At 68.3% G+C, this 57,671-nt stretch carries 41 protein-coding genes and 1 riboswitch (1 of these 42 only partly in view); of the genes, 20 read left to right on the forward strand and 21 right to left on the reverse strand.

From position 1 onward, the window contains the following. Positions 1-578, reverse strand: the 5' portion of a protein-coding gene (locus tag JFC09_RS03610) for a family 1 encapsulin nanocompartment shell protein (protein WP_198392580.1). It extends 226 nt beyond the left edge of the window; 578 of the gene's 804 nt are visible here — the first part of the coding sequence; the start codon lies at positions 576-578; its stop codon lies off the left edge, out of view. Positions 579-804: 226 nt separating this feature from the next. Beyond that, positions 805-2,073, reverse strand: coding sequence for a CPBP family intramembrane glutamic endopeptidase (locus JFC09_RS03615; RefSeq protein WP_332839629.1), 1,269 nt, complete (start codon positions 2,071-2,073; stop codon positions 805-807). Between the two features lie 64 nt (positions 2,074-2,137). Here JFC09_RS03615 and JFC09_RS03620 point away from each other — a divergent pair, with 64 nt between their 5' ends. Together JFC09_RS03620 and trxA are read left to right on the forward strand one after the other, a co-directional pair. Continuing rightward, positions 2,138-4,207, forward strand: a complete 2,070-nt coding sequence (locus tag JFC09_RS03620; protein WP_198392582.1) for a thioredoxin domain-containing protein — start codon at positions 2,138-2,140, stop codon at positions 4,205-4,207. Positions 4,208-4,303: 96 nt separating this feature from the next. Next, the gene (gene trxA / locus JFC09_RS03625) at positions 4,304-4,747 is read left to right on the forward strand and encodes a thioredoxin (protein WP_198392583.1); all 444 of its coding nucleotides are present in this window, start codon (positions 4,304-4,306) and stop codon (positions 4,745-4,747) included. Between the two features lie 216 nt (positions 4,748-4,963). Here the strand turns inward: trxA and JFC09_RS03630 are convergent, their stop codons facing one another. After that, a complete protein-coding gene (locus JFC09_RS03630) occupies positions 4,964-6,481 on the reverse strand; it encodes a M18 family aminopeptidase (RefSeq protein ID WP_198392584.1) in 1,518 nt (505 codons plus the stop codon). Between the two features lie 278 nt (positions 6,482-6,759). On the opposite strand from JFC09_RS03630, the gene JFC09_RS03635 reads away from it, so the two are divergent. The 3 genes from JFC09_RS03635 to JFC09_RS03645 all read left to right on the forward strand — a co-directional run bounded on the left by JFC09_RS03635 (position 6,760) and on the right by JFC09_RS03645 (position 12,442). Beyond that, positions 6,760-8,991 (forward strand): HNH endonuclease signature motif containing protein, encoded by a 2,232-nt coding sequence (locus JFC09_RS03635; protein WP_198392585.1) that lies wholly within the window; start codon positions 6,760-6,762, stop codon positions 8,989-8,991. Positions 8,992-9,242: 251 nt separating this feature from the next. Then, entirely contained in the window at positions 9,243-10,709 is a 1,467-nt protein-coding gene (locus JFC09_RS16325) for an MFS transporter (RefSeq protein ID WP_332839630.1), read from the forward strand. Between the two features lie 251 nt (positions 10,710-10,960). After that, complete coding sequence (locus JFC09_RS03645) at positions 10,961-12,442, forward strand: DUF1684 domain-containing protein (RefSeq protein WP_198392586.1); 1,482 nt, start codon at positions 10,961-10,963, stop codon at positions 12,440-12,442. A gap of 217 nt (positions 12,443-12,659) precedes the next feature. On the opposite strand, the gene JFC09_RS03650 is transcribed toward JFC09_RS03645, so the two are convergent. Beyond that, positions 12,660-14,756: a M13 family metallopeptidase gene (locus JFC09_RS03650; protein ID WP_198392587.1), complete on the reverse strand. Its 2,097-nt coding sequence runs from the start codon at positions 14,754-14,756 to the stop codon at positions 12,660-12,662. Between the two features lie 123 nt (positions 14,757-14,879). On the opposite strand from JFC09_RS03650, the gene JFC09_RS03655 reads away from it, so the two are divergent. Then, a complete protein-coding gene (locus JFC09_RS03655) occupies positions 14,880-15,536 on the forward strand; it encodes a copper resistance CopC family protein (protein ID WP_198392588.1) in 657 nt (218 codons plus the stop codon). A gap of 155 nt (positions 15,537-15,691) precedes the next feature. Here JFC09_RS03655 and JFC09_RS03660 read toward each other — a convergent pair whose 3' ends face one another. The 7 genes from JFC09_RS03660 to JFC09_RS03690 all read right to left on the reverse strand — a co-directional run bounded on the left by JFC09_RS03660 (position 15,692) and on the right by JFC09_RS03690 (position 25,663). Next, positions 15,692-16,960: a glycerate kinase gene (locus JFC09_RS03660; protein ID WP_198392589.1), complete on the reverse strand. Its 1,269-nt coding sequence runs from the start codon at positions 16,958-16,960 to the stop codon at positions 15,692-15,694. Positions 16,961-17,278: 318 nt separating this feature from the next. Beyond that, a complete protein-coding gene (locus JFC09_RS03665) occupies positions 17,279-18,535 on the reverse strand; it encodes an MFS transporter (RefSeq protein WP_198392590.1) in 1,257 nt (418 codons plus the stop codon). 257 nt (positions 18,536-18,792) lie between these two features. Continuing rightward, positions 18,793-20,433 (reverse strand): phosphoglucomutase (alpha-D-glucose-1,6-bisphosphate-dependent), encoded by a 1,641-nt coding sequence (gene pgm / locus JFC09_RS03670; RefSeq protein WP_198392591.1) that lies wholly within the window; start codon positions 20,431-20,433, stop codon positions 18,793-18,795. Positions 20,434-20,510: 77 nt separating this feature from the next. Continuing rightward, the gene (locus JFC09_RS03675; RefSeq protein WP_198392592.1) at positions 20,511-21,809 is read right to left on the reverse strand and encodes a hypothetical protein; all 1,299 of its coding nucleotides are present in this window, start codon (positions 21,807-21,809) and stop codon (positions 20,511-20,513) included. A gap of 7 nt (positions 21,810-21,816) precedes the next feature. Next, positions 21,817-22,143, reverse strand: coding sequence for a rhodanese-like domain-containing protein (locus JFC09_RS03680; protein ID WP_198392593.1), 327 nt, complete (start codon positions 22,141-22,143; stop codon positions 21,817-21,819). An 89-nt stretch (positions 22,144-22,232) separates the two neighbouring features. Then, positions 22,233-24,017, reverse strand: coding sequence for a class I adenylate-forming enzyme family protein (locus tag JFC09_RS03685; RefSeq protein WP_198392594.1), 1,785 nt, complete (start codon positions 24,015-24,017; stop codon positions 22,233-22,235). 140 nt (positions 24,018-24,157) lie between these two features. After that, positions 24,158-25,663, reverse strand: coding sequence for an acetyl-CoA hydrolase/transferase family protein (locus tag JFC09_RS03690; protein WP_198392595.1), 1,506 nt, complete (start codon positions 25,661-25,663; stop codon positions 24,158-24,160). A gap of 87 nt (positions 25,664-25,750) precedes the next feature. Here JFC09_RS03690 and JFC09_RS03695 point away from each other — a divergent pair, with 87 nt between their 5' ends. Continuing rightward, entirely contained in the window at positions 25,751-26,614 is an 864-nt protein-coding gene (locus JFC09_RS03695; RefSeq protein WP_198392596.1) for an acyl-CoA thioesterase, read from the forward strand. A 145-nt stretch (positions 26,615-26,759) separates the two neighbouring features. On the opposite strand, the gene JFC09_RS03700 is transcribed toward JFC09_RS03695, so the two are convergent. Further along, complete coding sequence (locus JFC09_RS03700; RefSeq protein ID WP_198392597.1) at positions 26,760-27,545, reverse strand: crotonase/enoyl-CoA hydratase family protein; 786 nt, start codon at positions 27,543-27,545, stop codon at positions 26,760-26,762. A gap of 269 nt (positions 27,546-27,814) precedes the next feature. After that, positions 27,815-28,987, reverse strand: a complete 1,173-nt coding sequence (locus JFC09_RS03705; protein WP_198392598.1) for an acyl-CoA dehydrogenase family protein — start codon at positions 28,985-28,987, stop codon at positions 27,815-27,817. 133 nt (positions 28,988-29,120) lie between these two features. Here JFC09_RS03705 and JFC09_RS03710 point away from each other — a divergent pair, with 133 nt between their 5' ends. The 4 genes from JFC09_RS03710 (at position 29,121) to JFC09_RS03725 (ending at position 34,907) form a co-directional block, all read left to right on the forward strand. Continuing rightward, on the forward strand, positions 29,121-30,287 hold the full coding sequence (locus tag JFC09_RS03710) for a thiolase family protein (RefSeq protein WP_198392599.1): 1,167 nt from the start codon (positions 29,121-29,123) through the stop codon (positions 30,285-30,287). Then, entirely contained in the window at positions 30,284-31,987 is a 1,704-nt protein-coding gene (locus JFC09_RS03715; RefSeq protein ID WP_198392600.1) for an AMP-binding protein, read from the forward strand. Before JFC09_RS03710 ends, JFC09_RS03715 begins: the two co-directional genes overlap by 4 nt. A gap of 242 nt (positions 31,988-32,229) precedes the next feature. Further along, positions 32,230-34,119, forward strand: a complete 1,890-nt coding sequence (locus JFC09_RS03720; RefSeq protein WP_198392798.1) for an LPXTG cell wall anchor domain-containing protein — start codon at positions 32,230-32,232, stop codon at positions 34,117-34,119. Positions 34,120-34,400: 281 nt separating this feature from the next. Next, on the forward strand, positions 34,401-34,907 hold the full coding sequence (locus tag JFC09_RS03725) for an META domain-containing protein (RefSeq protein ID WP_198392601.1): 507 nt from the start codon (positions 34,401-34,403) through the stop codon (positions 34,905-34,907). An 88-nt stretch (positions 34,908-34,995) separates the two neighbouring features. Here JFC09_RS03725 and JFC09_RS03730 read toward each other — a convergent pair whose 3' ends face one another. After that, a complete protein-coding gene (locus JFC09_RS03730) occupies positions 34,996-35,883 on the reverse strand; it encodes a LysR family transcriptional regulator (protein ID WP_198392602.1) in 888 nt (295 codons plus the stop codon). A 109-nt stretch (positions 35,884-35,992) separates the two neighbouring features. Here JFC09_RS03730 and JFC09_RS03735 point away from each other — a divergent pair, with 109 nt between their 5' ends. From JFC09_RS03735 to JFC09_RS03755, 5 genes are all read left to right on the forward strand, one after another. Continuing rightward, complete coding sequence (locus JFC09_RS03735) at positions 35,993-37,384, forward strand: CitMHS family transporter (RefSeq protein WP_198392603.1); 1,392 nt, start codon at positions 35,993-35,995, stop codon at positions 37,382-37,384. Positions 37,385-37,386: 2 nt separating this feature from the next. Beyond that, positions 37,387-38,748 (forward strand): acyclic terpene utilization AtuA family protein, encoded by a 1,362-nt coding sequence (locus tag JFC09_RS03740; RefSeq protein WP_198392604.1) that lies wholly within the window; start codon positions 37,387-37,389, stop codon positions 38,746-38,748. Then, on the forward strand, positions 38,745-39,044 hold the full coding sequence (locus JFC09_RS03745) for an AtuA-related protein (RefSeq protein WP_198392605.1): 300 nt from the start codon (positions 38,745-38,747) through the stop codon (positions 39,042-39,044). Before JFC09_RS03740 ends, JFC09_RS03745 begins: the two co-directional genes overlap by 4 nt. A 303-nt stretch (positions 39,045-39,347) precedes the next feature. Continuing rightward, positions 39,348-40,892, forward strand: a complete 1,545-nt coding sequence (locus tag JFC09_RS03750; protein ID WP_198392606.1) for a CocE/NonD family hydrolase — start codon at positions 39,348-39,350, stop codon at positions 40,890-40,892. Positions 40,893-40,960: 68 nt separating this feature from the next. Further along, the gene (locus tag JFC09_RS03755) at positions 40,961-42,559 is read left to right on the forward strand and encodes a tannase/feruloyl esterase family alpha/beta hydrolase (RefSeq protein ID WP_198392607.1); all 1,599 of its coding nucleotides are present in this window, start codon (positions 40,961-40,963) and stop codon (positions 42,557-42,559) included. Between the two features lie 137 nt (positions 42,560-42,696). Here JFC09_RS03755 and JFC09_RS03760 read toward each other — a convergent pair whose 3' ends face one another. Then, positions 42,697-44,385 carry a class I adenylate-forming enzyme family protein gene (locus JFC09_RS03760; protein WP_232483036.1) on the reverse strand — a complete coding sequence of 563 codons (1,689 nt, stop codon included), beginning with the start codon at positions 44,383-44,385 and terminating at the stop codon, positions 42,697-42,699. Continuing rightward, positions 44,382-45,335, reverse strand: coding sequence for a cyclase family protein (locus JFC09_RS03765; protein ID WP_198392608.1), 954 nt, complete (start codon positions 45,333-45,335; stop codon positions 44,382-44,384). Before JFC09_RS03765 ends, JFC09_RS03760 begins: the two co-directional genes overlap by 4 nt. 436 nt (positions 45,336-45,771) lie before the next feature. On the opposite strand from JFC09_RS03765, the gene JFC09_RS03770 reads away from it, so the two are divergent. Genes JFC09_RS03770 through JFC09_RS16840 form a run of 3 tightly spaced genes read left to right on the forward strand, consistent with a single transcriptional unit; the run spans position 45,772 to position 47,708 of the window. Beyond that, positions 45,772-46,413 (forward strand): TetR/AcrR family transcriptional regulator, encoded by a 642-nt coding sequence (locus JFC09_RS03770; protein ID WP_198392609.1) that lies wholly within the window; start codon positions 45,772-45,774, stop codon positions 46,411-46,413. Positions 46,414-46,469: 56 nt separating this feature from the next. Next, positions 46,470-47,102 (forward strand): acyl-CoA dehydrogenase family protein, encoded by a 633-nt coding sequence (locus JFC09_RS16835; protein ID WP_332839631.1) that lies wholly within the window; start codon positions 46,470-46,472, stop codon positions 47,100-47,102. Positions 47,103-47,162: 60 nt separating this feature from the next. Next, the gene (locus tag JFC09_RS16840) at positions 47,163-47,708 is read left to right on the forward strand and encodes an acyl-CoA dehydrogenase family protein (protein WP_332839648.1); all 546 of its coding nucleotides are present in this window, start codon (positions 47,163-47,165) and stop codon (positions 47,706-47,708) included. A 1,798-nt stretch (positions 47,709-49,506) separates the two neighbouring features. Here JFC09_RS16840 and JFC09_RS03780 read toward each other — a convergent pair. The 4 genes from JFC09_RS03780 to JFC09_RS03795 form a co-directional block, all read right to left on the reverse strand. Then, positions 49,507-51,285 (reverse strand): hypothetical protein, encoded by a 1,779-nt coding sequence (locus JFC09_RS03780; protein WP_198392610.1) that lies wholly within the window; start codon positions 51,283-51,285, stop codon positions 49,507-49,509. Beyond that, a complete protein-coding gene (locus tag JFC09_RS03785; protein WP_198392611.1) occupies positions 51,264-52,775 on the reverse strand; it encodes a hypothetical protein in 1,512 nt (503 codons plus the stop codon). The genes JFC09_RS03780 and JFC09_RS03785 overlap by 22 nt, the downstream gene beginning before the upstream one ends. A 240-nt stretch (positions 52,776-53,015) precedes the next feature. Further along, on the reverse strand, positions 53,016-53,693 hold the full coding sequence (locus tag JFC09_RS03790) for a TetR/AcrR family transcriptional regulator (RefSeq protein ID WP_198392612.1): 678 nt from the start codon (positions 53,691-53,693) through the stop codon (positions 53,016-53,018). A gap of 226 nt (positions 53,694-53,919) precedes the next feature. Then, positions 53,920-54,732, reverse strand: coding sequence for a hypothetical protein (locus tag JFC09_RS03795; protein WP_198392613.1), 813 nt, complete (start codon positions 54,730-54,732; stop codon positions 53,920-53,922). A 31-nt stretch (positions 54,733-54,763) separates the two neighbouring features. After that, positions 54,764-54,874, reverse strand: a riboswitch (SAM riboswitch). A gap of 139 nt (positions 54,875-55,013) precedes the next feature. On the opposite strand from JFC09_RS03795, the gene JFC09_RS03800 reads away from it, so the two are divergent. Continuing rightward, positions 55,014-56,084 (forward strand): NAD(P)-dependent alcohol dehydrogenase, encoded by a 1,071-nt coding sequence (locus tag JFC09_RS03800; RefSeq protein WP_198392614.1) that lies wholly within the window; start codon positions 55,014-55,016, stop codon positions 56,082-56,084. Positions 56,085-56,307: 223 nt separating this feature from the next. Here the strand turns inward: JFC09_RS03800 and JFC09_RS03805 are convergent, their stop codons facing one another. After that, positions 56,308-57,495, reverse strand: coding sequence for an acyl-CoA dehydrogenase family protein (locus JFC09_RS03805; protein WP_198392615.1), 1,188 nt, complete (start codon positions 57,493-57,495; stop codon positions 56,308-56,310). Positions 57,496-57,671 lie beyond the last annotated feature (176 nt).

Raw genomic sequence — 57,671 nt, forward strand, 5'->3', positions numbered from 1 at the left:
GAGATCGGGTTGCCCTCGTCCGCTGATTCTGCGAGCTGCGTGTAGAGCTCAGCCGACAGCAGCAGGTTGTAGGGGCCGTTCACACCGTCGAGCCGGAGGACCGTGATCGCTTCCGCGACCGCCGAGGTGAGGTCCTTGATGTCCGGCTGCAGCTGGATCGGCTTGTGCGGGCTGGAGGAGATGATGCCGGCCAGGCCCACACCGTCGTCGGAGCCGTTGAGCACCGCGTTGTCCTCGGCCTTCGCCAGGCGCATCGCGGCGTCCTTCGCCGGATCCCAGTCCGCGTCGACAGAGCCGCGAGCGACGCTGTCGACCTCCTCACGGCTGACGGAGAACGGCGCTCGCAGTTCGACGACGGGGAGCACGACACGGCTGCGCCCGCGCACACCGTCGACATTCGTCGCCGACTCGGACACGCGGCCCGTCGTCAGGGAGGAGAACTCGTAGCCGCGGGGATCGGGCATCTCGACGAAGCGGCGCCCGGCGATGTGCCGACGGAACGTCTGCTTCACCTCGTCTTCGAGATCCGCCCACGCGGCGTCGGACAGGGGTGCGAGTTCGCGATGAAGGTTATTCATGGTCGTCCCTCCTCAGGAGTGTGCCGTGCGGTCGTCGCAAGTGCGGCGACCCTCCGGCGGGTGCGCGATGTCATGCGGTCGGTGACGGGTGGTCGGATCGAAACGGACGCGGACACACTGTCAGCGAGTGCGAGGAGATCGGGAGCGGCTGTAACAGTGATCGCCTCGCTTTCTTGAGTGGTTCCAGTTTACTGCGGTGGGAGTTCTTCCACCAGTGAGTATGGACTCACTCACCAGCCTGCTGTCCAGACCCTGTCCAGGGGCTGGCGGACGGCAGCGCGGTACCGGGCCCTGCCGCGTCGGCGGTGATCGCCTCGCCACCCGTGACTGTGGTGAGGCGGTGCCGCTTCCCGACCCAGGACAGGACCAGGAGGACCACGGCGAGGATCACGACGGGGACGAGCATGACTGGGCCTCCGACCCCCGCAGACCGGTCGAACCCGGCGTCCATCTGGCCGGTGACGGCGGAGACGAGGAGGAGGAACAGGTTGTTCGCCGTGTGGATCGCGATCGCCGCCTCGACGCCTCCTGTGCGCTGCGTGAGGATCGACAGGAGCACACCGAACAGCAGGTAGTAGACGATGAGCCAGATGTCCGCCGCGAAGTGCGCGGCGGAGAACACAGCAGCGCTCGCCGCCGTGCCGACGATGAAGGACCACCGGGGCGACCGGATCCAGCTGCCGACCGACCGCTGGATGACGCCGCGGAACATGTATTCCTCTGCGGCGGCCTGCAGCGGAGTGGTGAGGATGATGACGAAGAAGAACGCGAGGGTGGTCCCGGAGAACGTGAGCGTCTGGTAGGCGGGATCGAGGAAGCTCGACGCGGCGAACAGGAGGTAGAGCGGCGCGACGAGCGCGAAGCTGAGCCACATCCAGCCCCAGCGCAGACCCGGCGCGACCGAATGGAAGTAGCCGACGCGCACTCCGTTGATGAACCGGTGGGCGATGAGCGACAGTGCGGCTGCGGCGATGAGGCTCAGGTTGGTCGCCGCAAGCATCGCGGGCGTCATGGAGATCCGGCCTTCGATCATCGCTTCCGGGTCCTGCAGGCCCAGGAGCATGTCGATGGCCACGGCGACGACGCTCAGCACGATGGAGAAGAGGAGCACCGCGACGATGACGACGGCGATGCTGAGCACGCCCCTCCACCATCGGGTGCGCGGCGTGCGGTAGCTCGACCCGAACCGCAGACCCGGAAGAGGGGTGAGCGGGTCAGGCCCGGCGGGTGCGCCGGGGGCGAGCGGCGCGGCGGGGATGTGTGGCCCGGCCTGTCCGTGCGGTCCGGAGGCGACGCCCGGCCCGGCCGGGGCCTGCGGCCCAGCGGGTGTGCCCGGGGCGAACGGTCCGGCCGGCGCATCGGCGGGCCCGGCCGGTGGGTGCGGCCCGGCCTGCGGGTGCGGCCCGGCTGGTGGGTGCGGCCCGGCCTGCGGGTGCGGCCCGGCTGGTGGCGGAACGGGGGGCGTGGAGGGCGGGTAAGGCACGTTGTCGGTCACACGCCCACTGTACGTTCGCGGCTCACCCCTGGGCACGGACGGCTGGGGATGAGATCGTGGACACATGACGAATCAGCTCGCCTCGTCGACCAGCCCGTACCTGCGTGCGCACGCAGACAACCCGGTCGAATGGCGCCCGTGGGGGAGGGACGCGTTCGTGGAGGCGCGGGAGCGTGATGTGCCCGTGCTCGTGAGCATCGGCTATTCGACGTGCCACTGGTGCCATGTGATGGCGCGGGAGTCGTTCTCCGATCCCGCAGTGGGAGAGCTGCTGCGGGAGTCGATCGTCGCGGTCAAGCTCGACCGGGAGGAGTTGCCCGCAGTCGACGCCTTCTACATGGATGCGCTGCTGGCGATGCGGGGCCAGGGCGGGTGGCCGCTCAACGTCTTCACGACGCCGGACGCGCGGCCGTTCTTCGCGGGCACGTACTTTCCGCCGGAGCCTCGCGACGGGATGCCGAGCTTCTCCCAGGTCGTCACGACGATCGCCCGCACGTGGTCGCAGGATCGGGAGCGGGCGGAGTCCATCGCCGACCAGTTGGCGTCGTCGCTGGTCCGCCTGCCTGACCTGTCGATGGGGCTGCCCGCCGACGCGCCGGTCCCGGAGGTCGACGACGACACGCTCACCGCCGCCGCCGAGAACCTCCTCGCGACGGAGGACACCCGCTGGGGCGGCTTCGGCGCCACCCCGAAGTTCCCGCCGATGCTGAGCCTCATCCACCTGCTGCGCCGTCACGACCGTTTCCACACGCCCGAGGCGCCGGCCGGCTCGGAGCTCGCGGCGGTCCGTCGCACGTTCGCGGGGATCGCCGCGGGCGGGATGCGCGACCAGGTGGACGGGGGCATCGCCCGGTACAGCGTCGATGCGCAGTGGCACATCCCGCACTTCGAGAAGATGCTCTTCGACAACGCGATGTACCTCAAGGCGGCGGTGCACTGGTGCGAAGCGGAGCGGCAGCGAGAGCCCGGGTCCCGCTTCACGCGCCTCGCACTGCGGGAAGTGCATGACACCGCCCGCTTCCTCCTGGAGCGGCTCCAGCTGCCGAACGGTGGTTTCGCCTCTGGCCTGGACGCCGATTCCGTGGACGACGACGCTCACCGCACCGAGGGCGCGTACTACCTGGAGCGGGCGGACGAGGTGCCTGGACCGTTCACGCCGCTCGGCCCAGTCGACGCAGCAGCTCCGGGACGTCCCTTTGCGATCGGCTTCCCTGCGATCACCGACTGGGTCCACGGTGAGTCGGCCGGGGACACAGGTGAGGGCGCACCGGAAAGTGGGGCCACTCCTCGTCACGTCACGCCGGACGGAACTGGCCCAAGCGGGACCGAGCCAAGCGGGACCGAGCCGAGCGGAACCGAGTCGAGCGGCGGTGAGGCTGACGCGGCACCGTGGGAGACCTCGGCGGCGGTCGCAGCTCGGCATGAACTCGCGGACCGGCGTGCGCAGCGTCAGCTGCCGAACCGCGACGCGAAGCTGGTGAGCGAATGGAACGGCCTCGCGATCATCGCCCTCGAAGAGGCGGGGCGGCGGCTCGGGGAAGACGAGTGGATCACCGCCGCGCGCCGAGCGTTCGACGCAGTCGTCGAGTCGAACTGGGGTGACAGCCTCGTCCGAAGCAGCACGGACGGCGTCGCGGGCCCGGGCTCGGCAGGCCTCGCTGATGCGGCCCAGATGGCAGTCGCCGCGCACGCTCTCGGCGAGCACGACTGGTTCCGGCGGATGCTCGGCGACGCCTTGGGCTTCGTCGTGTTCCCGCAGCGGGACCGGGAAGGCTCCCGGGACGGCGCGGAAGGGGACGCCGACCAGCCGTCGGCCGCCTCGGGCACGGGAAGTGCTCACCGCTGGGAAGGTGCGAGTCTGCTCGATGCGCACGGGGACGGGATCGTGCCGGCGCGGGGGTCGGACCCGCTCGACGACTCGACCCCCTCGGGCCGGTCCGCGCTCATCGAAGCGCTGCGCGCGGCGACCGAGGGCGAGGACGACACCGTCGACGCGAACGGGCGTCCTGTCAGCACGCAGGAGCTGGCCGATCTGCGTCGCCGGTTGCTTGCGTCGGTGATGCCGGCACTGCAGCAGGCGACCCGGTCCCTGGGCTGGGTGCTCGCGGAGGCCGAGGTCGACGCGGCCGGGTGAGCGGACGCCCGCAGCGGCCGGCGGCCGCTGCCGGGGGTGAGTGGGATGCCATGGTCCGTTCACTGGATGCTCAGCGCCATCGGATAGCGTGAACCCATGAGCACGAGCACAATCACGTCCGACAACCTGCAGTCGACCATCGGGGACAACGACATCGTCATCCTCGATTTCTGGGCGGATTGGTGCGGACCCTGCCGCAACTTCGCCCCTGTCTTCGAGCAGTCCTCCGAGCAGCACAGCGACATCGTGTTCGGCAAGGTCGACACGGAGGCAGAGCAGCAGCTTGCCAGCGCGTTCGGCATCACGTCGATCCCTACCCTCATGGTGTTCCGCGAGGGTGTCGGGGTATTCCGTCAGGCAGGTGCGCTTGCAGCGCCTCAGCTCGAAGAGCTGATCAGCGGTGTGCGGAGCCTCGATATGGAGGACGTGCACAAGCAGGTGGAGGAGCAGAAGGAGAAGCTGGCACAGGAGGCGGCCCAGCAGCAGGCCCAGCAGGAGCAGGGCGGCGGGGCAGCCGGCACCTCGCCCACGGACTTCTGACCACGACGGCAGGCGCGGACATGAGGTGAGCGGGGAGACCTGCGCTCACCACGCCGGGTTGCACTGCCCATCCCGGGTTGCAGTCCCTACACCGGGCACCGGGCACCGGGCTGCATCCCCCACACCGGGCTGCACCGCTCACGCCGGGCTGCGCTGCCCACTGTCTTCGAGGACATACCGGCCCACCATCGTCGAGATGGTGGGCCGTTCGCGTGTTCAGCGCCCGAGGAACGCTCCGAGCGCCGCGCGCAGGTCCGCCAGATCGGAGATCGCGCACATCTCACGTGCGGAGTGCATCGACCACAGCGGCGGCCCGATGTCGACCGTCGTCATCCCCAGCCGGGTCGCGGTGAGAGGTCCGATGGTCGATCCGCAGGGAATCGTGTTGTTCGAGACGAACTCCTGGTACCCCACTCCCGCATCCCTGCACGCGCGCGCCCACACGGCTGTTCCGACGGCATCGGTGGCGTAGCGCTGCTGCGCGTTGATCTTGAGCAGCGGGCCGCTTCCCAGGCGCGGTCGGTTCACGGGGTCGTGGTGGCCGGGGTAGTTCGGGTGGACCGCGTGCCCCGCATCGGAGGAGATGCAGGCCGACCCGGACAGCGCGCGGAGATGGTCGCCGCGTGACTGGTCCAGGCCTGCGGTGATCCGTTCGAGGACGTCGGCGAGGAAGGGGCCGCTCGCGCCGGACCGTGTCTCCGACCCGACTTCCTCGTGGTCGAAGGCTGCGAGCACGGCGATACCGGTCAGCTGCGCGGTGTCGACCTGTTCGAGAGCACTCATCCCTGCCCACACCGATGCGAGGTTGTCGAGGCGCGGGGACGCGAGGAACTCGCTGTGTGCCCCGAACACCGCCGGCTCCTGGACGGGGAACGTGAGGACGTCGTAGCCGTCGATGTATTCGATGTCGACGCCGGCCGATTCTGCGAGAAGGCCCAGCACGATCGACCCGGCGGAGTCCACGTTCGTATTTCCGGCGTTCGAGGCTGCCATGCCCGAGGTGTCCACGCCCGGGGTGCCTACGCCCGGGGTGCCTACGCCCGGGGTGCCTACGCCCGGGATGCCCATGCCCGGGGTGCCCGAGGCCCCGGCCCCCGCCACCTCCACCATGTCTGCCAGCCCGATGACCGGCTGCGTGTGGCGCTGCCGATCGAGGGCGAGGCCGTCATTCGCCTTCCGGTCCAGGTGGATCGCCAATTGGGGGATGCGTGCGATGGGCCCCGTCCGAGCGAGGACGGCAGTGCCGTCGCGCAGGACCAGGCGTCCGGCGAAGCACAGCTCGCGGTCCAGCCACGAATTGATGAGCGGGCCGCCGTAGATCTCCACACCTGTTTGGAGTGCACCTTCGGCGGTGAAGTCGGGCTGCGGCTTGAGCTTGAAGCCGGGGGAGTCGGTATGCGCCCCTACGACATGGAACGGAAGGACGCGGGGGGTCGCATCCGTGTCGTGGTCTGTGGGGATCGCGAAAGCGAGGATGGCCCCATCGCGTACGACCACGTACCTGCCGCCGCGCTGCAGGGCCCACGCGTCGTCTTCGTCAAGCTCTTCGAACCCGGCTCCCACGAGCCGCTCCCGCACCGCGTACGCGGCGTGATACGACGACGGCGACTCCATGACGAAGGCGGACAGGTCCGCCGCCAGGACCGCGTCCACCGCCGAGGTCGTGGACAGCCCCGAACTGTACCGCCCGCCCGAGCTTCCCTGACCGACACCATGTGCAGCTGAGTTCGTCATGCGACCAGCCTAGGCGCAGGTACGGACACACCCGCGGTGGCTCGGAGGCCGCGCGCCTCACGGAGAGCTTGTGCGTCACAGAGGACTCGTGCCTCACCGAGGACGCCAACCACGACAGAGAACGCCGGTCACGACGGCTTCCCCGTGACCGGAATGGCGTGGCGCCTGCGCGGGAACGGCACGGAACCGAAAGAGATTCACCAGAACACTAGACCGAAAAGCGTAGTTCGACTAGAGTGTTCTATAACTAATCGAACGAAGGGGTGTGAGGCGGCGTGGTGAGTCTCGACCAGGAACCCGGGCCGCCGGTTGAAGAGCCGCGGTTCCGTGTCCCCTTCTCCGACGCGGACAGGGATCTGCTCGAGGAGAGGGTTCCTCACCTGCTGGCGCTGCTCGACGAGACACTGGACGTGCGCGATGCCCAGTCGGGACATCGATTGTTCGGAGCACGAGAGACGCTTTCCGGGATTCGAGCGCTGGAGGTGATCGGCCGCCTCGTGGGGGCAATGGGTGCCGAAATGCTTGCCCACTACTGCCGGGCTGGGGACAGCACCGCGCACGGGTACCGGTCGACCGAGCAGTTGCTCGTGGGGGAGTTCCGCATCACTGCCGGCGAAGCTCGGCGACGCAAGGTCCTGAGTGAGACGCTCGTCAGTCGGATCTCCGAGTCCGGCCAAGAGCTGGAGCCGCTGCGCCCGGCGGTCGCAGCGGAATTCGCGAACGGCAGGCTCTCCGCTGACGAAGCGAAGGCGCTGTGCGACGCGGTCGATGACCTGCCTCCCACGATCCACGCGATGTATGCGGACCGGGTCGAGAAGACTCTTGTCGAACTCGCGCCGACCGTGACGCTCAAAGACGTCCCGAAGCTGCGGGAGAGGATCATCCAGCACATCGACCCCGATGGGACCCTGCCACGGCACGAACCGGACCCGCACAAGTACAGCGTCTCGCTGACGCAGCAGAGGAACGGCGACTGGAGGCTGAGGGGTCTTCTCGACTGTCCGACAGGGACGACTCTTCGCGCCCTCCTGTACGGGCGGATGAAGGATGCGGACGTTCCGGTCGCAGTGCGCCCGAACAGGGCCTGCAACACGGATGGCACGGAACCGTCTCCTGCAGAGACCTCATGCGAGGAAACTTTCTCGCCGTCGTCGTCGCCGCGACTGTCCGGCAGCGGCACGCGTCGACCGGGCCTGGATGACGCGGACGACTACTCCGTGACCTCCGCGCCCAGCAGGACCCGTGCGACGGACTGCTCTGCCCCGAGCCGGGACGATGCGCACAGTGACGCCGGCGACGGCCGTCACGGAGCACCTCAGGACGGGGGCGACCCCCGCAGCGTGGATCAGGGTGGAAACCAGGAGGAGACCATTCCGCAGATTCCCCTCGAAGCGATGTGGGAGGACACCCGCATCACGATGCACGCAGACGCGACGATCGAGGTGGGTGGTCAGCAGGGCACGCTCGTCGAGGACGAGCCCTGCTTCTACCTCAACCCCGCCGGATGGCCCATCCATCTGAGTGAGCGTGTGTCAGAAGAAGCCCAGAGGCTGCTCGCGGAGGCCAAGACCTCCGAATCAGGCGTTGCCACGACCGTGGTGTGGGAGAAGACCCTTGGGCGGGCGCCGGTTGGCAGCACTCAGCCCGGGGAGGACTCCGGCTCACCGCCTTCCTCGCCACCACCCGGGGAGCAACCCGCCCCGCCATCACCGGGGGAGCAACCCGACCCGCCATCACCCGGGGAAGAGTCTGCTTCCACACCGCCCGGCGAAGAATCTGCTTCCCCACTGCGGAACCCCAGCGGCTCAGACTGCAGCGATGCGGCAGTCGACCCGCGCCCTGTCTCCGCTTACCAATCCGAAGGCGTCTTCGCGGACGGCAGCCAGAGCGGGCGGCGGACAGCGGAACCAGTCGGTGCGGACGCGCCGGGACTCGCTCGACACGACCGGTTCGCCTTCCTCCTGCGCAGCGTCGCCCGGGAGCGAGTCCTCCACGGGGCAGACCACGCTCTCGTCGTCACCGCCACCGCGGACGAACTGACCAAGCCCCACTCGATCCTCAACACCCACGCGGGAGCGTCGACGACCCTCGGCAACCTCGAGCGGTGGTCGAACGCCGCCCAGATGTTCGTGCACATCAAGGACGGCGCCGGTCGATCGGTCGGAATCCGATCGCAGGGTCGCTTCGCCACACGCACCCAGATGGCGGTGCTCGCCGCGCGGGATCAGGGGTGCACCTTCCCCGACTGCGACGCACCCGCCGAATGGTGCGAAGCGCACCACATCATCGCCTACGCACGAGGTGGGCAGACGACAGTCGACAACCTCACGCTTGTCTGCCCCTTCCACCACCGGTGGTTCGAACGATCCGGGTGGGACTCCGTGTTCGCCCGTGGACTCCCCGCGTGGAGGCCTCCGAAGTCGTCCGACCCGCGCCAACGACTCCTGTTCCACTCCAGATTCCGCATCGCACTGCTGGGCCTGCCCCCGGAACTTCCCCTCGGCGCATGAGAGTCCGACCCATCGCACTGTGAGCATGCAGCACACCGGCCGGTCGGGCCGAACGCCCGCGGAGAAGCACGCGATCAGTCAGCCTGGTCGGAGTCCCACAGGGGCCCACTCGGCGAGTCAGCCTGGACGGTGTCCCATAGGGGCCCACTCGGCCAGTCAGCCTGAACGGCGTCCCACGGTGACGCACGCGACCAGCCGGTTCCGTCGAATCCGCACACGGGGCGCATCCCGTGCGGCTACCCTTGACTGTCGTGTTCGCTTCTCTGATCCGCCTGCTCGGCTGGGGGTACATCCCCATCGCCGTCATCGCGAAACTCCCATTCGCGATGTCCGTCGTCGCCGTCATGACGGCGGTGTCCGCCCTGCGGGGCTCCTACTCGGAAGCAGGCATCACCGCAGCACTCGTCGGCGTCGGGACGGCGATCTCCGGGCCCCTCATGGGAGCCGCCGCCGACCGCTGGGGACAGCGACCCGTCCTCCTCATCCTCGGAGTCGCGAACGCCACCGCCCTCCTCGGCCTCGCCTGGGCGCTGCTCAACGAAGCCACATCGCCCGTCATCCTCACCATGGGCCTCCTCATCGGTCTCACCGCACCCCAAGCCTCGTCCATGGTCCGCTCACGCTGGCTGCTCGCCATCGACGCCGAGATGCCCGCCACCTCCCGCAGCCGCTCCACCTCCGCAGTCCTGTCCTACGAGTCCATGACCGACGAACTCATGTTCGTGTTCGGCCCGGTCATCGTCGGGGTCTCCGCCGTCGCGTGGGGCACCGTGTCACCCGTGGTGGGGGCCTCCCTCCTCACCGCGGTCGGCATCATCGCGTTCGCCCTGCACCGGTCTGCCGAATACGCGCAGGGCCGGACAGGCAAACGCGCACCCACGGGACGGGGTGCTTCAGCTGCGCCGGTCGTCGACACTTCTGACACTGCAGCGGGATCGACTGTCGCGGCGACGGGCTCTCCCACTTCGGCAGGCGGCGGGAACACTTCGGCAAACGGCCAAGCCGCTTCGGCAAACGGCCAAGCCGCTTCGGCAGACGGCGGTGGCGCCCCGACGAGCGGAACACCTGCAGCGGCGACAGAGCCTTCCGCGGCACAGGTCGAGACGGCGCCGGGCCCGGACCCGGTCGCGATGCTGTTCCGCGCTGCGGTGCTCCTGCCCGTCGGCGGCATGGTCTGCATCGGTCTGTTCTTCGGTTCGACTCTCACGAGCCTCACCGCATTCATGGAGACGCTCGGCAACGCGGACGCCACCGGAATCCTCTACGGCGTCATGGGCGTCGGGTCAGCGATCTGCGCGCTCTCCGTCGTCCTCCTGCCCGAAGCGTTCCGCCTGCGAGCACGGTGGCTGGTGTTCGCCACCCTCATGTTCGTCGGCTGCCTCCTCTACACACAGGGAGAGACCCTCACGTTCTTCGTCGTCGCACTCCTCATCATGGGCGCGGGCGTCGGACCGAGCCTCGTCACACTCTTCGCGATCGCGTCCGAGCAGTCACCCGCAGGACGTCTCACCACCGTCATGGCGATGATGAGCACCGGCGTCGTCGTCGGGCAGTCGGCGTCCTCCGCGCTGAGCGGCACGCTGCTGGACGGCGCGGGCCTCGCCGTCGGACTGTGGGGACCCGCGGTGTCGGGAGCGCTGCTCGTCACCCTCGGTGTCGCCTACCACTGGACCGTCCGCCCACGACCCCGCCCCCGCGAAGAAGTCGTCGCAGCCTGACAGTGAGTTCAGGGGCCGCCCCGCCTCTCACACGCTGCCTCGGGCCACCACCGCCGGGTCCTTCGATCCGAGACCGAATCGCACTGAGTTCGTGCGAGCGAATCGTCCTAAGCCGCCGGTCATCGCATCCTAAGCGGATGACCAACGAAGTGTCCTAGGATGGCAGGCGATGCCGCCGGCTGCGGCGTCTGGCGATGTCGCCGGCGGACCGTCGGCGTCCGAGCTTCACCACCCGACGATCCGAGGAACCCTTGGAACAGTTCACCTCAGAATGGCAGGCGTGGCACGATGACCGCCTCGCCGCTCTTGCCACCCCGTTCGGCTTCCTGAGCGTCACCGGTCTCCACTGGTTGCAGCAGGGCGAGAACACGTGGGACGGCGCCCCCGGACGGTTCGACCTCGACGGCGACACTGTCTGCTTCCGGATCGATCCCGGACGCAGCGCGGGACCCACACGGGCCGCGCTGGAAGCGGAAGCGGCGCAGGATCCGGCAGACGCCTCGGCGGCGGGCTCCTCGACCACCACCGCCCTGGGGGCGGCCGCAGACGGTTCCCCCTGGATCCGGCTCGCGAAGAACGACGCGCTTCCGTGGCTGGTCGCGGACCACACCGCGTACGAAGTCATCAACCGGGACGGCCGGGTCGGAGTCCGCATCCGCGATTCGAAGTCCGCGCTGCTCGCGAACTTCGTCGACATCCCCGCGTTCCCCCTCAAGCGGTCCGCGGTCGTCCCCGGTGTGTTCACCCCCTACCCGGAGCCGCGTACCCGACGGATCGCCACTGCGATGCCGGGCCTGGAGATGGACCGGGTGACGCTCGGCACCATCGCTTTCGAACTGGGCGGCTCCACCCACACACTGACCGCCACCGGCAGCCTGGAGACGGGACTCATCGTCGATTTCCAGGATCGGACCAACGGCGACTCGACCCCCATGTGGCGGACGCTGAGCGTGGGACTGCCTGACGGCGACGGCGTCGTCACCCTCGATTTCAACCGCACCGTCATCTACCCGTTCGCGTTCATGCCGTGGGCCACCTGCCCGGCACCCGTGGAGGAGAACATCCTCGGTGTCGCGGTGCGGGCGGGCGAGCAGTCGCCCACGCGGACCCTCTCCGAGAAGGGGCTGAGCCACCCCGTGGGCATCGTCGCGATGTCCGGCGGGTTCGACCTGCCCGAGGTGCTGGGCTGGTTGGAGGAGTCCGGCACCGAACTCTTCCGTCACCGCGTGCGCCGCGGGACGACCCTCCCCGGGCCCGCCAGCGCGTCCGCGTTCATCGTGTTCGGCATGCGGGACAAGGAAGGGCACGCGGACGAGAGGTCGGAGAACGCAGTCCGGGAATTCGCCGACGACGCTCTGGCGGTGGGGACCCCGATCATCGGGGTCGGAACCTCCGGCGCCCACGTCGTGTTCGAAGCGGCCCGCCACCTCGCAGCGACGACCGATGGAACGCCAGGCGGCGGACGGCCCCAGCCTGCCCCGGCAGAGGAGACGAACGGGGCGGGGGAAGGCGACCGCCTCCTCCGGTCGACGCCGATGCCCGTCGTCGTGAGTGCGGACGTCGCGAACGACCGGATGCTGCGCGGATGCGTGACGATGTGCCCCGAATCGGAGCTGGGCTTCGTCGACATCGAAGCGCTCGCCGCGGAGATCGGCGACGAGACCGCCACCCGACGCCGCGTGTGGACGGACCTCATCGACCGGTTCACAAGACTTGTGGTGACGAGCGACTGATCTCGAGGCGCCCCACCGGGAGCGCTGACGTGGACGGTGTCCACCCCGGTGAGAAGCAGTGCCCACCGGTGAGGAACTGACCGCAACCACCCCGGTGAGGAGCGGTGCCCACCCCGGTGAGGAACTGACCGCAGTCACGCCAACGTGAACACAGGAAGCCGCCTGCCCGACAGAACGTCGAGCAGGCGGCTTCCTCACGTCAGCGGGCCCGGGTGCGTCACCAGATGGACACGCGGTCCTGCGGCGCCATCCACATGCCGTCGCCCTCCTGGGTGCCGTAGACCTCGGCGAAGGCGTCCATGTTCTTGACGATCTGGTTGCAGCGGAACTCCTCGGGGGAGTGGGGATCGATCGTGAGGCGACGACGACGCTCTTCATCCCGCATCGTCGTCTGCCAGGCACGTGCCCACGCCTCGAAGAACGCCTGCCCGTCCTCGTTCGTCACCTCGGCCCCGCGCGCGGCGGCCCGCAGGTGGAGTGCCTTCCACGCAATGGACAGACCGCCCAGATCGCCGATGTTCTCCCCGATCGTCAGCGCGCCGTTCACATGGTCCTCGTCGCTCATCCCATGGGGTACGAGTGCGTCGAACTGGGCGATGAGCGATCCGGTCTGCTCCTCGAACCGTGCGCGGTCCTCCTCCGTCCACCAGTCGGTGAGCGCCCCGTGGCCGTCGTAGCGCGACCCCTGGTCATCGAAGCCGTGGCCGATCTCGTGACCGATCACCGCGCCGATCGCCCCCAGGTTCTGGGCGTCCGACGCGTCCGGGTCGAAGAACGGCGGCTGGAGGATCGCGGCGGGGAACACGATCTCGTTCATCACCGGGTGGTAGTAGGCGTTGACCGTCTGCGGGGTCATGAGCCATTCGGTGCGGTCGATCGCCTTGCCGATGCGGCCCACCTGGCGGTCGTGCTCGGCCTCCGTCGCACGACGGACGTTGCCCACGAGGTCGTCGGCGCGGACCTCCGCCGGGTACTCCCGCCACACGTCCGGGTAGCCGACCTTCGGAGTGAACAGCCGCAGCTTCTCGAGCGCCCGCTCCTTGGTCTCCTCGCCCATCCAGTCGAGTGTGCGGATCGACGAGTCGTACGCCTCGATGAGCGCGTCGACCAGTTCGCCGATCGCCTGCTTCGACGACCGGGGGAACTCCTGGTCCACGTAGATGCGGCCCACCGCTTCACCCAGCAGGGACTCCACGAGGCTCACGCCGCGCTTCCACCGGTCCCGCACCTGCGGGGTGCCGGACAGGGTGCGGCCGTAGAAGTCGAAGTTCGCCTGCACCAGGTCGTCGCTCAGGTAGGCGGCGAAGGAGTGGACGGTACCGAGCATCGCCCACGCAGTGAGGTCCTCCAGCGGCGTGCTCTCCCACACCGTGCCGAGCCCCTCGAGGAAGCTTGGCTCGCCGACGATGATGTGCGGGGCGTCGCCCACACCGATCTCCGTGAGCCACCCTGTGATGTCGAACCCTTCGGCACGTGCCGCGGCTTCGTCAGGTGTCATGCGGTTGTAGGTCTTCTGCGCGTCGCGGCTCTCCACGACGTCCCAGTGCTTCTCCGCCAACCGGGTCTCGAACGCGAACACCGACTTCGCGATGTCCTGCGCGTCCCTGCCCGTGCGGGTGTCGAGTCCCGCGACCGAGGTCAGGTGTGCGAGGTGCGCGACGTACTGCTCGCGGACCTCTGCGTACTGGTCCTCCCGGTAGTACGACTCGTCCGGCAGACCCAGCCCGCCCTGGTGGACGTACAGCACGTACCGGTCCGGGTCCTTCGCGTCCGCGGACACATACGCAGCGAGGGCGCCGGAACCTCCGACACGCTCCAGCCGGCCCAGCACGCGCACCAGCTCTGCGTGGTCGGTGACCGCTGCCAGTGCAGCGAGGTCGTCCTCCAGCGGCGTGATCCCCAGTGCTTCGACGCGGTCCTCGTCCATGAAGGACGCGTAGAGGTCCGCGATCTTCCGCGCCTCCTCCGCGGCTTCCGCGGTGACGGCGCCCGCGGAAGCTGCGGAGGAGGCACTTTCGGACGCGTCCGAGGCGGCGGTGACGGAATCCGTCGAGGTGGCCGGGACCTCGGCGGCGGTTGCCGAGGCCGTGGTCGCCGAGGCGGCGATCTCACCGGCGTGGAGGATGATGTCGCGGACCTTCTCCTCGGCGGTGTCGAAGAGCTGGCGGATGACGCCGTCGGCGGAACGGTCGTCGGGAATGGTGTGGGACGCGATCCACTCGCCGTTGATGTGGAAGTAGAGGTCGTCCTGCGGGCGGACGTCCGTGGGGACCTGGGGCGCGTCGACGGGCGCGGCACTCTGCTCGGTTGTCATGCCCCCACACTAGAAGGCCATCGTGCAGAAGATGAAGTTCCCAGACTCATCGCGGATAATTGTCGAGGTACCCGGTGGTTCGCTGCGACTCCGGGGCCGGTCATACATCCCACAGGAGGTCTCGTGTCACTGCGCTCTCGCACGCTTGCAACGATCATTGCGGGCCTGCTCATGATGTTCGGTCTGACCGTCGGTCAGGCCGCGCATGCCCACGATCAGCTCGTCGGCTCGAACCCGGAGGAGGGCGCGGAACTCGACACGCAGCCCGAATGGCTCGAGCTCACGTTCAGCGGGGAGATCCAGGACGTCGGCACGGAGATCCAGGTCGTGGACGACAGCGGCGACGACATCTCCGCAGGTGAGGTGACGGTCGAGGGCACCAAGGTCTCCTCCGCGCTGCCGGACGACCTCACTCCCGGCGACTACACGGTGCAGTGGCGCGTGGTGTCCTCCGACGGCCACCCGATCTCCGGCGAGTTCGACTTCACGCTCACGGACGCGGTGGGCGCCGGTGAGGATGGCGACGACGCTGCCGCAGACGGCGAGGAGAACGGCCCGGCAGAGCTGGGCGGCGCGGCCGTCGACCAGCCGGAGGATGGCGCACAGGAGCAGGGCGCGCTCAGCGAGGACGCGGATTCCGGCGGTATGTCGACGCCGATGATGATCCTGCTCGTCGTGGGCGGCCTCGCGGTCGTCGTGCTCGTCATCCTGCTCCTCACCCGCAAGCAGAAGGGCCTGCCCGGAACGCCCGGCAACCCGGAGGAGCCCGACACGAAGTGACCGTGGTGCCGGACTGAACCCGGGCCCGAGGTCTGGGGCAGGTTCCGTTCCCACCCCACAGCAGAGGTGCCCCGCACGTATCTATCGTGCGGGGCACCTCTGCGTTCTGGTTCGGGAGGCGTCTGCGTCCTGGTTCCGGAGACGAGCTTCTGCGTTCAGGCGCGCAGCAGTTCCGCGAGGCGTTCGCCGGCCTGCTTCACGACCGGAGCGGGGCGGGTCATGCAGGTCTCTGCGGGAGCGAGGCTGCGCAGCTCGATGATGCCGGTGACCCCGGTGGCGTCCTCCGCTGTGAGCTCTGCGGCGCCGCACACCACCCACACGGGCACTCCCGTCTGATGTGCTCGGTCGATGACGGCACCGGGGCCCTTCCCGTGGAGCGTCTGCCGGTCGAACCGCCCCTCGCCCGTGACGACGAGGTCCGCGGACGCCAGGGCGTCCTCGAACCCCACGAGCTCCATGATGTAGTCCGCGCCGGGCCGCATCTGCGCACCCAGGGCGACCAGCGCTCCGAACCCGGTGCCGCCGGCGGCACCCGCGCCGGATGTCAGCGCCGCGTCGGCCGCGGACGCCGCGCCGTGCAGGGCAGGGTCATCGCCGGACGCATCGCCGAACTGCGCACGGCCACCGGTGGACACGCTGCCGTGCAGAGCCGGACCAGCGGCCGACACGTCGCCCAACTGCGCACGGCCACCGCCGGCCACACCGTCGCCCCGAGTGCGACCGTCACCGTGCGCCTCGGCGATCCGGTCGCGGAGGTGGGCGAGGGCGCGGTCGAGGAGTTCGACCTCGGCGTCGGAGGCGCCCTTCTGCGGTCCGTACACGGCAGCGGCGCCGTGGGGACCCAGCAGCGGGTTGTCGACGTCGCTGGCGAGCACGACCTCGGCGTCCTGGATCCGCGGGTCCAGGCCGGTGAGGTCGACGTGGGCGATATCCAGCAGACCCAGGCCACCGGGAGGGACCGGCCGGCCGGAGTCATCGAGGAACCGAGCGCCCAGCGCGGTGAGCATCCCCGCGCCGCCGTCCGTGGACGACGACCCGCCCACCGCGAGCACGATCCGGGTGCACCCGGCATCCAGCGCTGCCGCGATGAGCTCGCCGGTCCCGTGGGTGCCGGCGCTGAGCGCCGCGTCGCGCGACGGGGTGACGAGTGCGATCCCGGATGCTTCGGCCAGTTCCACGATGGCGGTGCGGCCGGACTGTGCCCATGTCGCCTCGACCGACTGGCCGAGGGGGCCGGTGACGGTGGCGGTGCGCTGTTGGAAGCCGGCGGCGAGGGCGGCGGCCACGGTGCCGTCGCCTCCGTCCGCGATCGGCACGGACGCGACCGTGTGGCCTGCGGCGGTGAGGGGAGGCGTGAGTGCTGCGGCGACCTCGGCGGAGGTGAGAGTGCCCTTGAACTTGTCACAGGCGAGAAGGATGTGCATCTTCTCAGCCTAGCGTCGCGCCGGCCCGGGGGAGGTGGGCCACTGCTCTGCGGACGGTGCCGCTGGGCCCGGCGGGACGGCCGCGCCTACGGTGCGTCGACGTCCGCGCCACGGTCCGGCGGACGGTGCCGCCGGCGCCGGCGACTGCCCTGAAGTTTCGCCATGACGGCCACACATGTTTCAGCGTGACCGCCACGGTGGACCCAGTGTAGCGGACAAGCGGGATCGCGTCTTCCCGCAGGTGAGAGGGGTTCTCAGGTGAGTTTCGCGAGGTCCGCGGCAGCGCGCGTTCGCGCCCGCCCCGGCCCGTGACCAGCCTCAGCCCTCCGGCGTGATGACGGGGAGCGTCTCCGTGTCGATCGTCTGGCGGCGGGGGCGGCGCGGTGTGGGGCTGCGAGCAGGGTCCATGCTGGGCAGCCCGATGATCGCGACGGCGAGTCCGATGGATGCACAGATCCCGATGATCCAGATCGCCTGGTGGGCTCCCATCCGGTCGATGACGCTGCCTGCCGCGGCAGACCCGATCGCCACACCGAACCCCAGCGCGGTGGAGATCCACGCGAGCGATTCCGTGAGCCGTTCCGGCGGTGCGAGGGTCTGGATGACGGAGCTCACCGCGATGAGGCTGGGCGCGATCCCCACACCCACGACGAAGAGGAGGGCCGCGAAGAGCACCATGTCGTTCGCGAGCAGCAGCAGCCACGACCCGGCGGTCAGCAGCGTGAGCATGAGGGGGAACCGGAACCGCACCGACATCGTCCAATCGAACGCGCCGTAGGCGGTGCCGGCGATGAGCGACCCTGCGGCCAGGGCGCTCAGCGCGATGCCGGCGAAGGCCTTCGCCCCCTGCTCGTCGCCGAACCCCACCGCGATGACGTCGATCGCCCCGAACAGGACGCCCAGGAAGATCTGGCAGACGACGGCGGCGAGGATGCCGGGGTGGGTGAGGACCCGGCCGGAGCGGTCGACCGCCCGCCCGCGGGGTGCCGGTTCCGTCGCCTTCTGCGGGTAGAACAGGAGTGCTCCCGTCGCGGTCGCGACACCGGACAGCAGGACACCCGCGGGGGCCAGCCACAGGGTGGCCAGCGCGGTGACGACGACGGGTCCGGAGACGAAGAGGAATTCGTCGGCGACGGCCTCCCAGCTGAAAGCGGTGTCGAGCTGCCGGGAGTTCTCCACCAGCGCGTTCCACCGCGCTCGCACGAGTGATCCGAGGCTGCCGACGCTGGCCCCGGCGATCCCCGCGAACGCGAAGACGAGGCCGAACCACCAGCCGAGGGTGACGGCCAGCAGGAGGCCGATGAGCGCGCCGAGGTGGATGCACACGACGGGCACCATGATGCGCGCCTGGCCGTGGGTGTCGACGAGCCGGGCGATGAGCGGGTTCGACATCGCCTGCACGACCATGAACACGCTGGTGACGAGGCCCGCGAGTTCGTACGACCCCGTCTCGCCCTGGACGAACAGGACGATGCCGATCCCCAGGATCGCGATCGGCATGCGGGCGACCAGCCCGGCGAGGGAGAACTTCAGCGCCCCGGGCAGCGCGAAGATCTCCGAATACTTCCGCAGCATACGGGCGATCCTACGGGTGTCCTCGGACTGGGGACGTCCCCGCCGCCGAGGCGCTGGTCACGTCCGAGCCCCACCCCGCCGAGGCACTGGGCAGGTCTGAGGCCAGACCGCCGAGGTGCCGGTCACCCGACATCGCGGCCACCCGGGACGGCGTCCCGGCTCGCCGGGGTACCAGTCCTGTGGAGCGACCCACCCCGCCGAGGTGCCGGCCACCTGCGGAGGGCAGGGCGCCTCGGGGGGGGTGGAGTGGGTCGTGCTCAGCCGATGACGGAGTCGACGAGGCTGCGGGCCTCCGTCTGGACCTGGGCGAGGTGCTCCTCGCCGCGGAACGATTCCGCGTAGATCTTGTAGACGTCCTCCGTGCCGGACGGGCGGGCGGCGAACCACGCACTGTCCGTGCTCACCTTGAGGCCGCCGATCGCGGCGTCGTTGCCGGGCGCTTCGGAGCGGACGTCCGTGATCGGGTCGCCCGCCAGTTCGGTGCTCGTGACGTTCGACGCGCTCAGCGACGCGAGCGCCTCCTTCTGCGTGCGCGTGGCCGGGGCGTCGGTCCGCGTGTAGGCGGTCGTCCCGTGCTGCGCGGCGAGCTCCGCGAAGCGCTGGGACGGCGTCTTGCCCGTCACCGCGAGGATCTCCGCGGCGAGCAGCGCGAGGATGATCCCGTCCTTGTCCGTCGACCACGTGCTGCCGTCGCGGCGCAGGAACGAGGCCCCGGCGGACTCCTCACCGCCGAACGCGACGGAGCCCTCCAGCAGCCCGTCGACGAACCACTTGAAGCCCACCGGCACCTCGTAGAGGGAGCGGCCGGCGGCGTCGACGACACGGTCGATGAGCGCGGAGCTCACGAGCGTCTTCCCGATGCGGGCCCGCTGCGGCCAGTCGGGCCGGTGGTTCAGCAGGTAGTCGATGGCGACGGCGAGGTAGTGGTTGGGGTTCATGAGCCCCGCGTCGGGGGTGACGATGCCGTGGCGGTCCGCGTCCGCGTCGTTGCCGGTGCCGATGTCGAAGTCCTCGCGGGACGCGATGAGGGACGCCATCGCATACGGGGAGGAGCAGTCCATGCGGATCTTCTCGTCCCAGTCGAGCGTCATGAACGACCAGGTGGGGTCGACCTCCGGGTTGACGACGGTGAGGTCCAGGTCGAACATCTCCCCGATCGCCACCCAGTAGTCGACGGCGGCGCCGCCCATGGGGTCCGCGCCGATCCGCAGCCCGGCCTCGCGGATCGCGTCCATGTCGATGACGGAGGCCAGGTCGGACACGTAGGTGTCGAGGAAGTTGAAGTTCGTCGTGTTCTCCAGGTGGAAGGCGCGCTGGAAGACCTTCCGCGGGATCTTCTCCCACCCGTCCTCCAGCAGCGCGTTGGCGCGGTCCTCGATCCACTTCGTGACGTCCGTGCCGGCGGGTCCGCCGTGGGGCGGGTTGTACTTGATGCCGCCGTCACCGGGCGGGTTGTGGCTGGGGGTGATGATGATGCCGTCCGCCGTCCCCTGCGCGCCGGCGTGCTCCCGGTTGTGGGCGAGGATCGCGTGCGACACCGCGGGGGTGGGCGTGTAGCCGTCCCGGTCGTCGATCATCGCCGGCACGCTGTGGGCGGCGAGGACCTCCATCGTCGTGAGGAACGCGGGTTCCGACAGGGCATGGGTGTCCCGCCCCACGAAGACCGGTCCGGTGTACCCCCTGGTCTTGCGGTAGTCGACGATCGCCTGCGTCGTTGCGGCGATGTGTGCTTCGTTGAAGGAGTGCTTCAGACTCGATCCGCGATGTCCGGACGTCCCGAAGGCGACGCGCTGCTCTGCGACGGCGGGGTCCGGGACGAGGTCGTGGTACGCGTCCAAGAGCTCCGGGATGTCGACGAGGTCGCGATCCTCCGCTGGCTGGCCTGCTCGATTCTGCATGCCCTCACTATGCACAAACGAATCCGCCGAGGGGCGAAGTTCTCGCATAGTGGCCCCGCGGTCTTACCCCCGGGATATCAGTCCCGCGCGCAGCCGATGCCGGACTGCATGCTCGTGATCATCCCGTCGGTGCGGGTGCCGCCGACCACGTCGACGGTGAAGCGGTCGTCGCCGTCGGTGACGAGGGAGGGTGCCTCACCGTCGACCACGTGCTCCGATTCGGTGGATCCGAGGTACGGGTGCTCTGCCAGGGACGACCCCAGCTGCAGGGGCGCGCCGATCGTCACGGGCGACGGGAAGTCGCTCAGCTCGCCGCTCCAGGCGAGGCATGTGCCGACCCATTCCGGTTCGCCGTCCGCCGGTGAGTAGTAGGTGGCGGAGAAGGAGCCCCACGTCTTCGTCTCCGACGCATACCCCTGGTGGTCGCCCCCCTCCGCGAACTCGGAGGACTCCTCGTCGGGTTCGCCCATGAACTCCGCGATCGCGTCGAACGCTTCGCGGTCGTCCAGGTCCTCCTGGCCCACGATGATGCCGTTGTCGCCGTCGACCCCCACGACGAGGGTCTTGTCCGGCTGCGGCACCGACTCCATGAAGTCGTCCGTGTGGGTGAGCTGGCGGACCGACCCGGACTCGTCGTCCCATGCGACGGTCGTCCAGCTGCGGCCGCTGGGTTCGTCGGTGTCCCCGTCCTGCTCCTCGCGGATGAAGTAGCGGTAGCCGTCGCCGTTGCGCAGGCTCGAGTGCAGCAGCGTGGTGCCGATGCCGGCGGGTTCGCGCAGCTCGAGGTCCACCGCCGAGGCCCCGGAGGCCTCCGCTGCCGCCGCACCGTCGGATGCCGGGTCGCCGGGGGTCGGTTCCCCGGCCGTCACGATGCCCATGACCCGCAGGTCGTCCTGGGTGCCGCCGACGATGAGATCGCCGGAGTCCACGACGGCCTCCGCGCCGGTGGGGGCGTCGCCGCCGACCGCCTTGCAGGAGAAGGGGACGGACGCGTAGCTGCGGGCGTCGGGGCCGATCTCCAGGTACTGGGGTGCGCCGGTGATCGCGAGTTCGACCTCGGCGTCCAGTGCGGAGAGTTCGTCGGAGGGGGCCGACGGGGAGAACGTCGCCCGGCCGTCCTGGACGGTCACGGGGCCGTCGTGGTGGCAGGCGGCGATCCGGTCGTACGGGGCGGACCCGAAGTCGATGTCGAGTTCCCGGGACACCGCCGGCGGGAACTCGTCCTCGGGTTCCTCCGTCGCCGAGGCCGTGGCCGGGGCGGTGGACGCGGCCGGTTCGGTGACCCCGGCCTCGGCGTCTGCCTCCTGCGCGCAGGCGGACAGCAGGACGAGGGCGGACGCGGCGAGGACGGCCGCCATCGGACGGAGTGCGGTCACGTGGCGGTCACTTCACCCACGGTTCGGCGTCGCCCTCAGCGACGATCGGCTTGCCGTTGTCCAGGTTCCAGGAGCCCATCCCGCCGGTGACGTCGATGGCGTCGAAGCCGTTGTCGTTGAGCCACATGACGGCCTGGCGGGACCGGCCGCCGGTGCGGCAGACGACGTAGACGTCCTCGTCGAGCGGAACCTCGCCGTAGCGGGCGGGCAGATCCGCGAGCGGGATGTGCAGGGCGTCCTCGATGTGGCCGGCCTCCCACTCGTCGTCGCCACGGACGTCGAGGATCGGGGCGCCGTCGGGGATCTCGTGAACTGTTGCGCGTGGAATATCCATGCGTCCAGTCTAGGAGCGGGCGCCGCGGCCCGCGACGCCGTGGCGGTGCCGATCTCGGAACGTGGAACGCACGGCGGCGTGCGCAGGCCTCAGAGGCGGGAGCGCAGCTCCGTCTTGAGCACTTTCCCCGCGGTCGAGGTCGGCAGCGCGTCCACGAAGTGGACCTCACGGATCTTCTGGTAGGGCAGCACCTGCTGGGCGAACCAGTCCATGAGGGCCTGGGCGTCGGCCTCGGGGGCGCTGGTGTCCGGGCGGGGGACGACGAAGGCGATGGGGACCTCGCCCACGTCCCCGTCCGGCCGGCCGACGACGGCGGCCTGCGCGACGTTCGGGTGGGCGGACAGGATGTCCTCGAGCTCGCGGGGGTACACGTTGTAGCCCTTGTAGAGGAGCATGTCCTTCGCGCGGTCGTGGATGCGGACGAAGCCGTGGTCGTCGAGCGAGGCGACGTCGCCGGTGCGCAGCCAGCCGTCGACGAACTGGGCGGCAGTGAGCTCCGGGGCGTCGGCGTAGCCCGCGGTCACCTGGGGGCCGTGCACCCACAGCTCGCCCTCCTGGCCGGCCGGCAGGACGTCGAGGCCGTCGGGGGAGCGCACCTCCACCCGAGTGTCCGGCATCGGGACGCCGACCGTGCCGGGCTTCCGGGTGCCGCCCACCGTGATGTCCGAGGCGGTCACGACGCACGTGCCCTCCGTGAGGCCGTAGCCCTCGCCGACGATCGCATTCGGCATGACCTGGGCGATCTTCGCAAGCGACGTCGCGTCCAGCGGTGCAGCCCCGGACAGAGCGGCCCTGATGCTCGAAGCGGTCCTGCCCGTCTTCGCTGCGAACGCCGCGAGTGCGAGGTACATGGGCGGGTTTCCGGACGTGTACTCCGCCTGCCACCGGTCGCACAGGTCGATGAACGACTCCGGGCGGAACCGGCCCGTGAGGACCGTGGTGATCCCGCCCAGCGTGAAGAGCGCGAGGCTCGCGATGCCCTGCGCGTGGAACAGCGGCGGCACCTGGATCGCGACCCCCGTCCCCGGGTGCAGGAGCGGTGCGCCCAGCGAATCGATGGGCATGAGCGCGAGTTCACCCTCGTCGTCGCGCACCACGCGGGAATGCAGGCGCCACGCCGCCACCTGCGTCACGTTGGACAGCACATTGCTGTGCAGGACGCGCACCGCCTTCGACCGGCCCGTCGTGCCGCCGGTGAACTGGAAGTGGGCGACCTCGCCCCAGTCGTTGAGGACGGGGGCGAAGGCGGGTGCGGGAGAGGTGGGGTGTGTTTCCGTGGTGGCCGGGGCCTCGGCGGTGGTGGTCGTCGTGAACGACACGAACTGCGGCTGGTCGGCGTCTGCGACGACCGACTGCGCGGTGGCGAGCTCTGCGTCGGTGGCTGGCCCGGCCCACGACGGATCGGTCACGAGGACGCGGGTGAGGTCGAGGTCGGGGCCCGCCTCGATCGCCGCGGCCAGGTGGGCGGGGTGGGCGATGAGGAGGTGCGCGCGGGCGTCCGTGAGCTGCCGGACCAGCGCGGGGGCGGGCTGCAGCGGGTTCACGAGGGTGACGGAAGCGCCGGTGAGCAGCGCGCCGTAGTACGCGACGGGGAAGTCGACGACGTTCGGCAGCTGGATCGCGACCACACGGCCCGGCCCGGCGCCGTCGTCGGCGAGACGCTGCGCCAGGTGCGACGCGCGGTCTAGCAGTTCCGTGAACGTGAGGGTGTCCTCGCCGTCGACGACTGCAATCCGGTCCGCGTAGTGCTTCGCCGCGGACAGGAGGATCTCGGGAACCGCTGCCGGGACGTAGTCCAGGTTCCGGGGCATTCCGACAGGGAAGTAGCCCTGCCGGGTGCTCTCATCAGCGGTGTCGATGTCCGTGGTCGTCATTGATCCTCCGTAGCGAATGGTCGCGCAGCCGGGCTGGGCCTGTTCGGGTGTGCCAGTGCCGAGTATGCCCCGTCCGGGCATGGTGCGTTCATTGTCGGAGCCTAGGACTGTCTGATCGTTCGATCAAGGCAGGCGGCCTGTCACATGCGGCCCTCCGCGGCCGCCCGCCGGTGCCAGCTGAGCGCCTCGTCAAGCAGGTGCGGCGCATGCCGGGCGGTGGGGCTCTCCGCGTACGCGCGGTCGTGGTAGTCGTGCAGCCGGTCCCGGAAGTCCGGGTGGGCGCACTTGTCGATGATCCGCTTCGCGCGCTGGTTGGGCGCGGTGCCGCGCAGGTCCGCGATGCCCTGTTCGGTGACGAGCACGTGGACGTCGTGCTCCGTGTGGTCGACGTGCGGCACCATCGGCACGATCGAGGACAGCGCGCCGCCCTTCGCGATCGACGGGGAGACGAAGAAGTTGAGGAACGCGTTGCGGGCGAAGTCGCCGGAGCCGCCGATCCCGTTGATCATCTTCGACCCGTTCACCTCCGTCGAATTCACGTGCCCGTAGATGTCCGCCTCCACCATCCCGTTGATCGCGATGACGCCCAGGCGACGGACGATCTCCGGGTGGTTCGACATCTCCTGGGGGCGCAGGAGGATGCGACCCTTGTAGGCCTCGATGTCCCGGTTGAACTGCTCCGCGACTTCCCGGGCGAGCGAGAACGACGTGGCGGAGATCGAATCGAGCTTGCCGCTGTCCAGCAGTTTCAGCAGGTTGTCCTGGATGACCTCCGTGTAGGAGGTGAGGTGCTCGAATTCGGACTCCGCGAGCCCGGCGAGCACTGCGTTCGCGACGTTGCCCACCCCCGACTGGAGGGGCAGCAGGTTCTTCGGGATGCGACCGGCGGCGACCTCGTGGCGGACGAAGTCGATGAGGTGGTCGGCCATCGCCTCGGACGCGGCGTCCGGAGCGGCGAACGTGTTGTCTCGGTCCGGGGCGTTCGTCTTCACGACGGCGACGACCTTCTCAGGGTCGACCCGCAGGTACGGGTCGCCGATCCGCTGGAGGGGGTCGAGGATCTCGATCGGCCGGCGGTGGGGCGGCAGCTTTGTGCCGTAGTAGATGTCGTGGAAGCCCTCGTATTCGCGCGGGTGCCACTCGTTCACCTCGAGGATGACCTTGTCCGCGAGGTCCAGCCACGTCTTGTTGTTGCCGACGGAGCTGCCGGGGACCAGGAGGCCGTTCGGCAGGATCGCGGCGACCTCGATGACGGCGACGTCGAGGTTGCCGTGGAACCCGAACCACACCTGCTGGGCCAGGTGGGACAGGTGGATGTCCGTGTACTCGACGTCGCCCGCGTTGATCTGCTTCCGCAGGTCCGGGTCGGAGACGAACGGGGCACGCTTGGCGATGCCGTTCACGCGGGCCAGCGCCCCGTCGACCTCTTCGCCGGTCGAGGCGCCGGTGAGCAGTCCGATGCGGAAGTCGTCGCCCGCGGCATGCGCGGATTCGATGCGTGCGGCGAGTGCTGCGGGTACGGCCTTGGGGTGTCCGGCGCCCGTGAACCCGCTCATTCCCACTGTGTCACCAGGGCGGATGTGTTCCGCAGCGCGTTCCGCAGTGGTAACTTTTGCAGCCAGAGCGGAGTCGGTAATTCGATTCATGCACGCATTGTCTCAGTGGACGTTCAGGAAGAGGAAACCGGTGTCGGATTCGGAAGGACTGCGCGCACGATCGGAGGGATCCCGCCCATGCTCGATGCCCTGCTGACACTCACGGAGACCGCGACGGACGTGTTCACGGGTGAGCCGCGGCGCGAGACGCGCCTGCCGAAGACGTTCGGCGGGCAGACGATGGCGCAGGCGCTCGCGGCGGCGTGCCGGACGGTCGATGCAGCGCGGCCGCCGGTCTCTGCGCAGGGACTCTTCCTGTCCGCCGGTGACACGGACGGTCCGGCGCGGTTCGATGTGGAGCGGGTGCGCGATGGCCGGTCGATGGACATGCGCGCGGTGCGGGCCCATCAGGGGCACCGTGAGATCCTCCGTCTGACCGCCGCGTTCCAGGAGCCGGGTGCGGGTTTCGAGCACTCAGTGCCGATGCCGGAGGTCGCCCCGCCGGAGGCCGTGCCGCCCCTTGCCGATGTGATGGAGGCCCGCAGCACGCTCGATGCGGAGGGGTGGCGGGCCGAATGGTCGTTCCTCGACCTGCGGTACGTCGAGGAGCGCCTCGTCGACCCGTCTCCGCATGAGGGACGGCAGCAGCTGTGGCTGCGCTTGCCCGAGGCAGGGGAGGGCTCCGCGACGTCGGAGCCGTGGAGGCTGCGCTGTGCGCTCGCCTACGTGAGTGATCTGGCGCTGCTGGCCACGGCACTCGTGCCGCACGGGTTCATGTTGGGAGCGCCGGACATCCCGCGGGCCACGCTCACACACTCCGTCCACTTCCACGACGATCCGGAACCCGGCGGCTGGGTGTTCATCGATCAGCGGTCGCAGTGGGCGGGCGGTGGTCGCGGACTGTCGCAGTCGACGATCTTCTCGCGCGACGGACGGCTGCTCGCGACCTGCGTGCAGGACGGTCTCATCCGCCAGCGGAAGCCGCGGCAGAACCGTACGTGACCTCGGTCGTCCCACAGACCGACCCATCCCACGATCCATCCGATCCGACAGTTCGACCCCGCCGCCCCGGTGAGGGGGTGACGGGGTCGAACGCGTGGGATCAGGCGACGCGCGCCATCACGGGACGTTCAGAGGCGGGGGACTCTCACTTGCCCGTCCACTGCGGGGCGCGCTTCTCCGCGAAGGCGCGGGAGCCCTCCTTCGCGTCCTCGGACTCGAAGACGTCGGCGATGAGTGGGGCCTGCCTCTCCCACGTCTCGGCCTGCGTCCAGTCCTGGGATTCGACGATGACCTGCTTCGACACCTGGACGGCCAGCGGCCCGTTCGCGGCGATCGTCTGCGCGAGCTCGAGTGCGCCCTCGAGCGCCTTGCCGTCCTCGACGATCGTGTTGACGAACCCGTTCTCCTTGCCGAATTCCGCGGGGTAGATGTTGCCGGTCAGCGCCATCTCCATCGCGATCGCGCGGTGGGTGCGCTGCGGCAGGATCGTCACGCCGCCGGCCGCGGCGACCAGTCCGCGCTTCACCTCGGGCACACCGAACTTGGCGGTCTCCGCGGCGACGACCAGGTCGCACGCGAGCATCGTCTCGAATCCGCCGGCCAGGGCGTAGCCCTCGACGGCCGCGATGAGCGGCTTCTTCGGCGGGGCCTCCGTGAGGGCCAGGAACCCGCGGCCGTCGACCGAGGGGCGCTCGCCGCGCAGGAAGCCCTTGAGGTCCATGCCGGAGCAGAACGTCTTCCCCGCACCGGTGATGATGCCGACGAACAGGTCGTCGTTCGCGTCGAAGTCGTCGAGGATCTTCGCCATCTTCTGCGCCATGTTCTGCGACGCGGCGTTCTTCGCCTCGGGGCGGTTGAGCGTGATGATGAGGACGTTGCCCCGGACCTCGGTGAGGACCTCGTCCACGTGTGTCTCCTGGTTCTCCGACATGCGTGCTCCTTTGCTTCGAATGCATCGAGATGAAACGTGAGGCCGGTCGGACCGACCTGCACACCTGTTCAGTATTGCAGTCCGCGGGCTGTGTGCCATCGCCCCGGTCCCGAGGTGCCGGCTGAGTCCGAGGCCGCGGCCCGGTCCCGAGTTCCCGCCGCGGTCCCGAGGTGCCGGCTGAGTCCGAGGCCCCGCCCCGGTCCCGGGGTCCTGGCCGGGTCCCGAGGTCCCGGCTGGCACCTCGGCCCCGGCGCCTCCTCGGTCCGGACTCAGTCCCTGTGTGCGGACAGTCCCATGTCCTTCGCGATGATCGTCTTCATCACCTCGGACGTGCCGCCGTAGATGCGGGTGACGCGGGCGTCGGCATACAGGCGGGCGATCGGGTACTCGAGGATGTAGCCGTACCCGCCGTGCACCTGCAGGCACTTGTCGATGACCCGGCCCTGCACCTCCGTGGTGAACAGTTTGACGCGGGCGGCGTCCGCGGGGGTCAGCTCACCCTTGTCGTGGGCGTCCAGCGCCTGGTCGAGCAGCGCGAGCGCGGCAGTGACCTCGGTGGAGCATTCCGCCAGCACGAACTTGGTGTTCTGGAACGACGACAGCGGCACGCCGAAGGACTTGCGGTCCTGCGCGTACTCGCTCGCCAGGCGGATCGCGGACTGGGCGGTGGCCACCGCGTTCACCGCGATGGTGAGTCGTTCCTGTGCGAGGTTGCTCGACATGTACTGGAAGGCGCGTCCCACCTCGCCCAGTATGTCCGCCTCCTGCACGACGACGTCGGTGAAGTGCAGTTCGACGGTGTCCTGGCTGCGGATGCCGATCTTGTGGAGCGTGTCGCCCACCTCGAACCCGGGGGTGTCGGTGGGGACGACGAAGATGGTGAGACCGCCGCGGCGGTCGTCGGGGTCGTGCGCCGAGGTGCGGGCGACCACCAGCACCAGGTCCGCATTCGCGCCCCCGGAGATGAAGGTCTTCGATCCGTTGATCTTCCAGGTGCCGTCGTCCTGCTTCTCCGCGCGGGTGCGGATGCCGGTGAGGTCCGACCCGGTGCCGGGCTCCGTCATGGCGATCGCGGTCATGAGGGTGCCGGCGGCCATGCCGGGCAGCCAGCGACGCTTCTGCTCGTCGGTCGTGTATTCGAGGATGTAGGGGGTGACGACGTCCTGGTGGACCCGGAGCGTGCCGAGGCTGGTGCAGGCGCGTGCGGTCTCCTCCGTGAGGATCGCGTTGTACTTGAAGGTGTCCGTCTGCCCGCCCCCGCCGTACTCCTCCGGGATCTGCAGGCCGATGAGCCCCAGCTCGCCCATCCGCGCGAACACGGCCTTGTCGACGAGCCCGGCGTCCTCGTACTCCTGGAAATTGGGCTCGAGCTCCCGTTCGACGAACGTGCGGCACAGCGCCCTGAACGCTTCGTGGTCGTCGTCGTACACGGTTCTGCGCATGGCGGTTCTCCGTCGTCATGTCGAGGGACGGACAGCCCTTCCCTCTGAATCGAACAATCGTTAAGGTTGGATCCAACGCTAAGCCCTGGTTGCAACGGGTGCAACAGGGACATCGTCTGGAGGACTCTCACACATGCCTGAAGCCGTCATCGTCGACGCAGCCCGCACGGCCACCGGCCGTCGCGGCGGGGCTCTGCGCGACATCCACCCCGTCGACCTCGCCGCCCACGCGCTCAAGGGTCTCGTCGACCGCACGGGAATCGATCCGGACCTCGTCGACGACGTGATCCTCGGCTGCGTCACGCAGGCGGGGGAGCAGTCGTCGAACGTCGCCCGCTGGGCGGCGCTCGCCGCGGGCTTCCCGGAGACGGCCGCCGGTACCACGGTGGATCGCGCGTGCGGGTCGTCGCAGCAGGCGCTCACCTTTGCGATCGCCTCGGTCGCCGCCGGTCACTGCGATGTCGTGATCGCCGGGGGCGTGGAGTCGATGACCCGCGTCCCGATGGGGTCGCAGCGGTCGAACGGGCCGGGGAGGGCATTCGGCCCCCTCGTCGCGCAGCGCTACGGGCGTGAGGAGTTCAGCCAGGGCGAGGGTGCGGAGATGATCGCCGAGCAGTGGGGCTTCGACCGCCGCGAGCTCGACCAGCTGGCACTCGACTCGCACGCGCGTGCGCTCGCGGCCACCGAAGCGGGGCGCTTCGCCGACCACATCCTTCCCATCGAGGGGCTCGACAAGGCGGGGAACACGATCGACTTCCGTGCCGACGAGGGCATCCGACCGGGCGGCACACTCGAATCGCTGGGCAAGCTCACGACGGTGTTCCGGGAGGACGGGGTCATCACTGCGGGCAACTCCTCGCAGATCTCCGATGGTGCGTCCGCGATGCTGGTCATGACGGATGTCCGCGCGAAGGAACTGGGGCTCACCCCGATCGCCCGCATCCACACGGCTGCGCTCGCGGCGGCGGACCCGGTCATCATGCTCACGGCACCCATCCCGGCCACGCAGAAGGCGCTCGCCAAGTCCGGCCTGTCCGCTTCGGACATCGACGTCTACGAGGTGAATGAGGCGTTCGCGTCCGTCCCGATGGCGTGGATGCGGGAGATCGGCGTCGACTGGGACCGGGTGAACCCGAACGGCGGTGCGATCGCGCTGGGGCACCCGCTGGGCGGTTCCGGCTCGCGCATCATGACGGACCTCGTCCACCACATGAGGGACACGGGCTCCCGATTCGGCCTGCAGACGATGTGCGAGGCCGGCGGCCAGGCCAACGCGACGATCCTGGAGCTCGTGGCATGAGCGCGGCGAACAGCACTCCAGTGCAGCAGCAGGTGGCCGATCAGGCGGCCGGGGCCGGGGCCTCGGCGGCGGGTGCCTCGTCTCACCAGCCGGCGAGCCGCACGATGGGCGAACTCGTCCACTCCGCGTTCACCCGGTACGACCGTCGGGTTGCGTTCGTCGACGGCGACCGCACCTTCACGTACGCGCAGTCGGCGGCGACCGTGCAGAGGATCCGGGAGACCCTGCGGGCCGCAGGTGTGAAGCCCGGTGACTACGGGTCGCTGCTGGGTGGGAGCAGGCCGGAGACGTTCTTCTGCACCTCGGCGCTGTACCTCGAAGGTCTCCGGGTCAGCCCCCTCCACCCGGAGAACGGGATCCGGGACCACCGGCAGTCGCTGGAGCTCTCGCAGGTGCAGTACCTCCTCTACGAAGCGGGCCGCTTCGACGACATGGCTGAGGAGCTCGCCGCCTCGGTTCCCGGGCTCACCGTCATCCCGGTGGAGGTGCGGGACCCCGCGACTGCGGAGGACACCGCCGAGGTCGTGTCCGGCTTCTCCGTCCTGGACCGCCCCGTGCGTGTGGATCCGGAGTCCGATGCGTCGCTGGGCTTCTCCGGAGGGACGACGGGCACGCCCAAGGGGATCGTCCGTTCACATCGGACGATGGTGACGAACGCGACCTACACGGTGATCGACTGGGAGTGGCCGGCGGACAACAGGTTCCTCGTCACCACCCCGATGTCGCACGCCTCCGGGGCGATGGCGCTGCCCACCCTGCTGCAGGGCGGGTCGATGGTCATGCTCGACAAGTTCTCCCCGCAGGCGTTCGTCGATGCAGTGGCCGAACACGGGATCACCTCGACGTTCCTCGTGCCGACGATGATCTATCGGATCCTCGACCTGCCGCAGGAGCAGCTCGACCGGCTGGGGTCGCTGGAGACTGTCGTCTACGGGGCGTCGCTCATGGATCCGTCGCGGATGCGGGAGGCGCTCACGAGGATCGGTCCGGTGTTCCTCCAGCTGTACGGCCAGTCGGAGGCTCCCAACCTCATCTCGGTCCTGCGGAAGGGCGACCACGACCCGGACGTGCCGGGGCGGCTCGCCTCGGCGGGAAGGGCCACGTCGTGCGCGGATGTGACGATCCGCGACGACGATGATCGGGAGGTGCCGATCGGGGAGGTCGGTGAGGTCTGCGTGTCTGGTCCCATCGTGATGACCGGATATTGGCAGAACCCGGAGCTCACCGCGGAGACGCTCCGCGGTGGGCGTCTGCACACCGGCGATCTGGGTCGTCTGGACGAGCACGGCTTCCTCAGCATCGTGGGTCGGAAGAAGGACATGATCATCACTGGCGGGCTCAACGTGTACCCCGCCGAGATCGAGGCGCGCATGCTCGAACACCCGGCAGTGGCGGAAGCCTGTGTCGTCGGGATTCCGGACCGGGACTGGGGCGAAAGGGTCGTCGCCGCAGTCGTGCTGCGTGAGGACGCTGCCGGCAGCGCGGCGGCGGACATTGCCGCGGCCGAGGGCGCCGGAGGGGAGGGTGGAAGCCCGGCTCAGGAAGCCCTTGGTGAAGAGCTCCGCGCGTTCGTGCGTGAGGAGAAGGGCAGTGTGCAGACGCCCAAGAATGTCGTTTTCGTTTCAAGCATTCCTGTCACGAAGATTGGAAAGCCCGATAAAGGCGCTATGCGTGATGAGCTGGCGAACACGCTCGATTGAAGCAGTGCCGGCAGTTCGCTGACCAGTGATGACGCTCCCGCCTCCACACCGTGGGGGGCGGGAGCGTTCGTTCTCGATTTCGTTACGAGCCAGCAGCGCCGTGATCATTTAGTGACCAAAATGATCAGAACTGTCATGCTCCGTCCATCTTTGGCACAGTGGCCGTTGAGCGTCGCGCGGCTGGGCTGTGCGTCGTCGGAGAATTCGAGCTCGTAGCACCAAGAGAGCAGAGGAAGAACAGTATGAAGACTCCCGAGGGGGGCAAGCGGTTCGTCGCACTGAGCGCGGCCGTTGCCATCGGACTCGGCGGAGTGGCCCTCACGGCCCCCGCCCTGGCGGCCAGCGAAGCACCGGAAGATCTCGGCGTTGCAGCGGCGTCGGCGCTCACCGCAGGCGCGGGCGTCGCGGCCGTCGGGTACAACGCCGACGGCGACATTGCAGTGCAGGTCGTCGAAGGATCCGGTGTCGACGCCGATGATGACGTTCTCAAGCAGGTCTCTGCCTTCGCGAAGGCAGAGACGGGCAGCGATCCGCTCGTCCAGGAGATCGCCAACGGCTACTCCACGGTGAATGCCACCGACGTCGTCGGCGGCGCGGGATACATCGTGCACGAGCCGGGCTCGCAGACCGCCGCGGGCCTCTGCTCATTCGGGTTCCCTGCAACGGGCCCGAACGGTGAGGACGCGCTCCTCACCGCAGGGCACTGCTCCGACGAGGGGAACGACATCTACCTCGAGAAGCCGTCCACCTCCAACGCGGGCACGGGCGACTACACGGGGGACCTCACCTTCGATTGGCTCACCACGACACCGGTGGGAACGGTCACGCATTCCGCATGGGCTGACACCACGATCGATCCGGAGGACCCGGGTGACTGGGACAACCCGGACAACTACGATCCGGCATCGACGCAGGACTTCGCCGTCATCACGCTGGACGATGCCTCGATCGAGACGCACGCCGAGGTCACGGACTGGACGACGGCGGGCAGTGACGACCTCTCCGCATCGACTCTCGATGTCGCCGGTGTCCACGACGTGACGATGGACGACATCGGCGAGCCGATCTCACGGTCGGGCCGCACCTCCGGATACGAAGAGGGCACGATGGGCAGCGAAGAGCTGGACACCATCGGCGGCATCGTGGACGGCTACTCCATCATCCAGGACCACGACGGCACCTACGTCGTCGTCTACGGCTTCGCTGCTGAAGCGCTCGGCATTCCGGGTGACTCCGGTGGAGCGGTCATGATGGGCGACCAGGCTGTCGGCGTGACCTCGGGCTCGAACTACGACCCGAGCACGGGTGAAGGCGACTGGATCTGGGTCGCTGAACTGGCTGAGGGCCTCAACAACCTTCCCGGCGACTACGAGGTTAAGACGACCGACGACGGTGAAGAGCCGACCGAGGAGCCCACCGAGGACCCGACGGACGATCCGACTGAGGACCCGACGGACGACCCGACCGAGGACCCGACGGACGATCCGACGGACGACCCGACCGAGGACCCGACCGTCGACCCGACTCCGACGGAGACGGCAACGGATGAGCCCACGACCCCAGCACCGACTCCTACGGACACCGATGACGCGGACGAGGACGCGGAGCTGACTGTCGACCCGCGCGAGATCGCGGCTGATCGCTTCCTTGCGGAGGACGAAGAGCAGGCAGTCGAAGAAGACCGCGGCGTCACCTACTCGGTCACGGGTGTGGAGCCCGGTTCGGACGTCACTTTCGACACCTACGCGTCGACGGACTCCGCTTCCGCGAATGCTGGAACCGAAGCCGTCCCGGCCGCTGACTCCGACGACGCTCCGGCGAAGTCCGTCACGGTGACCGCAGACGAGGACGGCAACGCCTCGTCCCGCGTCTGGGGCCTGCCCACGGCTCCGGCGGAGGCATACATCGGTGACTACGAGGTGGTCGTGACGACGACGGACGAGACCCTCAACAGCTCGTTCAAGGTCGTCGCTGATGGCGGTGACAACGGTGACGGAGGCCAGGACGACGGTGACAACGGGGACGACCTGCCCCGCACCGGTTCCACCACCGGTCCGCTGGCTACAGGCGCTGCCGGACTGGTCGCCCTCGGTGGCGCACTGGTCTACGTGGCACGCCGCCGCAAGGCCTGAACACATCTGACACCGGACGCCACCCGGCTCACTGAGACGGACGGCTGACGGAAGACGATCGAGGGGGCACCCGCTGACGCGGGTGCCCCCTTGTCATATGTTCGACCGGAACGTAAAGCTACTCCGTGCCCTGTGGGAGACCACAGTGCGGGTGATAGCCCGGCGGCTCTCGGCGGCCATTCCACAGTCGCTCTGCAGTCGCCTGGCGGTCGCTCGTACGGGTGCCCCTCAGACTCGATCGATAGCATGAACACGCTGGACCCCAAAGCAATGGAGGGACCATGAAGGTACCGATCAGCGTCGCCGCTCTCGCGGCAGCCTCTGTCCTCGCTCTCACTGCGTGCGGAGGCGCAGGGACCGATCCCGGAGGCGATCCCACGACTGACGATGCCCCCACTGCCGCGGACTTCGACGGCCGGTGGACCGCTGAGGACCCCGAGGATGCCTTCCTCGAGTTCAAGGAGGTCGATGAGAACGGCGGGACCGTATCCGGGACTGACGGCTGCAACGGCGTCCAGGGTGAGTTCCATGTCGACGGGGACACGGCCTCGATCGACCGGGGCCCCGGGACCCTCAAGGGATGCCCCGACGTCGACACCTGGTTAAGTGGAGTGACCGTCGTCGTCCTCGACGGCGACACGCTGTCCATCCAGAACGACGACGGTGAGGAGCTCGGAACTCTCACACGTGAGGACGCTGACGACGCCACCCCGGTGCCGTCCGGCAGCGCGAGCGCATCCCTCGACGAGGCGGAAGGCTCCGACGGCGACAACGCCGAAGACAGCTGACACCTACCGCAACGGCTGTGGGCCGGAGGGGATCACCCCGCCGGCCCACAGCCGTGTATGCGGAGTACTGTCTGCGTTGTCGCGCTACCTACTCGAGGAACTCGTGCTTCACGTGCATCGGGCGGATGAAGCGCTCGACCGCAGGTGAGGGCTGCTCTCCTTTGCGCCTGATGACGTGGACCTCTCGTCGGATCGTCGGCCGGAGCGGCACGAATGCCAGCTGGGCGAACTCCATGAGAGGTCGAACGAGTCCGGGGACCGCTGTGACCCCCAGTCCGGAAGCGACGAGACCTGCAACGGCGCCCACATTGTGCCCCACCATCGTCGAATCGCTGTCCACCCCTGCCGCCTCGAGCGACATCGCCACTGGCCGGGAGATGCTGGTATAGGGCGAGAACGTGATCACGCGTTCGTCGCGCAACATCTCCCACTCCACGCTCTCGTGATCAGCGAGCCGGTGCCAGCGCGGCAGTGCACAGTAGAACCTGTCTGCGCCGATCCGCTCATACGTGAGGTCGCGCTCCCGATTGGATGCTGCGGTGATCCCGAAGTCGACGGCCCCGGAGCGCACCTGCTCGACGACCTGGGTGGTGAGAGCATCGCGGACCTCTACCCGTACGTCGGGGTGTACACGGATGAACTCGCGGATCAGCCCCGGGAGGAAGCTCGCCGCGATGGACGGCAGGCACCCGATGGTGATGGATCCGGAATCCCCGGATGCCTGCTGGTGCAGCTGCTCTACTCCTTTGTCGAATGACACGAGAGTCGCTCGCATCTGCGCAAGCAGGTCCACACCGGACGGTGTTGGTTCCACCGAGCGGGTGGTGCGGTGGAAGAGCTGAACCTTCAGGATCCGCTCGAGGTCCGCGATCCTGCGGCTCAGCGACGACTGGGACAGCTCGAGCAGGTTCGCGGCTTCGGTGAAGCTCGACGTCTCACTCACTGTCACCGCCGCGCGGAGATGGCTGACAGTCACGGGGCTATTCATGCGCATGGCGCATCACACTATCCGGAATTGTCTATTGTGTACATAAGTGATCGTCGGGATACTGGACCGCGACCGCACATGTTTCAAAGGAGTGACAGTGCTTGCAGCCATAGGTTTTCTGATCATCGCGCTGATCTTGGTTCTCCTCCTCACACAGAGGGTCAACGCGATCGTCGCGTTGGCAGGAATTCCCTTCATCGGTGCCCTCATTGCGGGCTTCTCGCTCGCAGAAGTATCCGAGTTCGCCATGTCGGGGATCGGCAGCATCGTGGGTGTCGTCGCGATGTTCGTCTTCGCGATCATCTTCTTCGGCATCGTGAGTGACGCCGGCATGTTCGATCCCATCGTCAACCGGATCGTGCGGTTCGCAGGCGACAAGCCCGCGACGATCACCGTCGCGACCACACTGCTCGCGATCGTCACGCACCTGGACGGGGCCGGAGCGTCGACGTTCCTCATCACGATCCCCGCGATGCTCCCGCTGTACGAGCGCATGGGGATGAGCCGTCTGGTCCTCGCGACCTGCGTTGCGCTCGGCGCGGGCGTCATGAACGTCGTTCCGTGGGGTGGCCCCACCCTTCGTGCCGCGGCCACCGCCGATGTCCCGGCCAATGAGCTGTGGGTTCCGGTCATCCCCGCCCAGATCGTGGGGTTGATAGTCGCATTGGGAATCGCCTTCTTCCTCGGCACCCGAGAGAAGAAGCGCCTCGCCCGGCTCGACTCCGGTGACGAACGCGCAGTGGTTCTGGAGTCGACGGCTCGAATCGGAGAGACCGGCATGGTCATCACCGGAGGGTCGAGCAGCGACGCGTCGGGTGAGTCGGGTTCGGCGGCCGACGCAGATGCTGTCGCCGCGCTCCGGCGGCCGAAGCTGCTCTTCGTGAACCTGCTCGTGACGGCCCTGGTCGTCGTCGTGCTCGTTGCGGGCTGGGTGGACCCGGCGGTCTGCTTCATCATCGGCGCGATCGTCGTCCTCGTCATCAACTACCCGAACATGAAGGAGCAGGGCGAGAGGATCAACGCCCACGCGCCGGGTGCCGTTCTCATGGCGAGCACGCTCATCGCCGCCGGTATCCTCCTGGGAGTCCTCAGCGAGTCGGGAATGGTCGAGGCGATGGCGCAGGGCGGTGCGAATCTCCTCCCCGAGGCGCTCGCCCCTGGATTGCCCCTCATCGCCGGCATCCTGGGAGTTCCTCTCAGCCTCCTCTTCGGTCCGGATGCCTACTACTTCGGTGTGATGCCGGTGCTCATGGCCGTCGGCGCTGAGTTCGGGGTCGAGGGAATCGACATCGCGCTGGCCTCTATCCTCGGACAGGAGACCGCCGGCTTCCCGATCAGCCCGATGACCGGGTCGTTCTTCCTCCTGGTCGGGCTGGCCAAGGTGGACATCGGCCGGCACATCCGCCATTCGTTCCTCTGGATGTGGCTGGTCAGCATCGTCATGGTGCTCGTAGCTGTCGTGATGGGAGTCATCCCGGGATGGGTGTGAAGATGAAGCAGATTCGCGTGGGTGCCGGTGCGGGTTTCGCAGGAGACCGTATCGACCCTGCCGTGGAGCTCGCGCAGTACGGGGACCTCGACTACCTGATCTTCGAGTGCCTGGGGGAGCGGACCGTCGCGGCCGGTCAGGTCCGTCGTCGCGAAGATCCCCGTGCGGGCTATGACCCGCTCCTGGTCGCGCGTATCGGCGCGGTCATCGAGCATACGCTCGCGACGGGCACCACGATCGTGACGAACGGGGGCAGCGCGAACCCGTTGGCCGCTGCGGACGCGGTGGCGGAGATGCTTCGAGAGCGGGGCCTCGACCGTCCGGTGCGTATCGCGGCGGTGACCGGCGACGACGTGGCGGACACGATCCGCGCGATCGACCCGCTCGTGTGGGAGACGCAGGAACCGGTCTCTGCCCACGGGACGGACCTGCTGTCGGCGAACGCATACATCGGTGCCGACTCTCTGGTCGCCGCCTTGGAGCAGGACCCCGACATCGTCATTGCGGGGCGAGCGGCGGACCCCTCCCTGTATCTTGCGCCGATGATCCACGAATTCGGATGGTCCAGCACCGACGTCGAACTGCTGGGCAAGGGGACGTGCGTCGGACATCTGCTCGAATGTGCCGGTCAGCTCACGGGTGGGTATTTCTTCGACCCGGGCCCCAAGGACGTACCGGGGCTTGCGCGCTTGGGCTTCCCCTTCGCCGATGTCAGCGCCGACGGCTCTGCGGTCGTGGGCAAGCTGGAGCGCTCAGGCGGTCTGCTCGACGTGCGGACATGCCGTGAGCAGCTCCTCTACGAGGTGCACGACCCTCACGGGTACATCACCCCGGATGTCACCGCAGACTTCTCGCGCGTCGAGTTCACGACTGTGGGCCCAGAACGTGTCCGCGTCACTGGGGCGTCCGGCACTCAGCGACCGACGGACCTCAAAGTCAGCCTCGGATTCCAGGGCGGTTGGACCGGCGAGGGGCAGATGTCCTACGCGGGACCGCGCGCAGAGGAGCGCGCCCGCTTGGCCGGGGACGTCGTCGTCGAACGCATGCACACCGTCCACGGGGTTCCGTCCGACTCGCTGACAGTCGAACTCATCGGCACGGGTTCCGCGTTCCGAGGAGCACCGGGCGCCCGCGGAAGCGAGGACATCACGATCCCGGAGATCCGACTGCGCGTGTCGGGTGTCCTCGGCACCCGTGCGCAGGCGGAGGCCGTGCGGTGGGAAGTCGAGAGCCTCTACACGAACGGACCGGCCGGCGGGGGCGGCGCCCGGGGGACCGTGACCGAAGTCGTCGCGATCCGCGCCGCATCATTGTCACGAGAAGCAGTGGAGACGACCGTGCACACTCGGGAGGTCCAGCCATGATCCTCGACGATGTGGCGGACGTCCGCACGGGAGACAAAGGAGACGACCTCATCATCGCCCTCCTGCCCCGGGACGCGGAAGCCTACGAACGGGTGACCGCTGCTGTGACCGCACAGCGAGTGGCAGAGCATTACGGCTTGCCTCCAGGAGCAGTCCGCCGCGTGCTCATGCCCACTGTCACCGCCATGGTGTTCCATCTGCGCGGTGTGCTGGGCGGCGGCGTGACGGGGAGCAGCTACCTGGACGGCCACGGCAAGACCATGGGGTACCACCTCCTGTCGCTCCCGCTCGACTGAACGCTTGTCGGCTTCCGGTGGCGTAGCCCGTCGACATCCAACGGCACGACTCGCCGACACGGCTCGTCAGTTCGGCTCACCTGTCGGACTGACGGGATCAGCTGTGGACTCTCTTTCACGGGCTGTGGCCCACAGGCCGAGCCCGTCGTATGCCTTCACGAACCCGCATGTCGGCACGCCCTGACGATCCTGCACGACGGCGAAAGCCGCGCGCTCGGGCCCGTGGCATGACCCCATTCCGAGCCCAGCGATCTCGTGCGACCACATGACCAGATGACACGACTCGATGCGAAGGAGCATCCGATGAAACGAATTGCCGCAGCAGTGGCACCCCTTCTCCTCCTCACGGGGTGTGGTGCCGCTGAAGCTGGGGGCTCCGAACCGGTGCCCACGGAAACACAGAGCCCGCAGTCGGGCGAACTGGACGACCCGTTCTTCGCGTATGACCGGCCGGAGGACTTCGAGGTGGTCGAAGAGCGCGTGGCAGTCCCCGTGAGAGACGGCGCAGAGATCGCGTGCGACCTCCTCCGCCCCGACGCGGAGGGCGAGTTCCCCGGAATCGTCTACGAGTACACCGCATATGCCGACAGCGTCGGCGACTTCGCAGAGAACGCAGAATACTTCGTCACGAGAGGGTACTCCGCGCTCATCTGTCAGGCGCGTGGGTCCGGGGACTCACCGGGCGAGCTGGATCCGTTCGGCCCTCAGGAGCAGGAGGACAACTACGACGTCATCGAATGGCTCGCTTCCCAAGACCATTCGACGGGTCGCATCGGCCAGATGGGGCTGAGCTACGGCGGTCACACCTCACTCCTCGCAGCCGTGAATAAGCCTCCTCACCTGGAGGCCATCATCCCCATCAACGGCCTGAGCGACTGGTACGAGAACACGATCTATCGGGGCGGAATCTACTCTCCGCGGATCCGCGACTGGCAGGAGGCGGTTGCCCCCGCGACCCTCGACACCTATGCGGACAACCCCCTGTACAACGAGTTCTGGGAGGACCGCAGTGTGGCATCCCGATGGGATGCGCTCGATGTTCCGGTGTTGGAGATCAACGGGTGGTACGACCGCTATCGCGATGGCATGGTGAAGAACCACATGGCGAGGCCGGAATCAGTGTGGATGGTGTCGGGTCCTTGGGAACACGGTTATCCGCAGGATCAGGAGGAGCCCTTCTCCGTGGGTGCCTACCTCGCGTGGTGGGACCACTGGCTTCAGGAGTCCGATGATGCCCCTCTCCCAGAGACCAAGATCGTCTCGTACGAGCTGCCCGGGGGAGAGGACGGCGCGGGGTGGAGACAGTTCGACGAGTGGCCGGCGGACGGTGTGGAACCCACGACGCTCTGGTTCGATGACGACTCCGGGTTGACTGAGGATCCCGGGACGACGGGTACGCGCACCTTCTCGGTCAATACGAGTGAGAACTCCGCGTCCGACGATCAGCAGATCCTTGCCGAGACCTCGCCGCTGGAGGACGACCTCGTGATCGCGGGGAACATCCTTGCCGACCTCGCCGTCACGTTCACCGCGGACGACGGCGCTGTGGCAGTCGTGGTCGAAGACGTCGATGCCGACGGTGACGCGACGAGGGTGACAGAGGGCTGGCTGCGAGCAAGTCACCGCGACGGTCACGAAGAACTTGTCCCGGTCGAACCCGGCACCGAGTACGACCTGTCGGTCGATGTCTGGCCCACGCACTACCGGTTCCTCGAAGGCCACCAGCTGAGGGTGCGGGTGTCGAGCGACGACTACCCGGAGATCGAATCGAGCGCACCGGCAGGTGAGGTCACGGTGCGCACGGGCGAGGGGGCGTCGTCTCTCACCCTTCCGGTGCTGCCGGAGTAGTTGCTCTTGACGCTGTCCTACGTTTCATTCATCAATCCCGGGAGGGGCAGATCCAGATGAGAAAGCCGTTGAAGACTGCATCCGCGGCACTTGGAATCGTAATGCTGCTGGGCGCCTGTAGTCCAGAAGGTGATAGCGACACTGAGGTCAGCAGCTGTGAAGATATCTCCGGATTCGTGCTGGACGATGCTCAAGTGGACGTCGCGGCGGAGGTCTCCGAGGGTGACGAGTTGTCGATGCCCGGTTCGCAGGAGCTGATCCAAGACATGCCAGAGCTGTGCAGAGTTCAGGGAACAGCTACGCCCGTCGATGGTTCCCATATTGGCTTTGAAGTGTGGCTTCCTAAGGAATGGACTGGCCGCATCCACATGGTTGGTAACGGCGGCTACAGCTCCACGATGAATGCTGGACTGATGCGCAGCCTGGCAGAGGGAAGCGACGTTGCGGTTGCAACAGACACTGGCCATACCGGTGATGATCTCTCGTTCGGGAGGGACAATGTCGAAGCGCAAGTTGACTGGGGCCACCGAGCCGTCCATGAATCCATAGTGGCGGCAAAGGAGATTGTGAGGAGCTTTTATGGCGGACAAGCCGAATATACGTACTTCAGCGGTTGCTCTACGGGTGGTCATCAGGGATTGATGGAGGCTCAGCGCTATCCCAATGACTTCGACGGGATTATCGCCGGAGCCCCAGGCAACAACCGCACAAACCTCAACCTTGGTTTCCTGTGGCAATTCCTGAGTAACCATGAGCCAGAGGGTGGTTCCGAGACCATCCTGAATAGCGCAGACCTTCAGGAGATCAACCGCGCCTTCGTCGATCATTACGACGAGAGGGACGGAGTTGAAGATGGTGTAATCGCGGATCCTTCGGACCTCGAATTCGATGCGAAGGTGCTTGAGCAGGAAGGAGTGTCGCTCACTGATCAACAGATTGATGCACTTGAGGCCATGTATCAGGGTCCTGAGCATCGTCGCACAGGAGAGACGCTCTACCCTGGGTGGCCGGTCGGCAGCGAATGGATTGAAAACGACGAGGGAGGTGCCGGATGGGATCAGTATTGGGCGGACCCCGAGCGCCCTGCCGAGCCCTCCCGAGCTGACTTCTTCCGACATTGGGTCTTCGAAGATCCGGAGTGGGATTGGTGGGAGTTCGACTGGGACGAAGACGTTGACCGAGTGCACTCACAGGTCGGGTCGATTGTCGACGCTACGGATCCGGACCTACGCGACTTTCAGGAGTCGGGAGGAAAGCTGCTCATGTTCACGGGATGGCAGGACCCAGTTGTGTCGGCGACCGACGTCATCGACTATTACCAGCAGGTAGTTGATGAATCTGGATCGATAGATTCTGCGCAGGAGTTTGCGAGGCTCTTCATGGTCCCGGGTATGGGCCATTGCGGCGGTGGGCCGGGGGCAACTGTGTTCTCGTCCTCCACACAAGGGGTGGAACCTCTGCGTGACGATGCACAGCATAACCTCATTCGAGCGCTGGAGAGTTGGGTGGAGGAGGGCGTGGCGCCAGAGCAGATGGTGGCGTCTCACTTCGACGACGAGGGTGAGCCGGAGTTCACACGGGCGCTTTGTCCGCATCCACAGACAGGAGTCCATCGTTCGGGCGGCGATGAGGCGAAGGCAGCGAGTTTCGAATGCTCAGATGAGTAGCGAGGAATGGCTCCGTGAGCATTAGGCTGCCTGCCTGAGTTCGTCAAGAGTCTGCGGGATCAGGTATCCGTCTGATTCTCTGATCCCGCAGACTCGCATGGCCGCCTCGAACTTGCCGTCGTTCGTTCGTCAGCCACCTACTCCCGCAGCATGCGCCGCATGATCTTCCCGGTGGCGGTCTTCGGCATCTCGTCGAGGATTCCGATACTCCGGGGGATCTTGTACGCCGCCAGCTGCTCGCGGCAGTGCGCAACGAGTTCCTCCTCCGTCACACCCTGCCCAGCCTTGAGGGTGACGAACGCGGCGACGGTCTCCCCGCGGTAGGAGTCCTCGGCGCCCACGACCGCGGCCTCGGACACGGCCGGGTGGTCGTAGAGGATGCCCTCGACCTCGCGGGGCCAGACCTTGTAGCCGGCGGCGTTGATCATGTCCTTCTTGCGGTCGACGAGGTAGATCCACCCCTCCGCGTCCCGGAACGCCACGTCGCCCGTGTGGAGGAAGCCGCCGTCGGTGATCTCCGCCGCGGTCGCCTCTTCGTTCCCCCAGTAGCCGGGGGTGATCTGCGGGCCGCGCGCCCAGATCTCGCCGTACTCCCCGTCGGGCAGGTCGGCACCGTTCTCGTCGACGATCCGCAGCTCCGTGTCGTACACGGCCTTCCCGACGGACAGCGAGCCCGAATCGGGGTCGACGGGCGACCGCTCGCCGCGCGGACCCACCGTGATGGGGGAGGCCGTCTCGCTCATCCCGTAGGCGGCGTGGATGTAGGAGCCGTACACCTTCTCGAGCCGGTCGGACAGCGACGGGGCGACCGGTGCCCCGCCCGTGAAGATCACCTCGAGGTTGTCGAGGTCGCCGTCCTTCAACTCCGGCGAGTCCGCCATCGCCATGAGTGCCGTGATCGCGCCGATCGTGAAGGTCGGCCGCCAGCGGCGGATCGACTCGAGCACCGCGACGGGGTGGAACCGGTGGCTCAGCACCAGGGGGTGGCCGCCGCGAATGCCGTACGCCAGGTGCCCCACGGATCCGGTGATGTGGAAGAGCGGGGCCACCGCGAGGATCCCCTGCCCCGGCTCGAGCCCTCCCATCTGCACGTACGTCTCCGCGTTGAAGGCGAGGTTGCCGTGCGTGTTGATCGCGCCCTTCGGGTTGCCCGTCGTTCCCGACGTGTACGTGAGCAGCGCCGGGTCGTCCGCCGCCACCGCCGGCGTCGGCACCCCGCCCGCGCCCGAGGTGCCGGCCGGCTCGGTGCCCGGACCGGCCTCGTCGACGAGGTCCTCGAGGGACAGGAGGGTGGTGCCCTCCGGTGCGGGGCGGGCCGCCTGCACGTCGCCCGGGACCGTCTCGTCCCGCACGCAGCTGTCGTCGGCCACCCAGCGACGGAACCGGCCGATGACGGTGACGCGGACGGAGGAGTCGGCCACGACCTCGGCGGCGACGTCGTCCCACAGGGTCGGGAGGGTGACGAGGGCGACCGCACCGGAATCCTGCAAGTGGTAGCGGAGCTCGCGGGCGGTGTTCATCGGGTTGATGGGCACACCGACCGCGCCCACCTTCCACGTCGCGAGGACGCCGACGACGAACAGCGGATCGTTCTGTGGGTAGATCGCGACGCGATCACCCGCGGCGACACCTTCGCGCGCGAGAGTTGCAGCGAGAGCCCGCGCCTGCGCGTCGACCTGTCCGAACGTGAGGGTGTCCGCGAAGGAGTGGAGGAACGGCTCGTCCGCTGATTCCGCCACCCGGTGCTCCCACGCGTCGATCATCGTGGAGAACGCGGGGGTGAGGGATTCCGTGAACGGCTTCATCGGATCGACGGGCCGCCTCATCGGATCGCGACCGGATTGACCGGCGACCCCGTCGCACGGTGGATCTTGAGAGGAGCCGCGACGTAGAAGAAGTCCCAGCGGCCGTCCTCCGCACACGCGGCGGCGAGTTCCTCGAGGTCGCAGATCTCCGTGAGCGCGATGCCCAGATTGCGCATGAGCGCGTTGTGCAGGGTGAGCGCGACACCGGTGTCCGGGTCGGTCGTCACCTCGTTCGCGATGGTGTCCGTCACGAGGTTGGGGATCTCCATGTCGTGGAACCACTGAACGAGCTCCGGGCTGTACTGCAGCCCCGGCTCGCAGAAGTCCTCGTAGAACTTCTCACCCTGTTCGAAGAACAGCTGCAGGTGGTTGGTGCGGATGAGGAGCACGTCGTGCTTCTCGATGGTGACGCCCTGTGCCTCGGCGGCCTCGAGGAGGTCGTTGTGGTCGAACGTGCGCTTGGCCTCAATCGCGTCGACACCGAAGTGGCGTGCCATGTCGATGAGGACGCCGCGACCAGCGACGCCCCGCTGCGCGATCGGTTCGACGCTCGCCTTGTCGAGGCCGCCGATCGTCGTGCGCGCGTCGTAGCCGTTCCAGATCTTCCCGCCGTACCAGACGTGGCCCAGTGCGTCGTACTGCGTGGATCCCTGGAGGAAGGCGACGAGCTTGTCGTCCGCGTAGTGGAGGCCGCCGGGGAAGTTCGGTGCGTCGTCCCCGTCCCACGCGGATTCGTCGATGACCATCTCACGCTCAGCGGGGAGACGGGACGGCCACACCGGGTCCCCCTTGGGGTCGCCGATGAGTCGTTGGAGTGTGTGCACGTCTCCGTTGCGGATGCTGCGCACACCACGGAGCACTTCGTCGTTGGTGAGGAAGTTGAGCGCCCCCACTTCATCGTCGTCGCCCCAGCGGCCCCAGTTCTTCGGGGCGTCCGCAAGGAGTTCGGTGAGGTCCGGTGCATCTGCCATGGTGCTCTCGCCTTTCGGGAGTCGTCACGCTCGCGCCACGGGCGGCGAACGGGCCACGAGGAACGGTGGCCCAGCCGGTGGGTGACGGCGATCAGCGCGCCGGTCGTCGTTGGCCGGTCCCGTCAGGATCGCCCTGATGCTCGACGGGTGTCAAGGCTCTGGAGGGAACATCCACGAACAGATGTTCGCCAAAGTGCGTTGTTCGCGGCGGAACACTGATGGGGTGAACTCGAGTGGAGGCGGCCGGTTCACGCGCTCAGGATTCGGCCGACGGGAGGCCCGCAATCAGTGGGTAGGGGATCGTATTCCATCGGTCGATCACCACCGCGCAATCGGTGGGAGTGCGAGGAAGAGACGCTGCCAGAGGGAGGGTTCCGAAGGCTGTTGACGAACAAGCGTTCGCCGCTTAGCGTGGAGGGGATCGCGAGGAGGCGGCATGGCGAAGATGCGAACCGGCAAGGATGCGATCCTGGACGCCGCGGTGGATCGATTCGAGCGATTGGGCTACCACGGCACGTCGATGCGCGACATCGCGCAGGGAGCCGGTCTCACCGTCGCCTCGATCTACAACCACTTCCCGTCGAAGCAGCTGATGCTGCAGGACATCATGGTGCGGGTGCTGAGTGACGCGCTCGCCCTCACGCGCAACGCGGTGCTCCGCGCGGAGCGGCACCCGGTGGCCCAGCTGAGCGCGCTCGTCCACACGTGGCTCGTCTTCCACTCCGAACGGCGGGCGGAGGCTCTCATCGGCGCGTCGGAGATCCGCAGCCTCGATCCGGCCGGCCGGCGCCTCATCGTCGCACTCCGCGATGAGCAGGAGGCCCTGTTCCGCAGCGTCGTGGAATGGGGTGTCGAAGAAGGGGTCTTCGCCACCCCCTATCCGGAGGACGCCGTCCGCGCGCTCATCGCGATGGGCACCTCGGTGTCCTCCTGGTACAAGCCCGACGGCCCGCTCACACCCGAGCAGATGGGTGAGCGGTACGTGCGTCTGGGACTGGGCACGGTCGAGGCCACAGAACCCCGTCCGGTAGAGGTGGCGACGAGTCCCGCCCCAGGAGACTTCGAGAGCGACCTCTGAGTCAGCAGAGACCAGCGCCGCAGCGAATCAATCCAGTGCAGCACCGAAGGAGAACCATGCAAGGACAGTTGAAGGCGATGCCCGTCCGTCCCGATGTCGATTCGCTCGACCTGCGGCCGTCGGCGCGCGCTCTGGAGGTGCGGGAGCAGCTTGTCGACTTCATGCACACGAAGGTGTTCCCGGCGGAGGCAGCCTACGAAGCGCATCGGGCGGAGAAGGGCCTGCACGACTCGTCGGTGCCTCCCGTGGTCGAAGAGCTCAAGGCCGAAGCGAAGTCACGAGGTCTGTGGAATCTGTTCCTGCCGTCGGAGTCGGGGCTCAGCCAGCTCGACTACGCGGGGCTCGCGGAGATCACCGGGTGGAGCCTCCACCTGGCGCCCGAAGCGACGAACGGGCAGGCACCGGACACCGGCAACATGGAGCTCCTCCACATGTTCGCGACAAGGGAGCAGAGCGAGCGGTGGCTGACACCGCTGCTGAACGGCGAGATCCGCTCCGCGTTCGCGATGACGGAACCGGACGTCGCGAGCTCCGATGCGACCAACATCCAGACGACGATCACCCGGGACGGCGACGACTACGTCATCTCCGGACGGAAGTGGTGGACCTCCGGTGCGGCGGATCCGCGGTGCGAGCTCCTCATCGTCATGGGGAAGACGGACGTGGACGCGGAACGGCACCGGCAGTAGTCCATGATCCTCGTGCCCATGAACACTCCGGGAGTGCGCGTCATCAGGGACCTTCCGGTCATGGGCCACCACGATCAGCACGGTCACTGCGAGGTCGCGTTCGACGACGTCCGGGTGCCCGCGACGAACCTGCTGGGTGAGGAGGGGGCAGGCTTCGCGCTCGCCCAGGCGCGGCTGGGGCCGGGACGGATCCACCACTGCACGCGGGCTCTCGGCGCGGCGGAACGCGCGCTGTCTCTGCTGGTGTCCCGCGCGCAGGATCGGGTGGCGTTCGGCAAGCCGCTCGTCGAGCAGGGCAGCGTGCAGCAGGACATCGCGGAATCACGGATCGCGATCGATCAGGCCAGGCTGCTGTGCCAGTACGCGTCGAAGGTCATCGACGTGCACGGGAACAAAGCCGCGGCACCGTACGTGTCGGCTGCGAAGGTCGCGGTGCCGCGCACGGCTCTGCAGGTCATCGACCGGGCGATCCAGGTGCACGGCGGGGCCGGCGTGAGCGACGACGTGCCACTCGCCGCGATGTACGGATGGCACCGCGCGATGCGGATCTTCGACGGGCCCGACGAGGTCCACCTCCGCACGCTCGCCAAACGCGAGACCCGCTGAGGGCGACGGACTGAGCAGAACTCGCTGAACCGGGCGCCGCCGGGCGTCCCGTTCAGCGGTGCTGAGAGCGGGCACCACGGCGGGGTGCTGTGGAGCGTGTGCTGAGCTCTGCGGCACCGCTATCCCCGCGGAGGCGTCCCACGCGTCGAGGAACTCCTGTGCCCAGTCTTCCATGTCGTTCGTCGTTCGCCGCTGGGAAGGACCGCCCGTGCTCGTGGCCTTCCCGTCTGCTGTCGAGTCGAAGGTGAGTGTGCCAGAGGGGGAGACGGAGGAGAGGGTGATCGTGGCGGTGCCCTCCCACCCTCCGGATCGCAGCGCGTCCACGAGCGCGTCGCGACCAACCGCGTGCTGGAAGGTCGGGCCGGTCGTGTCACGAATCGTGAGGGCGACGTCGGCCGTCTGGGGCTGTCCCACGTTGTCCACGGCAGTGAAGCCCGCCTCCCAGAGGGAGGCCACCAGGTCCGCGTGCCCATTCCAGCTCTGCGCGTCGAAGCTGAGAGCCGATGACGGGGTGTCAGCGTGCTGCACGGTGAGCGTCGCATCGGAGTCGAGTGGCCAGTCTGCCGCCGTCACGGTCCGGACGATGGTACGCAGCTCGCCCGCGTCCTCGACCAGAATCTTGACCGACTTCTCGTCCATCCTGCAGCTGCGGACGTCCGCCCCGGCGGCGTCGAGCTGATCCCGCGCCTCGAAGACGTCGGGGAAGGCGAAGCCGCCCGCAGAGAAGTGGACCGTCAGGTCGTCGTTCGTCGTCGCACTGAAGCCTCCCACCTGGTCCGCGCCGTACGCCGCGACCAGCTGGTCGTACAGAGCGGGAAGGCCCTCCCCGGTGGGAACGTGGAACTCTCCGGACGGGGAAGGCGCGTCATCGCTGACCCTTCCCCTCACCAGGCCCGCACCGACCGCGTCGGCGGTGTCGAACAGAGTCCGGGCGGCCTCGGCCGCGGTGTCGGCACCCAACGTGAACTCGAACGACAGCAACGAGTCGGACCGCACCTGCCCGGGACTGGGAAGCGACGCCTGGACGGTGCTGGAACCGTCGGAACCGGTCGCCTCCGCGACCCAGTCGCGCAGGTCCGTGCCGTCGCTCAGTGTGAGGACCACCAGGGACGATGTGATCCTCCCGGCTTCCACGGCCGGAAGCGCGTGCAGATTCGGCAGGTCCGCGAGGTTCAGGTCCTGCGAGTGGGGCTTCGCCTCGTCGCCTGACCGGTCGAACTCCGGGACGTCCACGCTGAAGTGTCCGCTCGTCAGTCGGACCAGCGGCACCCCGTCGGGGTAGCTGAAGTCGTTGTAGAGGCGCTGGAGCTCCCGTTCCGTCGTCCGCAGGTCCGCGGCGTCCGCATCCTCCGCGAGGACGACCCTGTGCCGCGGGGCCGGAGTGGACGGCGCCGAGGCCGCGGCGGGATCCGCCCCCGCACCACCGTCGTCGTCGGGGAGGAGTTCGACGTCCTCGACCGCCGGCAGCGACCGCACCTCGTCGAAGAATTCGGCCTCATCGAAATCGGGACGGTCGTCGGAGCCGCGCCGGTCACCGGATGTGCCGCCACCGCTCGACGCAGCGCTGCCGGTCGCGCTGTTGCGGTCGGTGGACTCGCCCGGGTCCACGAATCCGAGGCCCGCGCAGGCGGTGAGTGTGAGGAGGCACAGGGCGATCCCCGTCGCGGCGGCGCTGCGGACGGTCGGGAGCCGGCGTGCGGGGTGTGTGGCCGCGTGCTGACGTGTCATGGCACAAGATTCTCCTGTTCGGCGGGTGGGGAGGCACCGGATGTGTGGCGAGATGAGAAGGGGTGTTCATTCAGCCCGCGGACGCGTCCCAGGCCTCGATGAATGCGAGCCCCCACCCGTACGGCTCGTCATCTGTGCCCAACAGGGAGTTGTACGGGTTCTGCGCGGTCCCGGTCGCCGTCGATTCGAAGGTGGGGTGAGGATCCTCGGCGAGGCTCACGCGAAGAGTGCCGGACCATCCGGCATCCCGCAGTGTCCGGATCAGCGCATCCCGACCCGAAGGAGCCGTGAAGTCCGGCCCCTGACCGTGGGAGACGCGGACGGAGGGGTCGGAGTGCCCGGAGTACCGCACGGATGTGAAACCCGCGTCCCACAGCGAGGCGAGCAGATCGGCATGGTCGCCCCAGTTCGCGGCGCGGAAGTACGGGTGGTCGGACGGGGAGTCCGGGTGGTGGACCGACACCGTGCCCTCCGGCCCGAACGGCCACTCCTGTGAACCGACGACCTCCGCGACATCGCGGAGCACATCGCCGTTCCGGACCTCCACCTCGACGGCTCCGCGGTCCAGGGACACCGAGGTGAGGGTCGCGTCGACCGCGTCCAGCTGCTCCTGTGCTGCGAGGACGTCGTCGATCGCCTTCTCATCGGACTGCGAACCCGGGCTGGGGTATGCGAAGCTCTCCGGGAAATCCACGTGGAGACCGTCTTCCGTGTCGACGGAGAATCTCTCCGACGACCGGCCGCCGTACTCGTCGACGAGGGCCTCCAGGAGCGGGTGGAGGATGTCCGCAGTGGGGATGAGGAAGTCGGCAGTCGGCTGGGTCTCGCCGTCGACCACACCGGTGAGCACCGTGGCCCCCACCGAATCGGTGACGGAGAAGAGTGCGGTCACGGCCTCAGCGGAAGCGTTCGAGCCCAACCGGAAGGTGAACTCCTCCGTCGACCGGGCCTGGTCCCCGGACTCGGACTGGTCCGGCGGCTCGGGCTGGTCGGACGACGCAGAGGGGTCCGGTGACTCATCCGGGTCCGACGATTCGGAGGTCTGAGCGGTGGCCTCCGCGGGCTCGACGGTGAGGAGGGACGTGCCCTCTCGGGTGAGCGCGTCCTCGACCCAGGGCCGCAGGTCCGTGTCGGTCGTGAGTGTGATGCTCACCTGCCCGTCGCCCAGGGCGCCCTCTGCGACGTCGGGCAGTGCCGACAGCTGCGGCAGGTCGGTGAGGTCCAGGGGGTTCGGGATGGGGTCCACACCCGGCGGGACGACCGGATCCCACGGCAGCGATGCGCTGAAGGAACCGCTCGTCAGGGTGAGAGAGGGGACCCCGTCCGGGTACTTGTAGTCGTCGAGCAGGCTGGTGATGCGGTCGCCCGTGGTCTTCAGGCCGGCTGTTCCCGGACCATCAGTGTGGGTGTGGTCGGCAGGGGTGGCCACGTCAGTGGGGTCGGCCATGTCGGAGGGGTCGGTCACGTCAGAAGGGTCGGACACCTCGGAGGGGTCGGCCACGTCAGCAGGGTCGGCCACATCAGTGAGGTCGCCGAGGTCGGTCAGCTCCGCGACGAAGGAGCGTTCAGCCGCCTCCCCCGAAACGCCGGGGTCTGTGTCCACCGAGGCGATGGCGGGCAGCGCTGCCACCTCCTGGGCGAAGGTCGCATAGTCCGATTCCGGGCGGTCGTCCCGGTCGACGACGCCGCAACCGGTGAGGAGCAGGAGCAGTGAGGTGACCACGGCGAGCCCGCGGGCGCCGTGGGTCTGTGGGGTGCCTGCGGTGTGTGATGAGCGTGCCGCAGCGAGTGGGGTCTCAGCCGCAACGCGTGGACGAGGGACATGGATCATGATGCGGTCGCGTCCCATCCCTCGATGAACTCCTTGCTCCAGCCGGACCGGGGAGCGTCCGCCACACCTGATGCGTCGCTGACGTCCTCGGCCGGTCCGTTCGCGGTCGACGTGAACGACGGCAGGTCGCCCGAATCCAGGACGATGTTCGCGGTGCCGTCCCAGCCGACGTCCCGAAGGGTCTGGATGAGCGCGTCACGTCCGGGAGCAGTGGTGTAGTCCGGCGCTGTCTGCCGCCCGATCTCGATGATGAGGTCGGTTGTGTCCTGGCTCGCGGCACCCGGACCGAGGATGCACCGGACCGACGTGAAGCCTGCATCCCACAGCGCAGCCGGGACCTCCACGTGATCCGCCCATTCCGAGGCGTCGAACGTCGACGCGTACACGGGCGAGTCCTCGTGTTCGACGTGCACCTCGGTGTCCGGGGCCAGCGGCCACGAATCATGCGCCAGCGCGTCTGCGACAGCGCGGAGCGTGCCCCCGTCGTCGGCGGTGGCGTGGACCGCTGTGCCACCGCCGGTGACGTGTGTGACCGCGACACCGGCGTCCCCGAGCAGGGCCACCGCGTCCACCTGGTCCTCGATCGAGGAGCCCTGCACCGTCAGGTTCACGGCCGTCCCGGTGTTAGTGGTGGCAGAGAATCCCTGCAGCGCGTCAGAGCCGAAGGTGGCGTCGAGTTCCTCCTGCAGCGCGATGAGACCGTCGGGGTCCTCGACCGCAAGCTCGCCGTGCGGGTGCTGGATGCCGGGCGCCACTCTGAACTCGATGACGCGTGCGCTCGCGGAGTCGAGGACGGCATGGAGGCTCGTGACGGCCTCGGCGGAGGCGCTTGTGCCCATCTCCACGGAGTAGACCGGGGACGCGTCGGGATCGTCGGAGGCGAAGACGTCGAGGCCGAGGTGCGCCGAGGTCTCCAGCGCCTCGTCCATCCAGGCCCGGGGGCCCGTGTCGTCGAGCAGGACCACGTGGGCCCGGGACTCCGTGACCGTGCCGGAGGCGACGGCCGGGAGTGCCTTGAGATCCAGCAGCTCGGTGAGGTCGAGCCGTGCCGCTCTGCTGTCGGTCGGGTACGAGGCTGTGGGGTCCCGTCTGCCCGTGAGTGCAGCCGGCGAAGCGGTGAAGTCGCCCGAGCGCACGATGACGGCAGGTGTACCTCCGGGATACCGGTGACCGGTCACGAGCCTGTGGAGACGGCTGCCGGCGGTCCGCAGATCCGCTTCATCCGGATCCGTGTCGAGGACGGCGACGATCGGCTCGTCTCCCTCCGAAGCCTCCCCGGCGTACGGGTCGGCTCCGTCGTGGGTGTCGTCACCGTGTGCGGGGTCCTGGGCGTCCTGAGGGTCGTGGACGTCCTGCGGGCCTTCGGCGTCCGGAGGGTCTTCCACGTCGACCACGCCGGGTAGCTCCCGCAGCTTCTCGATGAGCGTGGCACGGTCGGAGCGGGGACGGGTGTCCTGCTCCGGGACCGAGCAGCCGGAGAGCGCAAGCAGGAAGACTACCGCGAACACCGTGATCGTGCGGTGAGGGTGGGAGCTGGGGGAGCCGGGTGGGCCAGGGGACCTGGGCGAGCCAACAGACCTGGGGGTGCCAGGGGAACAGGGCGAGCCGGACGTGCCGGGCCGTGTAAGGAACATGCTGACAGCATCGCCCGGCCTGCAGCACCGTGCGTGTCGAGTGTGTGCCGGTCCTGCGACACGTGTGGCACACGGTGTGTCGGCATCACACGCCGGCACACCGTGTGCGGACGGTCAGCGTGCGGCAGGTTCCGCGGCGGCCGCGAGCGGCCCGTCCAGGTCCTCGATCGGCAGCAGCGGCAGTGTGAGCAGACGCTCGAGCTCCTCGTCGCTCGGGTCGTGCGCCAGCAGACGCAGACTGAACCGCGTGTACTCGCGCTCCAGGTCCTCGATCGACAGCGTGCCGTCGGTGGAGAACCACAGGGGGATCGAGTTGATGATCGACAGGATCGCACGGGAAGCCGTCTCTGCGTTCTCCACTGCGAAGACGCCGGACTGACGTCCCTCTTCCACCGTGTCGGCGAAGATGTTGCGCGACTGCCTCTGGAGCTCGCGGATCGACGCGAAGCTCTCTGCGCTCAGCCTCTCGGTGTCCCGGAGGATCACGCGGCTGATCTGGCGGTACGTCGATCGGTAGCGGACAGTGAAGCGGACGAGTGCCGTGATCCGATCGATCGGGTCGGACCCGGCGGAGTCGACGTTGGCACGAGCGCGTTCGCTGAACCATGTGAAAGCGTTGTGGATGAGCTCGTACAGCGCATCCTGCTTCGACGGAAAGTAGTAGTACAGTGCAGACAGGCTGAGGCCCGCCTCCTGCGCGATGTCGCGAATCGACGCACCGTCGAACCCGTGTCGTGCGAAGGTGATGCGCGCTGCACGCAGGATCTCAGCGCGTCCGTTGGTGGTCGCCACGTCGAACTCCTCTTTCTCCATCGGTCACCGGAAGCGCATCCGTGACACCGCGTCGTTGCCGTGTACGGACAGCCCGGGCAAGCTCTTCTCTCAAGCCTCACCATTCTGAGTGATCGTTCGGTAAGGCGTACTCGAACATTACCCGAAATGTGCCGCGGATGCCGCGGACGAGGGCGGCCTGCGCTGTGATCTTCAGCGCCGGCCGCCCTCATCGTCGCGCACGCACTCAGTGCCGTCTGCGGCGCTCCTCGTCCCGTGCGGCACCGTTCGCGATGGAGTCCCGCAGCTCAGCGGCACGCTTCTGCGCATCCGCCCACCGCTGCTGCGCACGCGCGAAGCCGGTGCGGATCTCGTGCCGGGCATGGGCGGACTCCGCCTCTGCCTGTGCGCGGATCGACCGTTCCCGGAACGTCTGCGTCGATTCGTGGAGGTCCCTGCGCAGCCGGTCCCGCGTGCGGGAATCGGCATCGGCCCACCGCTGGGGATCGGTGCGCTCATCGATCCCATGCCGCGCGCGGCGGTGCGCCAGGGCCGACTCGTACTGGTCGCCGTACGTGCGCGCCGCCGCGTACGCGGCAGACCCCGTGGAGTCGAAGCCCGCGTCCTCCGCCCGGAGCAGCGCGTAGTGCGTCGCGGCTTCCGGTGACAGGCCGTGGGTGAGGAGGAACGGCCAGCCGGCCCACACCTCGGCGTCGAAGGTGTGCCCCGGCTGGTGCATCGGCCATTCGACGGCGTGGTTGTGCGGGTGAGCCGCGTACCGGTTGGCCGGGACCCAGGTGAGCGACGTGCGCCAGGCTGCGAATGTGGTGGGAGTGAACCCCAGCGCGGCCGCGGTCCGCGCCCTCTCCGCCCACCCGGTTCCTGACGGGGGACGGCCCGCGGCGTGCGCGGTGGACGCCGCACCCAGGACTCCGGCGCCCGCCGGATGGGGCAGGAAGCGGAGGATGACCCGCGACCAGGCGAGCGCCTCGGCGTGGGTGAACCCCTCCCACTGGTCTGGTGCGTGTGTCGGAACGTCGTCGGTGGATGGTGAGGACATGGGATCCTGCTTCCCCGAGGCCGGAGCCTCGCATCGAATCTTGCCCGCGGGGAACTCCGCAGGCCCGTTCTGCTCCTGGGGCACCCGGTCGATCAACGGGTTGCCGTGCGGTCAGCCAGGCCATTGACCACAACTCGTGAACGTGGACCCGAGTATAGGGACGGGCACGGACACGGCGGCGTCCGTGCAGTCACCAGCCGTCACACGGGCCTCACGAGGTCGAATCGTGCCGCATCTCGCTGACATATTGGTCGAAACCCGCACGTACTTCAGGAGGAACTGTGACCATCACCGTGAAGGCACTGCAGAAGACCGGGCCCGACCAGCCGTTCCAGGTCGCTGACCTCGAGCGACGTGACGTGGGCCCGCGCGACGTCCTCATCGACATCAAGGCCGCGGGGATCTGCCACAGCGACATCCACACCATCCGCAACGAGTGGGGAGAGGCACACTTCCCGCTGACCGTCGGACACGAGATCGCCGGTGTCGTCGAGGCCGTGGGCGCCGAGGTCTCCGGTTTCGCCGTGGGCGACCGCGTGGGCGTGGGCTGCCTCGTGAACTCCTGCGGCGAGTGCGACGCCTGCGCGCAGGGTGAGGAGCAGGAGTGCTCCGGCGGCAAGGGCAAGAAGGTCGGCACCTACAACTCCGTCGACGTAGACGGGTCGGTCACGCAGGGCGGGTACGCGCAGAAGGTCGTCGTCGACGACCGGTTCGTCCTCCGGGTCCCCGACGCACTCGATTTCGCGCAGGCCGCCCCGTTGCTGTGCGCCGGCATCACGACCTACTCGCCGATCGCCCGCTGGAACGTGGGCGAGGGGACGAAGGTCGCCGTGCTGGGCCTGGGCGGGCTGGGCCACATGGGCGTCCAGATCGCGGCGGCCAAGGGCGCGGACGTCACGGTGCTGAGCCGCACACTCGCGAAGGAGGAGACCGCGCTCAAGCTGGGTGCCTCACGCGTGCGCGCGACGACGGAGGACGGCTTCTTCCGGACGCACCGCGGCGAGTTCGACTTCATCCTCAACACCATCAGTGCGGACATCCCGGTCGACGACTGCCTGGGCCTGCTGCGACCCCGGGGCGTCATGGCCGTCGTCGGTCTGCCGCCGGAGCAGCAGCCGGTGGGCTTCAACGCGCTCATCAACGGGTCCAAGGTGATCGCCGGATCGAACATCGGCGGCATCCGCGAGACGCAGGAGATGCTCGACTTCTGCGCCGAGCACGGCCTGGGCTCGTGGGTCGAGACCATCGGCATCGACGACGTCGACGCCGCCTACGACCGTGTCGTCGCCGGAGACGTCCTCTTCCGGTTCGTCATCGACACCGCGACGTTCGAAGACGCTCCGGTCGGGTGAGTTCCGACGTGGCGGTTGTGCTGGCCTGACTGCCGCCGAGGTCGTGGCTGGCTGACCGGTGGCCACCGCCGAGGTGGCGGTCGGGTGAGCCCCGACGACGAGACACCGGCCTTCAGTTCGAGACACACCCGTCTGCGGGGTGGTTTCGAACCGGAGACCGGTGTCTCGTCAATCACGGGGCGCATCACAGGCCACGCCGCGGGATGCGCCGGGGGAGGAGCCGTCAGTCGCGGCCCAGGAGGTCGTCGGAGATGATCCGCATCTGGATCTCCGACGAGCCCTCGAAGATCTTCGTCAGCCGCGCATCGCGCCAGTGCCGCTCCACCGCGAAGTCCTTCGTGTAGCCGGCCCCGCCGTGGATCTGCACCGCTTCGCTCGTGACCTTCTCCGCCATCTCCGCGGCCAGGTACTTCACCATCGCCGCTTCACGGTCGCAGCGGCGACCCGTGTCGATCTGCGTGCACACGTGGTACATCAGCTGACGGCACGCCTCGATCTGCGCGGCCATGTCAGCGATCTTGAACCGCAGGTGCTGGAAGTCGGCCAGCTTGTGCTTGAACTGCACGCGCTGCTGCATGTACTCGATCGAGTCCTCCAGCGCCGCCTGCGCCAGCCCGATCGAACGGGCCGCCGTGTGCGCACGTCCCACTTCCAGCCCGGACACCGCTTGGTAGAAGCCCTTCTCCTGCTCCCCGAGCAGCGCGTCCGCGGGCAGCCTCAGCCCGTCGAAGTTCAGATCCCAGGTCTTCCACCCGAAGTACCCGATCTTCCGTGCGGGCGTGCCGGACATGCCTGCGGGGAAGGAGCCGCGCTCCTTCTCCAGCAGGAACGTCGAGATCCCGCGGTGGCGCTTCTCCGGATCCGGTGAGCTGGTGCGGGCGAAGAGGATGATGTAGTCAGCCTGGTCCGCGTAGGTGCACCACATCTTCGTGCCGGTGATGATCCACTCGCCTGTGGCAGGGTCCTTCTCCGCCTTGCACTTGATGTTGGCGACATCGGAGCCGGCCTCCGCTTCGGACAGGGCGAAGGCTCCCAGGTACTCACCTGTCGCCACCTTAGGCAGCAGCCGCTTCTCCTGCTCCTCGGAGAACCCGCCGCCCATGCCGTTGCCACGTGCCAGCAGTCCGGACACGCTCATCCACGCACGCGACAGTTCCTCCGCGACGAGGCAGTACTCGAACACGCCCAGGTCCAGGCCTCCGTACTCCTCCGGGATGAGGATCCCGAAGAACCCCATGTCGGCCATCTGCTGGACCATCTCCTGCGGGAAGTCGCCTTCCTCGGGATCGACTTCGTTGGCGATGGGGAGCACGACTTCGCGGGCGAACTGCCGCGCCAGCTGCTGCAGCTCGACGCGTTCTTCCGTCATGTAGTGGGGTGTGTCTGGGCGCGGGCGCGGCTTGTGCGTCATCCGGAGTCTCCTTCGAGAGTCGATCGCGGTATCAATCGATCTTCGTCATTCTACAAACGTAATCAATATCGGCGCGTCCCGGCGTGGGAAGGTCGGGCGGTCAAGCGCAGGCGTCCCCGTCGCGGCGGTGAACGCCCGAGGCCCTCCACCGCACGTGGGCGACGTGAACGGAGGAG

Source organism: Brevibacterium yomogidense, assembly GCF_016107685.1.
GTDB classification, from domain to species: Bacteria; Actinomycetota; Actinomycetes; order Actinomycetales; family Brevibacteriaceae; genus Brevibacterium; species Brevibacterium yomogidense.

Excerpts from the sequence above, each read along its gene's own strand:
- JFC09_RS03685 (WP_198392594.1), bottom strand. The coding sequence starts at position 24,017 with ATGACGACCACGGACATCGACACCGCTGATGAGAGCACCCGGCAGGGC.
- JFC09_RS03660 (WP_198392589.1), bottom strand. The coding sequence starts at position 16,960 with ATGCACATCCTTCTCGCCTGTGACAAGTTCAAGGGCACTCTCACCTCC.
- JFC09_RS03630 (WP_198392584.1), bottom strand. The coding sequence starts at position 6,481 with ATGACGAACTCAGCTGCACATGGTGTCGGTCAGGGAAGCTCGGGCGGG.
- trxA (WP_198392583.1), top strand. The coding sequence starts at position 4,304 with ATGAGCACGAGCACAATCACGTCCGACAACCTGCAGTCGACCATCGGG.
- JFC09_RS03665 (WP_198392590.1), bottom strand. The coding sequence starts at position 18,535 with ATGCTGCGGAAGTATTCGGAGATCTTCGCGCTGCCCGGGGCGCTGAAG.
- JFC09_RS03745 (WP_198392605.1), top strand. The coding sequence starts at position 38,745 with ATGATCCTCGACGATGTGGCGGACGTCCGCACGGGAGACAAAGGAGAC.
- JFC09_RS03690 (WP_198392595.1), bottom strand. The coding sequence starts at position 25,663 with ATGAATCGAATTACCGACTCCGCTCTGGCTGCAAAAGTTACCACTGCG.
- JFC09_RS03720 (WP_198392798.1), top strand. The coding sequence starts at position 32,230 with ATGAAGACTCCCGAGGGGGGCAAGCGGTTCGTCGCACTGAGCGCGGCC.
- JFC09_RS03705 (WP_198392598.1), bottom strand. The coding sequence starts at position 28,987 with ATGCGCAGAACCGTGTACGACGACGACCACGAAGCGTTCAGGGCGCTG.
- JFC09_RS03750 (WP_198392606.1), top strand. The coding sequence starts at position 39,348 with ATGAAACGAATTGCCGCAGCAGTGGCACCCCTTCTCCTCCTCACGGGG.
- pgm (WP_198392591.1), bottom strand. The coding sequence starts at position 20,433 with ATGCAGAATCGAGCAGGCCAGCCAGCGGAGGATCGCGACCTCGTCGAC.
- JFC09_RS03700 (WP_198392597.1), bottom strand. The coding sequence starts at position 27,545 with ATGTCGGAGAACCAGGAGACACACGTGGACGAGGTCCTCACCGAGGTC.
- JFC09_RS03695 (WP_198392596.1), top strand. The coding sequence starts at position 25,751 with ATGCTCGATGCCCTGCTGACACTCACGGAGACCGCGACGGACGTGTTC.
- JFC09_RS03710 (WP_198392599.1), top strand. The coding sequence starts at position 29,121 with ATGCCTGAAGCCGTCATCGTCGACGCAGCCCGCACGGCCACCGGCCGT.
- JFC09_RS03620 (WP_198392582.1), top strand. The coding sequence starts at position 2,138 with ATGACGAATCAGCTCGCCTCGTCGACCAGCCCGTACCTGCGTGCGCAC.
- JFC09_RS03725 (WP_198392601.1), top strand. The coding sequence starts at position 34,401 with ATGAAGGTACCGATCAGCGTCGCCGCTCTCGCGGCAGCCTCTGTCCTC.
- JFC09_RS03680 (WP_198392593.1), bottom strand. The coding sequence starts at position 22,143 with ATGGATATTCCACGCGCAACAGTTCACGAGATCCCCGACGGCGCCCCG.
- JFC09_RS03805 (WP_198392615.1), bottom strand. The coding sequence starts at position 57,495 with ATGACGCACAAGCCGCGCCCGCGCCCAGACACACCCCACTACATGACG.
- JFC09_RS03765 (WP_198392608.1), bottom strand. The coding sequence starts at position 45,335 with ATGGCAGATGCACCGGACCTCACCGAACTCCTTGCGGACGCCCCGAAG.
- JFC09_RS03760 (WP_232483036.1), bottom strand. The coding sequence starts at position 44,385 with ATGAGGCGGCCCGTCGATCCGATGAAGCCGTTCACGGAATCCCTCACC.
- JFC09_RS03780 (WP_198392610.1), bottom strand. The coding sequence starts at position 51,285 with ATGGGACGCGACCGCATCATGATCCATGTCCCTCGTCCACGCGTTGCG.
- JFC09_RS03740 (WP_198392604.1), top strand. The coding sequence starts at position 37,387 with ATGAAGCAGATTCGCGTGGGTGCCGGTGCGGGTTTCGCAGGAGACCGT.
- JFC09_RS16835 (WP_332839631.1), top strand. The coding sequence starts at position 46,470 with ATGCAAGGACAGTTGAAGGCGATGCCCGTCCGTCCCGATGTCGATTCG.
- JFC09_RS03650 (WP_198392587.1), bottom strand. The coding sequence starts at position 14,756 with ATGACAACCGAGCAGAGTGCCGCGCCCGTCGACGCGCCCCAGGTCCCC.
- JFC09_RS03770 (WP_198392609.1), top strand. The coding sequence starts at position 45,772 with ATGGCGAAGATGCGAACCGGCAAGGATGCGATCCTGGACGCCGCGGTG.
- JFC09_RS03795 (WP_198392613.1), bottom strand. The coding sequence starts at position 54,732 with ATGTCCTCACCATCCACCGACGACGTTCCGACACACGCACCAGACCAG.
- JFC09_RS03715 (WP_198392600.1), top strand. The coding sequence starts at position 30,284 with ATGAGCGCGGCGAACAGCACTCCAGTGCAGCAGCAGGTGGCCGATCAG.
- JFC09_RS16840 (WP_332839648.1), top strand. The coding sequence starts at position 47,163 with ATGGGCCACCACGATCAGCACGGTCACTGCGAGGTCGCGTTCGACGAC.